At 45.2% G+C, this 42,328-nt stretch carries 37 protein-coding genes and 1 pseudogene; 17 read left to right on the forward strand and 21 right to left on the reverse strand.

What is annotated here, in order from left to right:
- Positions 1–223 precede the first annotated feature (223 nt).
- Positions 224–691 (reverse strand): hypothetical protein, encoded by a 468-nt coding sequence (locus H6F63_RS17700; RefSeq protein ID WP_190638852.1) that lies wholly within the window; start codon positions 689–691, stop codon positions 224–226.
- Positions 692–913: 222 nt separating this feature from the next.
- Between H6F63_RS17700 and H6F63_RS17705 the strand changes: the two genes are divergently transcribed.
- Positions 914–1,075: a hypothetical protein gene (locus H6F63_RS17705; RefSeq protein ID WP_190638853.1), complete on the forward strand. Its 162-nt coding sequence runs from the start codon at positions 914–916 to the stop codon at positions 1,073–1,075.
- A 64-nt stretch (positions 1,076–1,139) separates the two neighbouring features.
- On the opposite strand, the gene H6F63_RS17710 is transcribed toward H6F63_RS17705, so the two are convergent.
- The 5 genes from H6F63_RS17710 to H6F63_RS17730 form a co-directional block, all read right to left on the reverse strand.
- A complete protein-coding gene (locus tag H6F63_RS17710; RefSeq protein WP_190638854.1) occupies positions 1,140–1,862 on the reverse strand; it encodes an alternative oxidase in 723 nt (240 codons plus the stop codon).
- Between the two features lie 205 nt (positions 1,863–2,067).
- Positions 2,068–5,097, reverse strand: coding sequence for an exonuclease subunit SbcC (sbcC, locus tag H6F63_RS17715; RefSeq protein ID WP_190638855.1), 3,030 nt, complete (start codon positions 5,095–5,097; stop codon positions 2,068–2,070).
- 185 nt (positions 5,098–5,282) lie between these two features.
- The gene (locus tag H6F63_RS17720; RefSeq protein ID WP_190638856.1) at positions 5,283–5,624 is read right to left on the reverse strand and encodes a type II toxin-antitoxin system PemK/MazF family toxin; all 342 of its coding nucleotides are present in this window, start codon (positions 5,622–5,624) and stop codon (positions 5,283–5,285) included.
- Positions 5,617–6,033 (reverse strand): hypothetical protein, encoded by a 417-nt coding sequence (locus H6F63_RS17725; RefSeq protein WP_199298114.1) that lies wholly within the window; start codon positions 6,031–6,033, stop codon positions 5,617–5,619. Before H6F63_RS17725 ends, H6F63_RS17720 begins: the two co-directional genes overlap by 8 nt.
- A 12-nt stretch (positions 6,034–6,045) precedes the next feature.
- The gene (locus H6F63_RS17730; RefSeq protein ID WP_190638857.1) at positions 6,046–6,225 is read right to left on the reverse strand and encodes a hypothetical protein; all 180 of its coding nucleotides are present in this window, start codon (positions 6,223–6,225) and stop codon (positions 6,046–6,048) included.
- A gap of 110 nt (positions 6,226–6,335) precedes the next feature.
- Between H6F63_RS17730 and H6F63_RS17735 the strand changes: the two genes are divergently transcribed.
- Both H6F63_RS17735 and H6F63_RS17740 read left to right on the forward strand, forming a co-directional pair.
- Positions 6,336–8,732, forward strand: coding sequence for an NACHT domain-containing NTPase (locus H6F63_RS17735; RefSeq protein ID WP_190638858.1), 2,397 nt, complete (start codon positions 6,336–6,338; stop codon positions 8,730–8,732).
- A 346-nt stretch (positions 8,733–9,078) separates the two neighbouring features.
- Complete coding sequence (locus tag H6F63_RS17740) at positions 9,079–9,726, forward strand: hypothetical protein (protein ID WP_190638859.1); 648 nt, start codon at positions 9,079–9,081, stop codon at positions 9,724–9,726.
- A gap of 184 nt (positions 9,727–9,910) precedes the next feature.
- Here H6F63_RS17740 and H6F63_RS17745 read toward each other — a convergent pair whose 3' ends face one another.
- Positions 9,911–10,123, reverse strand: coding sequence for a hypothetical protein (locus H6F63_RS17745; protein WP_190440570.1), 213 nt, complete (start codon positions 10,121–10,123; stop codon positions 9,911–9,913).
- Between the two features lie 431 nt (positions 10,124–10,554).
- Entirely contained in the window at positions 10,555–13,200 is a 2,646-nt protein-coding gene (locus H6F63_RS17750) for a penicillin-binding protein 1A (protein WP_199298115.1), read from the reverse strand.
- Positions 13,201–13,455: 255 nt separating this feature from the next.
- Between H6F63_RS17750 and H6F63_RS17755 the strand changes: the two genes are divergently transcribed.
- From H6F63_RS17755 to H6F63_RS17775, 5 genes are all read left to right on the forward strand, one after another.
- Positions 13,456–15,228: a hypothetical protein gene (locus H6F63_RS17755; RefSeq protein ID WP_190638860.1), complete on the forward strand. Its 1,773-nt coding sequence runs from the start codon at positions 13,456–13,458 to the stop codon at positions 15,226–15,228.
- Positions 15,229–15,416: 188 nt separating this feature from the next.
- On the forward strand, positions 15,417–15,671 hold the full coding sequence (locus tag H6F63_RS17760) for a SemiSWEET transporter (protein ID WP_190638861.1): 255 nt from the start codon (positions 15,417–15,419) through the stop codon (positions 15,669–15,671).
- A gap of 27 nt (positions 15,672–15,698) precedes the next feature.
- Entirely contained in the window at positions 15,699–17,315 is a 1,617-nt protein-coding gene (locus tag H6F63_RS17765; protein WP_190638883.1) for a radical SAM protein, read from the forward strand.
- Positions 17,316–17,396: 81 nt separating this feature from the next.
- Positions 17,397–17,927, forward strand: a complete 531-nt coding sequence (locus tag H6F63_RS17770; protein WP_190638862.1) for a hypothetical protein — start codon at positions 17,397–17,399, stop codon at positions 17,925–17,927.
- A 57-nt stretch (positions 17,928–17,984) separates the two neighbouring features.
- Positions 17,985–18,173: a CPXCG motif-containing cysteine-rich protein gene (locus H6F63_RS17775; protein ID WP_190428311.1), complete on the forward strand. Its 189-nt coding sequence runs from the start codon at positions 17,985–17,987 to the stop codon at positions 18,171–18,173.
- 231 nt (positions 18,174–18,404) lie between these two features.
- Here H6F63_RS17775 and H6F63_RS17780 read toward each other — a convergent pair whose 3' ends face one another.
- The 5 genes from H6F63_RS17780 to H6F63_RS17800 form a co-directional block, all read right to left on the reverse strand.
- Entirely contained in the window at positions 18,405–19,115 is a 711-nt protein-coding gene (locus tag H6F63_RS17780; protein WP_190638863.1) for a DUF2834 domain-containing protein, read from the reverse strand.
- Between the two features lie 123 nt (positions 19,116–19,238).
- Positions 19,239–19,892 (reverse strand): hypothetical protein, encoded by a 654-nt coding sequence (locus H6F63_RS17785; protein WP_190638864.1) that lies wholly within the window; start codon positions 19,890–19,892, stop codon positions 19,239–19,241.
- Positions 19,893–20,030: 138 nt separating this feature from the next.
- A complete protein-coding gene (locus tag H6F63_RS17790; protein ID WP_190638865.1) occupies positions 20,031–20,717 on the reverse strand; it encodes a DUF2834 domain-containing protein in 687 nt (228 codons plus the stop codon).
- A 98-nt stretch (positions 20,718–20,815) separates the two neighbouring features.
- Entirely contained in the window at positions 20,816–21,928 is a 1,113-nt protein-coding gene (hrcA, locus tag H6F63_RS17795) for a heat-inducible transcriptional repressor HrcA (protein WP_190638866.1), read from the reverse strand.
- 366 nt (positions 21,929–22,294) lie between these two features.
- Positions 22,295–22,654 (reverse strand): rhodanese-like domain-containing protein, encoded by a 360-nt coding sequence (locus H6F63_RS17800; RefSeq protein ID WP_190638867.1) that lies wholly within the window; start codon positions 22,652–22,654, stop codon positions 22,295–22,297.
- Between the two features lie 127 nt (positions 22,655–22,781).
- Here H6F63_RS17800 and H6F63_RS17805 point away from each other — a divergent pair, with 127 nt between their 5' ends.
- The 5 genes from H6F63_RS17805 (at position 22,782) to bioF (ending at position 28,878) form a co-directional block, all read left to right on the forward strand.
- Complete coding sequence (locus tag H6F63_RS17805; RefSeq protein WP_190638868.1) at positions 22,782–24,464, forward strand: DUF3352 domain-containing protein; 1,683 nt, start codon at positions 22,782–22,784, stop codon at positions 24,462–24,464.
- 469 nt (positions 24,465–24,933) lie between these two features.
- The gene (locus H6F63_RS17810) at positions 24,934–26,454 is read left to right on the forward strand and encodes an ATP-binding protein (protein ID WP_190638869.1); all 1,521 of its coding nucleotides are present in this window, start codon (positions 24,934–24,936) and stop codon (positions 26,452–26,454) included.
- A gap of 76 nt (positions 26,455–26,530) precedes the next feature.
- Positions 26,531–26,893 (forward strand): DUF1823 family protein, encoded by a 363-nt coding sequence (locus tag H6F63_RS17815; RefSeq protein ID WP_190428296.1) that lies wholly within the window; start codon positions 26,531–26,533, stop codon positions 26,891–26,893.
- Positions 26,894–27,011: 118 nt separating this feature from the next.
- A complete protein-coding gene (locus H6F63_RS17820) occupies positions 27,012–27,692 on the forward strand; it encodes a Uma2 family endonuclease (protein ID WP_190638870.1) in 681 nt (226 codons plus the stop codon).
- 25 nt (positions 27,693–27,717) lie between these two features.
- On the forward strand, positions 27,718–28,878 hold the full coding sequence (gene bioF, locus H6F63_RS17825; RefSeq protein ID WP_190638884.1) for an 8-amino-7-oxononanoate synthase: 1,161 nt from the start codon (positions 27,718–27,720) through the stop codon (positions 28,876–28,878).
- A gap of 174 nt (positions 28,879–29,052) precedes the next feature.
- On the opposite strand, the gene H6F63_RS17830 is transcribed toward bioF, so the two are convergent.
- Positions 29,053–29,520, reverse strand: coding sequence for a BON domain-containing protein (locus H6F63_RS17830; RefSeq protein ID WP_190638871.1), 468 nt, complete (start codon positions 29,518–29,520; stop codon positions 29,053–29,055).
- 118 nt (positions 29,521–29,638) lie between these two features.
- Entirely contained in the window at positions 29,639–30,997 is a 1,359-nt protein-coding gene (locus tag H6F63_RS30115) for a general stress protein (protein ID WP_190638872.1), read from the reverse strand.
- A 286-nt stretch (positions 30,998–31,283) separates the two neighbouring features.
- Here H6F63_RS30115 and H6F63_RS17840 point away from each other — a divergent pair, with 286 nt between their 5' ends.
- Both H6F63_RS17840 and H6F63_RS17845 read left to right on the forward strand, forming a co-directional pair.
- Positions 31,284–32,831 (forward strand): HAMP domain-containing sensor histidine kinase, encoded by a 1,548-nt coding sequence (locus H6F63_RS17840; protein ID WP_190638873.1) that lies wholly within the window; start codon positions 31,284–31,286, stop codon positions 32,829–32,831.
- 161 nt (positions 32,832–32,992) lie between these two features.
- On the forward strand, positions 32,993–33,973 hold the full coding sequence (locus H6F63_RS17845; protein ID WP_190638874.1) for a DUF4351 domain-containing protein: 981 nt from the start codon (positions 32,993–32,995) through the stop codon (positions 33,971–33,973).
- Between the two features lie 157 nt (positions 33,974–34,130).
- On the opposite strand, the gene H6F63_RS17850 is transcribed toward H6F63_RS17845, so the two are convergent.
- The 3 genes from H6F63_RS17850 to H6F63_RS17860 all read right to left on the reverse strand — a co-directional run bounded on the left by H6F63_RS17850 (position 34,131) and on the right by H6F63_RS17860 (position 37,537).
- Entirely contained in the window at positions 34,131–35,678 is a 1,548-nt protein-coding gene (locus H6F63_RS17850) for a DICT sensory domain-containing protein (RefSeq protein ID WP_190638875.1), read from the reverse strand.
- On the reverse strand, positions 35,675–37,177 hold the full coding sequence (locus tag H6F63_RS17855; protein ID WP_190638885.1) for a UDP-N-acetylmuramoyl-L-alanyl-D-glutamate--2,6-diaminopimelate ligase: 1,503 nt from the start codon (positions 37,175–37,177) through the stop codon (positions 35,675–35,677). Before H6F63_RS17855 ends, H6F63_RS17850 begins: the two co-directional genes overlap by 4 nt.
- Positions 37,178–37,255: 78 nt before the next feature.
- A complete protein-coding gene (locus tag H6F63_RS17860) occupies positions 37,256–37,537 on the reverse strand; it encodes a glutaredoxin family protein (RefSeq protein WP_190638876.1) in 282 nt (93 codons plus the stop codon).
- 144 nt (positions 37,538–37,681) lie between these two features.
- Here H6F63_RS17860 and cysH point away from each other — a divergent pair, with 144 nt between their 5' ends.
- Together cysH and H6F63_RS17870 are read left to right on the forward strand one after the other, a co-directional pair.
- A complete protein-coding gene (cysH, locus tag H6F63_RS17865; RefSeq protein WP_190638877.1) occupies positions 37,682–38,413 on the forward strand; it encodes a phosphoadenosine phosphosulfate reductase in 732 nt (243 codons plus the stop codon).
- A gap of 103 nt (positions 38,414–38,516) precedes the next feature.
- A complete protein-coding gene (locus H6F63_RS17870) occupies positions 38,517–39,836 on the forward strand; it encodes an exonuclease SbcCD subunit D (protein WP_190638878.1) in 1,320 nt (439 codons plus the stop codon).
- Positions 39,837–39,962: 126 nt separating this feature from the next.
- On the opposite strand, the gene H6F63_RS17875 is transcribed toward H6F63_RS17870, so the two are convergent.
- The 3 genes and pseudogenes from H6F63_RS17875 to H6F63_RS17885 form a co-directional block, all read right to left on the reverse strand.
- Entirely contained in the window at positions 39,963–40,799 is an 837-nt protein-coding gene (locus H6F63_RS17875; RefSeq protein WP_190638879.1) for a DUF1350 family protein, read from the reverse strand.
- Between the two features lie 304 nt (positions 40,800–41,103).
- On the reverse strand, positions 41,104–41,694 hold the full coding sequence (locus H6F63_RS17880) for a hypothetical protein (protein WP_190638880.1): 591 nt from the start codon (positions 41,692–41,694) through the stop codon (positions 41,104–41,106).
- A gap of 507 nt (positions 41,695–42,201) precedes the next feature.
- Positions 42,202–42,328, reverse strand: a pseudogene (locus H6F63_RS17885) (ISKra4 family transposase); the annotation flags it as partial.

Below are 42,328 nucleotides of genomic sequence, written 5' to 3' on the forward strand. Positions count from 1 at the left end.
CCCTTGGCAAATGTTTCCGGATTTGTAATTCTACATCCATTGCTCTATCTACCTTGTAGAGTTTTTTCTTTTCATTCTTCTACTTATAATACCCGGAGAGTGACAGAAGAGGGATACTTTGGGTGTTGGAGAGGGGTTTGGGGAGAGGTCTGCCGTGTATAAGCGGTAGCTTAAAAAGGGGGCTTTTTCTGGTTCCCAGTCGGAAACTGGGAAGGAGGAAGACTTATTCTTGTACGGAAATGGTGTAATTTCGCCGTTTCCCAGCGTCTATAGAACCCACCCAAATGCGATATCTACCAGCTTTCCAACCTGTATCTTCGACGCTGGCATCCTTACGGGAGCCAGTATCGTCGCCACAGCGAATAACGTTGGATTGCCCTCTGATTAGTAGAGTTGTGTCTTGTCCTCCGCTGTCTACTTGTATTTTTAGGCGGGGATAATCTTTCTGCAAGACTAAAATATGATCGGGATTTGGGGAACCATAACCGATACAAGGGTTTCGAGAGCGATCGCGATTTGCAATTGATGTCAGCGAAAAAGAGCCACCAGTGTAACCTGTCGCAACCCTTCTGGCGTTTCTACCCTCGGCTGACATGATTAAATTATCAAAATTTGCTTCTTTCGCTAAAACGGCTGTAGCGCTTAAGGCTGAGATTAAAGCTAAACTACCCATAACTCTGAATCGCTGCATTGCAAGTACCCTCCTTTTCAACCACGGATTTAATTTTCTACCCGCAGGTGAGTACGAGTACAGATAAGACTACTTAATGTTTTAATCAAGTTTATGCAATTTGTGGTTGGCACAAGTGACACCTATTTGTCTGCCACATCTATAAAGTTTTTCGTCGAAAAAATGCTCAGTGAACGAGAAGGAAAAAGAACTTTTTATATCGTTTTAGTTTAGGAGGGTTTTATGCCACTGGTTATCTTGACTGTGCTAATGTTAACCGCCAGTTGGATATTTTCGCAAATTCTAGTTTTGTGGCCTTTGAGTATCTTAAATTTGGTATCTATACCTAACTGGTTGATTCTTACAACTCTGGTGCTGTTATTCGTTTGGTGCTTTGGGGAATAATATTTTTTAGCCTCTCATCCCTTCTCTATTTGTAGTGAGAAAGGGATGAATGCTTAAGAATCAGTTAGCTCTTAGCAGTGGCTAACTCATGCTCAACCTCGGCATCTGATACTTGGGGCAGGAGAACCTCCTGTTCCGTGTATGGTAGGGAATGGGGACTCTGGAAAGTATTTTGAGCGTCGGTTTTTTGACACGCGATCATGGTTTTGACGTGTTGGTCTTCGTCATCCCGAATGTTGACAAAAACATCATAAAGGTTGTCAACTACAGGCCGTCGAGATTCAGGTACTACACCAGTTTGAAACTCATCAAATAGGTAGAGATCGCCGTCGCGGTAGTAGTGAATTGCTACTTGTGGTGCAGGTTGCGCCTTTAGTTCGGCTTCATGCTCTTGCAAGAACGTCGCGTAGGTATGGTAGGCGTGTTCTTCCACCATTTCCATGAAGTTGTAGGCGGTGCGGGGTGAAACGATATAAAGTGCTACAACTACCCAGTAGTAAATTAGGGCTGTAGTTCGGGCGAGAGCGCGATCGCTCCAATGCTGGTTCCCACCCAAGGATTCCATAATCAGCAGGTGGTGCAGTTCGTTCCAAGATTCGGCAAAGTGAATTTTCAGCCAGTCAGCTTTTCGCCACCATCCCATAGTTTCGTAGAGGTGCAAGACTGACAAAAAGGAAAAGTAGGGGACGCGAGCCACTGTTTCTAAAACGTAGAAGCGTTGATAAGGGCGATCGCGATAGAGCGTGTTGATAACAAACACTAACACGCTAACGAGAAATCGAATCATAAAAACTCTCGCAGGAGTGATAAGGATGGCTGAAAATTCAGCCTGGAGGAAGATGTAGTGTTGTTAGCTTTCTTTCTCTTACTTTGATAGTAGCGATTCCCATGCTGAAGGGCATCGTCTGAGTGAGAGAATTAGGGTGAGAATACCGAATAGTATAGTTCGGGTGGAGCAAGGTTGATTCCTCCCGAAAACCTGGGGTTAGGTTTTACATCATCAGGCTCAACTGAGAGCCATTCTGGGTTTTATACACTTCGATGCGGGTTTGGAAGGCTTCTTTGAATTGTGGCATATGGGTGACGGTGAGAATGCAAGCGAAGTCAGGAGAGATGGCGTTTATCGCCGCAATTAAGCGATCGCATCCTTCTGCGTCTTGGGTACCAAATCCCTCATCAACGATCAGCATTTGCAAAGCTGTTCCTGCACGTTGTGCTAACATCTTTGCTAACGCCAGACGAATTGCAAAGTTAATCCGAAATGCCTCACCCCCAGAGTAAGTTTCATAAGGACGGGTGCCACGAGCATCAGCAATTAGAATATCTAAGGTGTCAATTAATTTTGCAGCTTTTTTAGCGGATGAGCGTCCACTACGTCCGGCTTTTTGAGTTACAAATTGGACGTGTAATTGATTACCACTAAGCCGAGAAAGTAGAGAATTTGTCTCAGCTTCTAACTGTGGCAACACGTTTTCAATCATCAAAGTTTGGATGCCGTTTTTACCAAAAGCTTGCGCTAACTCTTGATAAACTCGATATTGCCGTTGGGTGGTTACGTGCTGATTTTTGAGGTCTGCGTGCTGAGTGCTGAGTTGTTCTAGATGTTGTTGTTGTTGTTGTAAGCTTCCTAACTGCCGTTGATGGTCATTTTGTAACAGTTGCCGCTGGTGTATCTGCTGTTCTAAATCTCGAAGTTCGCCTTTAGTATCTGGTGTTTGTTGCAATTGTTGAACAATGGCATCCATTTGAGAGGTCATTTGTTGCAAGTCTTGCGATCGCATTTCCAAAGACTGCGCTAAATCTTGCGATCGCTGTCTCACCAGAGGATATTGCTGCTGTGATTGTTGAAGTTCTTGATAGCGGAATTGCCACGCCTGCGCCTGACGTAAAGCTTTTCTCAGGGTGTCATGCTGCGAGCGCTCATAACCAATTTCCGCCATCTGCTGATTCAGAGCTTCTATCTGTCGAGATAAATCGGAATTAACTTGTAGCTGCTGAATTTGCGATCGCAGATGAGCAATCTTCGCTAATAATTCTGGTTGTTGTGCGTCTATTTGTGCTTCTCGTCGCTGTGCTTGTTTGATTTCTGCTTGTTTAATTTCTGCCCAACGCCAACGATCTACCTCACCTCTAGCTAAGGCATGATCTTGCTCATTATATTTAAGTTGTTGCAATTGTTGGTCAAGGCGGTGCAGTTCTTCTTGTTTATCGGGAGCATAGTCGTTGGAAGCAAGCGATCGCTCAATTTGCTCTTTTTCTACTAAAATCTGTTGCAGACGAGTCTGGATTTCAGCCATAGCTGAGCGTTCTGCTGCCAGTTGTCCGCGTTGTTCCCGCAAAGCATCGTAGTTGGCAAGTTCTTGAGATATTTCCTTTAACTCACGAGTAAGCGTTTGTAACTGATACTCGCATAAAGCTATTTGCCCGTCTACATCCCAAATTTGATCTTGAACCGCTTGTTCCTGACTTTGGGTTTTTTGCACTACCAATTGCCAGTGATGTTCATCCAGTGCGCGATCGCACAGCGGACAACTAGAATTAGGATTCTGGATCAATTGCAGCTTTTGGGCTAATTCTGTGAGTTTATTTTCCCATTCCCGCTGATTTGCTTGCAAGCGATCGCGGAAACTACGCTGATGCAATTCTTTTTCTTGCACTCGTTCCTGATAAACTCGCTTTTTGTCGAGTTGCTGAATTTGTCCTTCAACCTGCTGCAATGTTTCTTGCAGTTTGGGTTGGCGTTGTTGCTGTTTTTGCAGATCGCGAACTGACTTGCGGAGTTCTTCCAATCTGGCAGATAATCGAGCGTGGACGCGATCTAGTTCAGTTTGCACCTGTGTGCGACGTTGCACCAGGGGAGCCACTTGCACTTGTAGCTGATCTAGATGACTTAAATAAGCTCGCGCTTGCTGTAATTTTTGCAACCCGGCTTCTACTTCTTCCGTGCGGCTCAAGATTTGTTGTATATCTGCTCTAGATTGCCGCAAAGCATCAAGTTGCCCTTGCTCTTGTCTGAGTTGTAAATTAAGCTCGTTAATTTGTTCGCTTAGCTTTTGCTGTAGTTTGCCGAGTTGTTGTTGGGCATCTTGGTAAGCTTGAGATTTAGAAGTGAGAGTTTCTTCCTGAAGTTGCAAGCCTTGAAAATTGGCGTAACCAGCTAAGATTTCGTCTTCTTTTTGGAGTAAATTTTCTAATTGCCGTTGTTGCTGTTGAGTTGCGGCGATTTCTTGGCGATAGCGATCGCAATCTTGATTAAGATTTTGATACTGCTGCTTGATAAAACTCAGTTGTTGTTCAAAAGTTTGCCGCTGATGCTGCTGGGCAAGCAAACCTTGAACTTTACCATTATCAATAGTTTGGGCTTGTTGCAACTCGCTCAACTGAGTTTCCACAGAGGAGAGTTGGAGAGCGATCGCATCCCGTTGTTGCAGTTTTTGGTCTATCGAGAGCAAACTCTGCTCTAACTGCTCCGCCTGCGCTTTATACTGTTTAGACGCATCCTTCGCCTGTTCTGCCAGTTCCTCATACTGAGACAGCTTCAGCAAATCAGCGAGAATTTGTTTTCGCTCATTCGGACGCTTGAGCATAAACTCGTCCGCCTTACCTTGACGCAGATAAGCCGAATTCACGAAGGTCTCGTAATCCAACTTCAGGTGATGTATTATCATCTGTTGCGTCGCCCGCATTCCTCGCCCAGTCAAAGAGCGAAAATCGTTGGAACTCTGTACCTGAAATTCTAGAGATCCACCCTGTCCCCGCTGACGAGTCCGAATCACCCGATAAGTTTGCTTATTGCATTGGAAAGTGAAATCAACGCGAACTTCTTTAGCACCAGCATTGATAGCATCATCTTCTGTAGCTGCACGACATTCTCCCCAAATTGCCCAGGTGATAGCCTCTAGAAGGGAAGATTTACCCGCACCATTAGAACCACAGATGCAGGCTGTATGCAAGCCGCTAAAATCTAAATTTGCCTCGCGGTAGCTGAGGAAGTTTTTGAGAACCAGTTGCAGTGGGATCATTCAGGGTAAAGCGCCGTACCTCTTATTTAGAAATAGCAGTACATCTGCACTATTGCCTAGTTTAACGGTTGAAAATAGGATTTTTGCGATAAATTTGCCAATTTGCTCTAAAAATATTTGCCAAATAAAATTTAAGGGCTATAAAAACGAAGTCCGCCTGCGCGGACTTTAGGAAGGCAAAATTATCACAATATACTGAGGACAAATGCTAAAGCAGCAGTAATTTCTTGCATTGCTGCGTCAGAAAGAGTCCCCAGTTGTCGGATGAGTCTGGCTTGCGAAAGCGATCGCACTTGAAAAGTATCTGCTACTGAAAGTTTACTCAAACCATTTTCTGCGTTAGGTTCCAGCCGCACCATCCAGTCTCGATCTGCATATCGCTCCTGCCATTTGGTAATTGGAACAATAACTTTGAGTAGCAAAAATCCAACAGAATCTTTACTCACTATCACTGCTGGACGAATTTTCCCGATTTCATCGCCAATTATAGGATTGAAACTGACTAGCCAGACTTCGCCTCTACGCATTAGTTTTTACCTCAGCGTTAAGAGCTTCAAGTAATTCTTCCTCAGAGTCATAATAAGGTTCACTGTCAGGCGACCATAGATCGTGTAGCGCACCTCCAGGCATATAATCTGGGATTGCAGCCTCAGCAGCTGCACTGAGTTGCTTTTTCTTCTCAGCTATTATCCGCGCCTTGTCTTCTATTTCTTCCCGCATCATCCGCGAAGCAGCTTCGATGATTTCTAAGCGTTCTTCGGTTGTCATCTGCTTGAGTGCTGCCAATATTTCTGTTCTTGTCATCGGATTTACTTGTGGGTTAGGGGAATGCGATCGCTCTTTCAAGGCTACGTTACGCGATCGCATCACACCCATCATCCTAGAAAAATTCAAACCCGCGCAGGCGGGTTTCGTCTGTGTAGCCGCGAATTCCATTCGCCGGGTTGATTATTTGCGCGATCGCCATTTGATGTAGAGACAAAACCACAACACCGAAATCCGGCGTCTGATAGCCTTACTTTTTTTAAGCTTCCGAAAGCCTGCCTTAGCTGACTCTTCAATTAGCATTACAGCCAAGACTTGGAGGATAAAGTAGAGTGTGCCAGTTAGCATTACGTTAGGGAGCAAGTTTCAATCTTGTCTCTTTCATCATCTGAAGCCGAAGTTTGCGATCGCTTGTATGCGCTGTATGCGTTGTATGCGTTATCAAAGAAACATTAGCGTTTTGTGGGTAGACAATGGCAAAGCGATCGCTCCGGGCATCTTCAGAAGGCATTCAGAAAGCCAAAAGTGTTGTTAAAGACAAAGGCTGGACGCAAATAGAGATTGGAGAACAAGTAGGAACGACTCGCCAGCCTGTGAGAAAATTTTTAACGGGTAAACCGATTGAGCGTCCTACATTTCTCGATATCTGCTGTTTACTGGATCTCAATTGGGAAGAAATCGCTGAACCTGAAGCAGAGGAGCAGAATCAGAAAAACAGCATTGATATTGATGCCCTAGTGCAAGAAGTACGCGAAAAGATACAACCCATTATTCAAGGACGCTGCGGGACAATGCGCGTGCTGGATATGGCTCACCCCATTGGGTTGAATGATATCTACACCAACGTCAACATTCTAGAGAAAATTACTGGGCGCAGACGCAAAGAGATTGCTGAGTTATTGCAAGAGTGCAACTTTAAGGATGTTGAGCGCTTTGGACTAGGCAAAATTACTGAAAAACGAGTGCCAGGACTAGAGGCGGTTGAGAAATATACCAAGCTGATGATTTTGGGAAAGCCCGGAGCAGGTAAAACCACATTTTTGAAATATCTAGCGATGCAGTGCATAGGGGGTGAGTTTCAGGGTGATCGTGTGCCGATTTTTGTCACCCTCAAAGACTTTGCTGAAGCCGCTAATAAACCGGGATTATTGGAATACATCACTCAGCAATCCGTGGGTTGCGGGGTTATCGAGACAAGGGATATCACGTCTCTACAAGATGTAATTGAATGTGGCAGGGCATTGATTTTACTCGATGGGCTGGATGAAGTTAGAGAGGAAGACAATAAGCGCCTCTTAAAGGAAATTCGTGATTTCTCCGATCAGTATTGTGAAAACCACTTTGTGATGACCTGCCGAATCGCAGCGCGGGAATATACATTTGAGAAATTCACAGAGGTGGAAGTTGCTGATTTTGATAGTGAACAAATTGCCACCTTTGCCACTAACTGGTTTAAGAATAAAGCTGTAAAAGCAGAGACTTTTATCGAACGTCTCGAAGAAAATGAGCGGATCAACGAACTTGCCGCAAGTCCGCTACTGCTGACGCTCTTATGTTTGGCATTTGAAGAGTCAGGGGATTTTCCGGCGAATCGTTCTGAACTATACAAAGAAGGGCTGGATGCGCTGCTGAAAAAATGGGATGCCAAGCGCGGGATTCAACGCGATCAAGTTTACAAAAAGCTATCCGTCCAGCGCAAGGAAGATTTGCTCAGCAAAATTGCCCTAATTACCTTTGAGCAAAGTGACTATTTCTTTAAGCAGAAAGTGGCAGAGCAATACATCACAGATTACATCCGTAATTTACCCGATGCCAATACTGACCCGGAAGCACTGCAACTGGATAGTGAGGTAGTTTTGCGCTCAATTGAATATCAACACGGGCTATTAGTGGAACGGGCTAAAGCGATTTATTCGTTTTCCCATCTAACATTTCACGAGTATTTCACTGCTAGAGAAATTGTTGTTGTAAAACAGTCATCAGAGGAAGTGTTGCAAAGTCTAGTTAATCACATTACTGGAAAACGCTGGCGAGAAGTTTTCTTTCTAGCGGTTGGGATGTCGTCAAGTGCAGATCGTTTACTACAGTTAATGAAACATCAAGTTGATAGGATTGTAGCTGCTGATGAGAAGTTGCAGCAGTTCCTAATGTGGGTAAGTAAGAAATCTCTGCCAGTCCAAATTCCATATAAGTATAAGTCAGCAGCAGTCCGCGCTTTTTACTCCGCCCGCGGCCGCGACCTCGCCCTCGACAGCGCCCGCGCCCTCAAACGCACCCTCGACCGCGCCCTCGACCCCCACCGCGTCCTCGCCCGCGCCCGCGCCCTCAAACGCACCCTCGACTTTGACCTCGACCTCGACCTCGCCCTCGACCCCCACCGCGTCCTCGCCCGCACCCATGCCCTCGACCTCGACCTCGACCTCGCCCTCGACCTCGCCCTCGACCTCGCCCTCGACAGCGCCCGCGCCCGCGCCCGCGCCCTCGACGACGTCCTCGACTTCGTCCTCGACCGCGCCCTCGACCACGCCCTCGATAGCGAGCCAGAACTAAAGAACTCGCTGCAACAGCTTACAGATCAATTACCTAAATGGGAAGACTGGGCAAAAAATGAGCAATGGTGGGAAGCTAACGGTAAAGCTTGGACTGAGCAATTAAGAGCCGTGATGATTAAGTATCGTAATATGGGTCACTACTGGCAGTTCAGCAAACAACAAAAGGAATTATTTAAGCAGTATTACGATGCTAATTTGTTGCTGGTGCAGTGTCTGAATAGCGATTGTTATGTAAGCCGTGAGGTGCGGCAGGAGATAGAGGATACGTTATTGTTACCCATAGCAGAAATTGAGCAACGAAAAAGAGGATTAATGTAACGCGATCGCATTCTTTCTCCACTTCACCACAAAACGCGATCGCCCTCATGGTAGGTGTAGGGTATCCAGTACGTTGAGGATCGGGTATTGCGGTTAGCTTGGTTTTATGCGTTAGCTACCCTGTAAATAGGCGTTGGTGATGTTGCCTTTGAAAGCGCGAACGACTTTCGTCGCGCTTGCGCTTCGCGTCTTGAAAACACCTGTTGAGGGCGGGTAAGATGTCCACCTCATACGACTTATAGGCAATCGTCTTCTTCTTGCTCCTATATCGGTTAAATTGTCAAGAAACAATCTCACCAACAAGCCGTCCCTACATATAACCGCGTAAATACTGAGAGTGTTTTCTATGACTAGCTGGAAATCTACAACTGCTGCACTCATGGCACTAACCATCACTACTGGTGTAGCTGCCCCAACACTTATCGCAACTGCGCCTGCGGCTGCACAATATTATGAATATCCCACAACTCCAGTCACCCTCGCATCTGGAACCAGGATAGCCGTCAGGTATGACAAAGCCAATAAAATCGTCGTTACCCCTACCGAAACTGCACCTGTAACTCTGAGCGTGGCAAGCAACGTTAAAAGCTCTAGCGGTGCCATTGTAATTCCTGCTGGAACTCAGGTTGTTGGTCAACTACGCCCTGCTCCTAATGGGAAAGGTTCCCGATTTGTTGCCCAGGAATTAGTGTTTTCCAACGGTAAACGGGCGCGTATCAATGGTGCTTCTAAAATAATTACCAGAACCCAACAGGTAGGTCAGGGAAGCAACACCGGTTCTATTTTCAAAGGTGCTGCCCTTGGTGGAGCAGCTGCGGCCGCGATCGCTGCTTTGACTGGCGACAAAGCGCTTGCTACTGAAGAAATCCTCGGCGGTGCTGGCTTGGGTGCTTTGGGTGGGCTGTTTTTCGGACAAAGAAAAGTTGATGTTGTAGTTATTGACCCCAACACCGATTTGAATGTGACCTTGCGTTCTCCTGTAGCACTGCGCTAACCAGGGAAAATGCAAAAATGCCAGAGTAAAAATCCCATAGATAAATCTAGAGAATTGAAAAAAGACACCTAATAAATTAGCGAAAAGTGTCTGTTTTCAATTCTTTCTTTATCGGCCTATATTTATTAGGTGCGACTAGACCAATATGGATTTTATAACTTTTGCCTTTTTTCTTTTTCCTTTTTTATGGCTTGCCCAGACCAGGGTTTTCCTCTTTTTTAACATCAGGCACAATATCCGGACGCTCTTTATCTTCCCAACCCACAGGACGCTTAGAGTTGTACCAAGCAACCGAGCCAATAGTTACAGCAGCAATAAAACCAACTGCGTACACAGCAGTAGCCGAAACTGGAAAATGAGGCCCACTAGCAGCAGCAACGTCCATAAGTAAACTCATTTTTTGTAATCTCCTTATCGATTTTTGGTTATCGTACCAAACTTAAGAGACTCCTCTATCACCCTTGAGTTTGATCCCCAGAGTAGAGGATAAGGGAGAGCCTGAATTCAAGTTCTCCCTCAGCCCCTCAGCTGCTCAGCTTCTCTTGCCAAGATGCCTACTCAGGACTTAGGCAGTTAATTAGTGAATGCCTAATTCTGTCGTAGGGGCATGGTAATGCCCATTGGTGTCAACTTAAGCCCTGGCGAATGGAATTCGCGGCTACAAAAACGAAGTCCGTTTGCCTTGGCTAACGCCCTGATCAAGATTCTTATAACCCGCGCAGGCGGGCTTTGTTTGTGTAGCTGCGGTTTCAACCGCCAAGCTCTTCTTAAATTGACACCGATGGGCATCGCCATGCCCCTACAGCGTGTTGACGTGCCTAAGCCCTACTACTGTGAAGAACTATCCTTCCTAGCAGCTGGTGGTGCTGGTGGCGCAGCGGAGTTGTACTCCCTTCTGGGTGCGCGTGGTGCTGGTGGCTGAGAGCTTGGCGCTGTTTGTCTGCTCCTCCGTCGGCGGCGAGAAGTCGAGGAAGTTGAGGAAGTCGATTCTGATGACCTGCGGCGATAACTACTACGCCGCACTGGTGTTGACTCCTGCGATTGTGTGTTTTGTGAACTACGACGACGGCGGCGATTGCTGCGCGTAGGCGTTTCTTGAGTTTGCTGGCTCTGAGAATCTGTGTTTTGTGAACTACGACGGCGGCGGCGATAGGTGCGTGTGGGTACTTCTTGAGTCTGGACTTCTTGGCTGCGTCGCCGCCTCCGGCTGGAGCGAGTCTCGCCGGAGCTTTGTACACTGTTGCTTTGGTAGGTGTTACTGCGGCTCCGGCTACGCCGGGGAGTTTCGTTGCTGGAGTTGTCTTCGCTGTATGTACGGCGGGATCTTCTCCGTCGGGGGGTTTGAGTTTGCTCGTCGTTGTCGCTTTTATCTGTCTTTATAGGCCCAGAATAGCTGCTTCGAGGCTTGATTGGCTTGACCTCGATTTGGGGTTTGCGCCCTTCTAATTCGGTAGGTCGAGGGGGAAACTTCTCGATGGGCATCCCTTCTACAACTTTCTCCATGAACTCGTGCCAGGTGTAGGCGGCTGTGGTGCTGGCACCCCAAGTTGGTTTGTTGTTGTCATTGCCTAACCAAACACCAGCAACCATTTGCGGAATGTAACCAATAAACCACAGGTCGCGGGCTTCGTCAGAGGTTCCGGTTTTGCCAGCGACGGGGCGATCGCCTAAAGAGGCGGCTTGACCTGTACCCTCGTTCACAACACCCCGCAGCAGCCAAGTCATGATGGCAGATGTGTCTTCTTGTAAGACGCGCTCTGATTTAGATTTGGCGTTGTAAATTACGTTGCCGCGTCGGTCGAGAACACGGCGGATGCCAAAGGCTTTTGTATGTGTTCCGTTGGTGGCAAAGGTGCCATAAGCGCTAGTTAGTTCCAACAGGTTGACTTCGGAGGCACCTAAAGCTGTGGAGTAGGTGGGTTTGAGTTCTGATTCAATTCCCATTTTGCGTGCCAGTTGGATCGTTGGTTCCCACCCGACATCTACCAAAACTTTGACAGCGACTACATTTATTGAGCTGATCAGGGCATCTCGCATGGAGATCCAGCCTCGGTGGGTTTCGCTGTAGTTTTTGGGGCTATAGCCGTCTACTTTGTAAGGTGAGTCTAGGTAGCCGCGATAGGGAGTAAATCCGGCTGCCATTGCTGTTGCATAGACAAATGCTTTAAATGTAGAACCAGGTTGGCGCTGTGCCTGGGTGACGCGATTAAATTGTTGTTTGAAAAAGTCTTTTCCCCCGACCATTGCCTTAATTTCTCCGGTACGCGGATCGATGGCAACTAGGGCAGCTTGTTCAAAGTTTTGACCTCTTCCCGTGTTTTCTATGGTTTTTTTGACTGCTTCTTCGGCTGATTCTTGCCACTCTGGGTGCAGGGAGGTTTCGACAGTTAAACCGCCGACTTCCCGCGCTTGTTTAGAAACGTATTTGGGCAGTTCCTGTTGGATGTATTCGGTGAAGTAGGGGGCGAATCTTTCGAGGCGTTTGGGAGGACTCGCTTTTGTAATTAATGGGGAAGCGATCGCTTTGTCGGCTTCTTCTGCTGTAATGAAGCCACCCTCCTGCATCCGTTTTAATACCAAATTTCGCCGCTCTTTGATAACTTGGGGGTTCTTCAGCGGCGAATATTCATTGGGTGCTGGTGGTATTGCGGCTAGCGTTGCCATTTCCGCCAGGGTTAGCTCATACACTGGCTTAGTAAAGTAAACCCAAGCCGCATCTGCTACTCCATAAGCACCTTCTCCCAAATAAACCAAATTCAGATAACGTTCCAGAATTTGATCTTTGGTGTTTCCGTTCTCAATTTTTTGTGCAGTACGAACTTCTTTGAGCTTGCGCCAGACGCTACGCTCTTGATCGAGGAAAACCATCCTCGCTAGTTGTTGCGTAATAGTGCTAGCGCCTTCGACGACATCTCTGGCTACCAGGTTAGAAACTATTGCTCTCCCAACGCCCTGATAATCTACCCCTTGGTGTTGGTAAAAGCGTCTGTCTTCTATGGCGATGAAGGCTTGTATCAGCTTTTTAGGAATTTTGTCAATTTTTAGAGCTTCGCGGGTAGTGGGGCCAATTTGCTGGAGTATTTTGCCGTTAGAGGCTTTAATGGTCAAAGTCTCTGGGCGCATTAAAGTTAATACATCGCCAGTATCGGGTAAGCTGCTTTCAAAAGACGACCAAGCAACACCCAGCGCGATCGCTCCTCCTCCCACACCCAAGCCGATCCAAAATCGCTTTTTGTGATGAAGGGGATTTTCTCCCGTGAAAGGCTTTTTGATAACTTCCAACTGCTGGACAGAGAAGCGCTTCATCCGCAAGAGACTTCGCTTGATTTCCCGCCGCCGTCGCAATGTCTGTTTATCTACCTTCTCTGGGTTATCTGGTTGTTTATCAATCTTAGGCGTATCGACTGGTTCAGTTGATACTCCTGCATTGAACTTGCCTGATATATCCTTCAGCCTTGAGATGAACTTTGCCACGTCAACTCCTTAATCACACCACAAGCCCTGCTACTACTCGCCCTTGTTCTTGCTTATTGTAAGGCTTGGGATCTGAATTTGCCTCTTATATCCAAGACTATAGTTTACAATTATGCACCCTGTGAACTGCACTTATTGAGCATAACCAGAATGCGATCGCATTTTGTGATGTAGGTAATTTTCCGGTTTCTTATATAGCGGCTGTGTAGTTATAGTTTCCTTTACATCCGGTTTGATCCTGCAACTTGACTATATATGTATCAACAGTTTCCCAGCCAAACAGAACATTTTGCTATCCTGAAGTCCAAGTATCAGGCAACTAATTATACAGAATCCTCTCCTTCTAGTCTGCTCTATCTCATCCTAAGAAAAGTTGACTTAGAAATAAAAATTACTGATATTGAGTTGAATTGGCTTAAAGAGCATCAACTTTTAGCAACACTTAAAATTATCTTGTGGGAGCAACTTAGGGAAGAAGAACCTATAAAACTACAATATGAATTCTCGCAACTCAATGCTAAGTATCAAGTTAACCTCCTGAATTCACAGCTAGATAGTCCACTATACCCGATTCTTTGGAAGCTTGAATCAGAAAATCAGTTAGCTGAAGAAGAAATTGTTTGTTTGAGAAATTTTAAATCTTTTAAAACGGTAGCTATCGCTGAAGAAATGGGGCGTTTCGCTACACTGAAGTCTAAGTATAAAGCCACTCAACACCAAGATCCATCGCCTGATAGTCCGCTGTACCAAATTTTAAAGCTTATAGACACATCAGAACGATTAAGCGATATAGATGTTAACTGGTTGAACAAACACCAACTCTTTGAACCCCTGAAAGTTTTCCAGCAACAAGAGGCGGTTAGAGAAGGTGAATTTGCACAGCTAAAGGATAAGTATAAAGCCGCTCATCCAGATACATCTGTTTCTAGTCCTCTGTATCCAATTTTGCAAAATCTTGAATCAGACAAGTTGCTAACTGATTCAGAAATAGAATGGTTGAAACAACATCAACTTAGTGAGACTATTGAGATTGTTCAAGAGCTAGAACAGAAGCGGGAATTTGCAGCTTTGAAAGTCAAGTATAAAGCAACTCAAGATGAAGATTCATTTCCCTCTAGTCACTTGTACAAACTTCTCAAAAGAATTGAATTAGGAAATCCGCCATATGAACAGGATATTAACTATCTAAAAAAGCGTGAGCTTACAGAAACAATTGCGATCGCTAACGAAAAATACGCTTCAGATTTGAAGTTAAAAATAGAATCAGGCAATGAGTTGAGTGAGTCAGAGATTGACTGGCTGAAAAATAATGGTCGCGAAAATATTATAATTTTCGCTCAACAACAACACTTTGCAGCGCTGAAGGTCAAATATCGTATTCTAGACCCTAGAAATGGATTACCTCTCGAACCATTTTATACAATCATGCAAAAACTAGAAAGAGAAGAGCGGCTAGATCCTATAATGATTGTTCAATTGATAGAAGAGGAACTTCTCTCACGTCATGGAAAGATTGCTAAGGCTCACTACCGACTTGAAGCACTTTTTAATGAACAGGAATTTAAGCGCACTGGCAACAAATGGAACTTACCCAACGCTAGCAGTCATTGGCGCAAGGCAGATGAACCTCAACGAGCATTGCAAGTAACAAACAACTTGGACTTCGGCACAATCAAAGAAAATAAACTCAAGTCAGCATTGCTAACAACAAGAGGCGGGACATTCCGAGATATTGATAAATTAGAGAAAGCGGAAGATTGCGCTAGGAAAGCCATTGAGTACCAGTCTAGTAGTCATCACCCTTACACTTTAATGGGTGCAATTTGTTATGAGCGTCATCAATATTCAGATGGTGATTATTGGTTCAATGAGGCAATCAAACGAGGAGCTGAACCTGAAGACATAGATGATGAAATCAAGCGCGTAGTTAAAAATACTAATAACGATGACAAGCGCCAAGAAGTAGTAGAGTATCTGTTGAAAAAAGACCCAGTACGTTACGCTTGGGCTAAGTCTTATCTGAAGTAGTCTAAAAACAACAACGGGCGTATCTCTATTTTTTAGCCCACCTCCTAAAGAATCTGCCTACACGAACAAAGACCGTATTTGCAGTCTTAAAAGTCTGCGTAGGCAGGCTTAGATTGTGCGGTTGCGACTTCAGTCGTAAGGCGTTTTAAATGGACGCTTCAAATATAATTGTCAACTACAGAATATAAATGGACTTTATTACAATCTTGGGCTTGTTCGCAGCTACATTAACTACCATTGCATTCTTGCCACAACTTTTTAAAATATGGTACTCGAAATCAGCAAAGGATGTGTCTTTGGAAATGCTAATTATTTTCTGTAGTGGCGTTTTTCTGTGGCTGGTGTACGGAATTTATCTTCAAGCTTTACCAATAATTATCGCGAACTTACTAACCTTAATTTTTAATCTTATAATTCTATGGTTTAAAATTAAATATAGATGAAATGTTATGCTGACGCTTAATTTGCCTGTGATGACCGGAGTATTTGCTGCTGAACGTCTTTTATTTACACCTGCAACGCCTGACAACGATGCTATACCTACAATATTTGGCTTCCCAAATGAGTATAGCGTTGGCATCACTAGCCTCGGCTATCAGGTGGTGTGGGCGACTTTGGCAATGCGCTGCGATGTGCAGGTGAGTCGCCTGTTTACGGATACCCAGGAACAACTGCCGAGAAATCCAGAATTAGTCGGTTTTTCTGTTTCTTGGGAACTGGATTATGTAAATATCCTCAATTTACTGGAATCGTTAGAAATTCCCACTCGCGCTGCTGCCCGTTCTGATAATCATCCCCTAGTATTTGGTGGAGGCCCAGTATTAACTGCTAATCCCGAACCTTTTGCTGACTTTTTTGATGTGATATTGCTAGGAGACGGGGAAAATCTGCTGCCAAATTTCATTGAAGCTTACAAGGAAGTTCGACAAGCTGATAGACAAACTCAGTTGAAGCGTTTGGCGCAAGTTCCGGGAATTTATGTTCCCAGTTTGTATGTGGTGGAATATCACAATGCAGATGGTTTAATAAAGTCGATTCAGCCAGTAAATGAGGCAATTCCCTGTCGGGTAGAAAAGCAGACTTATCGAGGTAATACTTTGTCTGCTTCGACCGTAGTAACAGAAAAGGCGGCATGGGAAAATATCTACATGGTGGAAGTGGTACGCAGTTGTCCGGAGATGTGCCGTTTCTGTCTGGCAAGTTACCTCACTTTACCTTTTCGCACGGCTAGTTTAGAAGATTCGCTGATTCCGGCAATTGAGCGCGGGTTGGCGGTGACAAATCGGTTAGGATTGTTAGGTGCTTCTGTTACACAACACCCAGAATTTCAAACTCTGCTGGAATATTTGAGTCAGCCAAAATATGACGATGTACGTCTAAGTATTGCGTCGGTGCGGACAAATACGGTGACGGTGCAGTTGGCAGAAACTTTGGCGAAACGAGACACGCGATCGCTTACTATTGCTATAGAAAGTGGTTCAGAACGTTTGCGCCAGATTATCAACAAAAAGTTGCATAACGATGAAATCGTGCAAGCGGCGATAAATGCCAAAGCTGGTGGATTAACTGGACTGAAACTTTACGGGATGGCGGGAATTCCTGGGGAAGAACCAGAGGATTTAGACGCAACAGTGGCGATGATGCGATCGCTAAAACGAGCTGCTCCCGGTTTACGCTTAACATTAGGATGCAGTACCTTTGTACCCAAAGCGCACACGCCATTTCAGTGGTTTGGCGTAAATCGAGAAGCCGAAAAACGCCTCAAAAAGTTAGACAAGGAATTGCGACGCGAGGGTATTAACTTTCGACCGGAAAGTTATAACTGGTCGGTAATGCAAGCGCTAATATCCAGAGGAGACAGACGCTTATCTTATCTATTGGAACTGACGCGACACTACGGTGATTCTCTAGGCAGTTACCGCCGTGCTTTCAAAGAACTACGAGGACAGGTGCCTGAACTAGATTACTACGTCCACGCCAACTGGTCCCTAGAGCAAGTTTTGCCTTGGAGTCACTTAGCTGGGCCACTACCCGTGGAAACCTTACAAAAGCACCTAGCGACAGCACAGAGTTTGATGCCTGCTTAATCTAAGTTACAGCCCAATTGCCACCGCGATCGCACGGAGTAAGCTAACCTAATCGAGTAAGTAAGAACCGCAATACCACTGATGCGATCGCGAGAAAACTTTCGAGAAACTGAGAAAATGTTTTACCCTCGAAAAGTAAGCGATCGCATGGCATCCATGAAACCCGAATTTAATGGTATTGTCTCAAAACTGGCTTTAGTAGGTGCAGGGGCATTTTTATGCTTGACACCCTCTGTAGAGGCTATAACCACAACCTTCGCCTCTACCCGTACTGCATCAGTTGAACCCAGCTTTGCGATCGCGCAAGCACGGGGTCGCACACAACGCATCCGGTTTGCACCTGGTAAAAACTCAGCGCTTGTAGAGTATGGGGTAGTGCGAGGTACTAGAGATACCTATCTACTTAGTGCTAAGGCACGCCAGACAATGACACTCAGCATCACCTCATTGGAGAAAAACGCTGTTTTTGATGTTGTAGCTCCCAATGGGCGGATTATCAGGCAGGAGGCAACTAGCTGGCGCGGTGTATTGCCTGCGACGGGAGATTATAAGATTGTTGTTGGCGGAACTAGAGGTAACGCCAGCTACAAAATGCAAGTAGCGATCAAGTGATAGCTCGATTTTAGGAGATTTCCCTGCCGGACTTTGTGCTGATGGGGATTAAAGTAAATGCAAAATACATCCGAGTTTTACTGCGCCTATTGCGGCGAACCAAATGTTACTTTTATTGACCTTAGTGCGGGTGGACAACAGTCTTACATAGAAGATTGTCAAGTCTGCTGTCGCCCAAATATTTTGTATGTGCGAGTTGATGAAGACACGCTGGATATAGAAATTGATAGCGAATACGAAGGTTGAAAAGTTTTAATGTATGGCGTTCTCAAACTGGTAACGGTTGATTATTTGCATTTAGATAAGTGTCTATGTAAAAGTCTCTTTTCTAGGCGTAGAGAATACAGGGAAAGATAAAGTATAGCAATCCTATTTGAATTGTGAGGTGCCAGCCCTTCAGATACCCGACTTCTTAGAGAAGTCGGGTATCTCGCCTTCACAAGTCATTTAGGACTGCTATAGAGAATTTATCTTGTTTCAAGCTAGAGGCTTCAAATGGCTAATAGGCGATGCCTTCTTTGTGACCCCAGGCACTTCCACCCTAATGTTTTCTGGTAACGATGGACGCAGGCAAATATAAGTTAAAGGGCCAAAAAGCGGCACCAACGCTACCGCCCAAAAAATTCGGGAATCTTTCAAACCCCGGCGTGCCATGTCATCGTCAAATAAGGATGTCAAAGGAAAGGTTAGGCACATCAGGCAAAAATCTAAGCTGATCAGGTGAACAAAGGTACGGGTTTGGAACTGTTGAATGTAATCTGCCCAATCTCCGGCAACTATAGCGTAGGAAAGTAAGAAAATCGTACTTAAAAATAGAAAAATTCCTGTTAAACGAGAATCTAAAATTTTCAGTAAATAATCCTTTCTACTATCAAAATCTTGATTTGATTTCCGCAATATTAAATAAGGAATGAGGCAAATTACTCCTATTCCATTTGACCCAATAAAATAAGGCCAAACACGAAAATTTTGCATTTTGCCATCAGCAAACATTAGACAGGCGTAGATCATGGGACAAACACCCATTAGCCAAAATATGCTGGTTAGAATGGCGTTAACTTCTTCCAACTGAAATGTTAACAGCTTTTTAACCAGTGGCAGTGTATCTGATTGATCTAGAGGAGCCAACCAAATGGTATAGACAACAAATGTCACCCAGATTAAGAACAATACAATTTTTCTGCCCATAATTTTGACAGATGGTTTGACGCTGCGGTCTAGATTAACTTTAAAAGAGAGACGCGATCGCTTGCGTCTCTCTTAAGTCAAGTTTGTGAATGTCATTCACACCTTTGTAGTGTTGATGACATTTTATGCCGCTTCAGCACTGCTTTCTGGCAAAGGTGGACGAAGGCACAGATAGGCAAGTGGGCCAAGCAATGGAACTAGGGACACTGCCCAAAAAATTTGGGGACTTTGGAAACTTCGACGCGCCATGTCATCGCCGAGAACGGTTGGAAACAGCAGGCAGAACAGGCAAAAAGCCAAACTCATGCCATTGACAAAGCGATCGCTTTGAAACTGCTGAATAAAGTCTCCCCAATCACCTGCCAGCAAGCCGAATGCCAGTGAGATAAGCGTACTTAAATTGAGGATAATGCCCGTCCAGCGAGAATCGAAAACTTTCAGGAAGGCATCCTTTTGCCCAGAAAATTCTTGATTCGGTTCCCGCAAAGCTAAATAAGGGATTAGACTAATTACTCCTGTCCCCGCTGCGCCCAAAGCAAAGGGCCAAAAACTAATCTTTTGCATCCTGCCATCGATAAATAAAAGGCAACCGTAGATTAGTATCCAGATGCCGATGAGGGAAAATATCGAGAGGATAATTGGGTTAACTTCTACCCACTGAAGAGTCAATATGTTTTTAATTAGCCTGAATGTGTCCGGCGTAATTGGAGGGGACAGCAGCAAGACATAGGCGATAAAGCCACCCCATAACAACCATAATGCTATTTTTTTACCCACGAGCTTAACCGATAATTCTACGCTTGTTTGTTAACTAACTTTAAAGCAGAGACAAAATCGGTTACGTCTGTCTTTGGTCAAGTTAATTTACAATTCCCAAGCCGAAGAAACAGGATTTCTCAATAGGGCTTTTTATACCTACCTACTTACGTTTGAGACGGGCTGCTGTTTCGATACCACCTCGGCAGTAGATTCTGGTAAGGGCGGGCGCAGACAAAGATACGCCAAAGGGCCAAAAAGTGGAATCAGCGCCACAGTCCAAAAAAGTGCAGGATTGTTGATTCCCCGCCGTGCCATATCATCTCCTAGTAGGGCGGGAAATATTAAGCACAATAGACAAAAATCCAGACTCATAACATGAATAAAACGACTCGTCTGGAACTGTTGAATATAATCTGCCCAATCTGCTCCCAGCAAGCCGTAGGCAACCAAAATAACGCTGCCAGTTGTTAGGATAAGACCGAGCCAGCGAGAATCAAGTATTTTCAAAAATAGATTTTTTTGCCCTGAAAATTGTGTATTCGGTTCGCGCAGTGCCAAATAAGGTAATAAGGCAAAGGCTCCTACTCCAAAGGAGAATGTTGCAAAAGGCCAAGCTGGTATTTTTTGCCCTCTGCCGTCTATAAATAACAGGCAACCGTAAATCATAGGCCAGAGACCCATGATATTAAATAGGGCAATAATCAAAGGGTTGATGCCTGTCCATTGACCTGTTGACAGATTTTTAATCAGTTCAAATGTGTCTGGTTGATTGGGAGGGGCTAATAGAAAGGCGTAGCTAACTAATCCTAACCATAGCAACCAAAAGCCTATTTTTCTAATCATGTTATTTTAAAGAAATGAACCGCAAAGATAGTTAGGAAAGAGGGGAAGAGAGTAAATTGGAAATCACCACTCTCTCTCAATCCAAAATTCAAAATCGATTAAGCGGTTTGAGTAAGGGCATCGGAAAGATAATCGGCGGCGGCTTCAACGAGCGCGATCGCATTTTCGTATACCATTCGAGTCGGGCCCAAAACTCCCACACTTCCTACCGGAACAGAACCTTGTCGGTAGGTTGCAGAAATTAGCGTACAAGTACGCATCGGTTCTAAGGGATTTTCGGAACCAATTCTCACTGTCACTCGCGAACCTTGTGGCAGGGTTGTCACTCCTTGAATCTCTGGTGTAGGTAATTCAAAGATTAAAGGCCCAAGCTTGTCTTGTTCCTCTTCCAATAGGTGCATTAACATTTGGATTTGCTGCAACTCAGAAAATTCTGGCTGACGTAACACCTCCGCAACACCGCGAATCATAATTTGGGTTGAAGCGGGTTTTGTGGTGCGACGGATTAAGTCAGAGACTAAACTTCGCAAGGTATCCGCATACCTTTGGAATTCCCGACCTAACTCACTCCAGTCTAGGGCAACTAATTCAACAAGCGATCGCCCTCGCAACTGGCTATTCAAAAAGTTCGATAAAATCTGCAACTCCCGCTCTACAATTTCTGTATCGGGTTCGGTATCTTCTGAAGTGAGCGGCGGTAACTCCATCAAAACGCTAGTTGTCTCATAAGCATCTGTCACCACGATTAGCATCACCCGTCCTGGCTCAACCTGCACCAGTTGCAAATGTCGTAAGTGAGTAGTACGGTTCTGAGGCATCGTGATCAGGGTAATATAACCACTGAGCGTAGTGAGAATTTGCGCTGCTCCTCGTAGCAAAGCCTCGAAGCTCCAATCCTCTAAGTTTAGATTTTTTGTAAATAATTCCTCTACCTGTCTCCCCAATACCTCAGAAGGCTTTATTAGTTGGTCAACATAAATTCTATAGCCAGAGTCAGAGGGAACCCTTCCAGCGGAAGTATGGGGTTGATAGAGTAATCCAGCTTTTTCTAAAGCACCCATCGCATTGCGAATAGTTGCTGGGCTGACGCTGAGATTATATTCTTCTACCAATGCTTTTGAGCCTACAGGCTCTGCCGTCGCTATATAATGGCGAACTGTTGCCCAGAGAATACGTTGTTGCCGATCGGTCAATTTTACTTGTTTAGACATTTAAACAAAAGCCGAATCTAATAGGTTTTAAACACAATGAAAATTCGGGGACTTACGATTATTGATTTATCGTAAGCCCGGCGTTCTTGACAAGCGAGCAGCCGTTTAATTACAGGTTAAATCACAATAGCAGATGCTGTCTTCTGCCTGCCGATCAGTAAAATTGTGGTAGTAGCAGCAAACAGTGGAAAAACTAAGATAAGACTTACTCTGGCACATTTCTCCAGAATATATACACAAGATTCTAGTTGTTCGGGTGTAGGGGCAATTTATTCTCGTTCTCCGGGCTATCCTTGGGAAGCGATCGCTTCCCCATTTTGGTGATTATTAGCCCTTGGGGGAGGCGACCGCCTCTAAAAGCAGGAATTAATACCGGGGAATTGTGGAATCTACCAGAAGCGAGTAAGCATCGATACCACCTGCAATATTTTTAACATTGGTGAAGCCTTGACTTTGTAACCACTGACACATCTGAGCCGAACGGATACCGTGATGGCACATTACCAGCGTCTCCGCGTCGGGATCGAAGCGGGTGGGGATTTGATCAGACCATTCGGTAAACTCCGACAGAGGGAGGATTTCAAACCCCTCAATGCTGGCGATCGCTACTTCAGAAGGCTCTCGCACATCCACCAGTTGTAAACCCTCACGGGCATCACACAGACGCTTTTGGAGTTCTTCTACACTAATCTGGGAAATCTGTCGGGGATAAGATTGAGCTGACATGATGTTGCGTTTCGAGATTAACTAAGATTTTAATAGTTCGGGTGGACGGCAGGCAGCCATAATATTCTCTGACATCTGGATTAGTGTTCTAAGCTCAATCGCTCTCGCGCAAGGTCTGAATTTCGCCATGAAGCAACGCTCATTTTTTTACGCTTTAGCAGCTGGCGTTTTAGTGCTGCTGTTGATTGGTGCTGGTGGCTTTTACTGGTTAAGATCGCAAAGTCCCCTCGCCTTGATGTCGGGCGGCCAGATGACGAACCCATCTGCCGCGATGTTTGTGCCGAAACAGGCACCAGTCATGGTGTCATTGCTAGTGAATCCAGATCGCTTGGAGGAGGGGGTTCGGCAGGCTGTGGATCGTTCGGGGAACCGTGGGCGATCGCGTGTCGAACTAGACCAAGTTAAACAAAGTTTACTGGCTAACACCGATCTCGACTACCAGAAAGATATCCAGCCTTGGCTGGGAGATGAAATTACTTTTTCCGTCACTAGCTTAGATTTTGACCGCACAAGCCAAAATGGAGAACAACGGGGACTGCTGTTGATTGCAACTAGCAAAAACCCGCAACGCAGCAACGAGTTTGTAGATTTGTTCTGGCAGAAGCAATCTAGCGAAGGCGCTTCTTTGCAGTTTGAACAATACAAAGGTGTAAAGCTGATTTACACCCAAGGAAAAGAAAAATCTGTTGCTAGTGCAGTAGTAGGCGATCGCTTTGTGCTTTTTGCTAATAATCCCAAAGTGCTGCGTGCAGCTATTAACAATGTTCAAGCCCCGGATCTGAGTTTGAGTGAAGATCCTGCCTATCAGAAGGCTTTGGAGAACATTACTGGCTCGAAGATTGGGCTAACTTATGTCAATCTCCCCAGATTGGCTAAGTTGCTGGGTAACAAATCAGAGTCATCAATTACCCAGAAGTATGAAACTTTAGCGATCGCGCTGGAAATTAACCGCCAGGGATTGCTGGCACAAACCGCTCTGCAAGGAACTGCCGGGTCAGATGCAACTATGGCTCCTACAGTATCTCAAGCGGTGGGAGCATTGCAGTATCTTCCAGAACAAATAGCGATCGCTGCTGCTGGCACTCATCTTGATCAATTGCGAGAACTATCATCTACACAAAAGAGCGACGATACTCTCTCCCAACTGATCAATCAACCCCTAGCCGATTTACAAACTCGTTGGGGCATCGATGTGGAGCAAGATATCTTCAGCTGGGTACAAGGTGAGTATGCTTTGGGAATATTGCCTCGGAGCGATCGCAATCCAGATTGGATTTTTGTCGCCGAATCAGCAGAAAACACAGCTCAGGCGGGAATTAACCATTTAGACGACGTTGCCAAGCAGCAGGGACTAAGCGTTAGCTCTTTTACCCTAGAAAATCATCCCATCTTTGCCTGGACAAAACTAACAACCGTTCCCCCAAGCAAAGAAAGTAAAGAGCAAAATTCTGTAAGATTAGAGGCAAAAGTTCAAGGTGTCCGCGCCAGCATAGGCAAATATGAGATTTTTACCACTTCCATTGAGGCGATGGATCAAGCCCTCAAAGCTCCGGAAAATTCTCTGCTAAAAAGTGATAATTTCCAGACAAATATCGCTTCTTTACCTCAACCTAATAATGGCTACTTGTATCTAGACTGGGCATCAAGTCAGGCGATTTTAGAGCGTCAGTTGCCAATTGTCAGAGTGGTGGAGCTGTTTGCTAAACCTTTGTTTAACCAGCTCAATTCTCTCACCTTTAGCAGCTACGGTACTGACGCTGGCGTTCAACGCAGCAAGGTATTCTTCCGCTTAGGTGATACTAAAGGCTAGTTTGGTAGGGTAGGGCGAGATACCTAATACCATTTTGGATTTTGTGGAGGCGAAGAAGTTTCTTTGCCTCCGATGGTTTTGAAAGCCTTGCTTATAGGCAGTTTCAATAATTCAAGTCTTGCATCGATAATCCCAAAGGATATCACTCATAATACAGGATGATTTATTCCTGGGAAAACCTAATAGATGTTGAATTAGTAGGGATATGGCAATGCCATATCCCTAGTTAGTTATGGGCAAAGCTCAACTGGCTCCCAAACTAATTTTTTTAATCTGTATAAAAATGTACGAAACTTGGCACCACTTTAGTTCATAGTTTTTCAGTAGCAGTCAATCAACTATTAGCTGAAGATCCGAGCTGCATATTTAAAGGCGAGCCAGAACTCCCAGCAGAATTTAACGCGACTATACGAGAAGTATATTCGCGAAAGTTTTTCATTCTATAAGTAAAAAAGCCTCCTAAAGAAGTATGACAAAAAAACCTTATAATGGTATACATCGTCAGACCTTATTTATTTTAGGAAAATTGTCGATACCTGTCTTGACTACTTATTTACACTTAGACGAAATCAATACAGTGCGGGAAATTAATGCGGCGGTTGTCAATGTTAGCGGTCGTCAACGTATGCTATCCCAACGGACTGCACTGTTCGCCTTAAGGCTGGTATGTACAAAAGATAAGCAAGCGCAGGAAGAATTGCGCTCAGGGTTGCTAGCCGATTTAGATTTGATGGAAAGGTCACACAAAGGTTTAATCGAAGGCGATCGCGATCTGAAATTACCCGGTCATCCTTCGCCAACAGTCCAATCTATGTACTTTGCGGCACCTTTAAATTTAGATCGGCAGGTACGGCAATATATCGACCAAGCTAGAGCGATCGCCAGAAGCAGCAGTGAGGAACTAATACCAGATAATCCCCATTTATGCTACATTCTCACCGAGTCTTCAAAAAACCTAGTTGAAGCATTGGATTCCGTAGTGAACCAGTATCAAAAAGAAAGTGATACTGAACAACTGGCAATTCACATTTATCAAGCTCAATTATATGAAAAAAGTTGTGCCGCTACTGCCCAAGCAGTTAGCCAGGCAAAGAAATTAGAGCAAGCTTTGCAAGAACTGCAACAAGCTCAATCCCAGCTAGTTGAAAAAGAAAAAATGTCTAATTTGGGATGCCTGGTAGCGGGTGTAGCTCACGAAATTAATAATCCTGTCAGTTTTATTTACGGCAACCTGAATTACGCAACTGACTACATCCAAAATTTGCTCGATCTGCTCAAGGTTTATGAGCAAGAATATCCTAAACCCAGTGTCGTGCTGCAAGAGAAAATTGACGAAATAGACCTGGAATTTTTGAAAGAAGACTTGCCAAAAGTCATGTACTCAATGGAAGTCGGAGCAAAGCGCATTCATCAGATTGTACGTAGCTTGCGAAATTTTTCTCGTAGTGATGAAGAACTTATTCAGGTCGTGGATATTCACGAAGGGATTGATAATACTCTGTTAATTTTGCAAAACAGGCTGAAAGCGCATGGTGACAACGAAGGGATTGAAATTGTTAAAGGGTACAGTAATTTGCCTTTAATTGAATGTTATTCGGGGCAAATAAATCAGGTACTTATGAATTTAATTGGTAACGCTATTGATGAATTAGAAAATCTCAGTAGCGACGTTTGCAGCTATCCTAAAAAGATAAAAATTTCTACAGAATTTTGCCATAGCGGCACTATCATTCTCAGGATTGCTGATAACGGACAGGGAATGACTGAAGAGGTAAAAGCAAGATTATTTGAACCTTTTTTTACTACAAAACCAGTTGGTAAAGGCACTGGACTAGGTTTATCAATCAGTTATCAGATAGTGGTAGAAAAACACCAAGGGTCAATTGAGTGTATCTCGCAACCCGGAGAAGGAACTGAGTTTATTATTGAAATTCCAGTAGTCCAACGCCAACAAGAAGAAATTACTAACGAGTTGGAATCAGTAGCATAAAGTTAGTAACCTTGTAGATTGGGTTAAGCTAAAGCTCAACCTAATCTATACTGCTAATGGCTTTGTAGTTAATGCTATGTCTAACTTGCCGCCGCTTAACACCGAAACGATTTGGGCTATTCTGAACGAGGAAATAGATGATTCCACAGTGAATCATCTGGTTTGGCATTGTTTGGGTTATCGCTACGATGTTGCCCAAAATTGGGATAATAGCGGCGTTGCACCAGAATGGCGGGATGAATATCCGCAGCCGCCTAATTTTATTGAAAGTCGCCCAGCAACAGTAAAACTGACTCGTTCCATTCCTCCTGAAAACAAGCAGCTTTTAAAAGAAAAGCTGGGTTTTAAAGGTTATAAAGTAGGTGAATTTGGCCCAAGACAGACTCGTAGAGCGACTGCTGCTAACTGGTTGTTGAGCTATATGCAAAGCAAACTGTAGGATAGGCATCGGGTAAGTGGCTCTCGTGACGACGCTACGGGTATATGAAAAAATCGCTCTGTTGAGACATTGTAATTGAGAAAATAAAGATGTCCTTTCGCCACCAAGCAGGTGTGATATGGTACTTAGTGATCAATCCGATATGCCGACAATCCCGCCATGCGACCTTTGGAGCGAGGAGCGGCAATTCGAGAGCGATCGCCATCTTAGACAGCTAATTTTACTCTTAATTTGCTTAGAGCGGTTGTGGCAAAACCGAAATGATTTTCATGTCGGTGCTAACCAGAGTATTTATTTCAGCCTGCGTCAAATTAAATCGCAAGACTTTAGAGGGCCAGACTTTTACGTGGTTCTCAACACAGAACGCAGAGAGCGTAAAAGTTGGGCGGTCTGGGAAGAAGACGGCAAGTATCCCAATTTTATCTTAGAAATTCTTTCGGACACGACAGCTAAGAACGACCGAGGCTTGAAAAAGCAACTGTATCAAGATGTTTTTCGCACACCTGAGTATTTTTGGTTTGACCCGTACAGTTTAGAGTTTGCCGGGTTCAAACTCAACTACGGTACTTATGAAGAGATTCCTCTTCAGGAACATGCATGGCGCTGGAGTGAGGAGTTACAGTTGTTTTTGGGCATTGTGAGAGAACAGTTAAGGTTTTTTACGCCTGAAGGGGAACTGGTTCCTACTCCGCAAGAAGCCGAAACACAAGAAAGGGAACGCGCAGAACAGGCGCAAGCACGCGCAGAGCGTCTGCTTCGTCAGCTGCGAGAATTAGGTGTGGAGCCAGAAGATTTGTAATAAATTGGAAAGTGCGATCGCCCTCATGCCTACTGACCCTTATTCTTGGATAGAACCATCTCTCGCCACGATTCATCAGGCTAACTGGTATCGTTCAGTTCAGGCTATCCAAAGTCGTCCTGGTGCAACGGTGGTGTTGGAGGGACGAGAAGTTATCAATTTTGCTAGTAATGATTATCTGGGTTTGGCGGGAGATGAGCGTTTAATTGAAGCTGCTGTTGGCGCTGCAAAGGAATTTGGTACGGGTGCAACAGGTTCTAGATTAATTACTGGTCATCGTCAATTGCATCGAGAACTCGAAAGCGCGATCGCATCCCTCAAACAAACTGAAGACGCTTTAGTATTTAGTTCTGGTTATCTGGCTTCTTTAGGCGCGATCGCTGCTTTAGTTGGCCGTCGCGATTTAATTCTATCTGACCAGTACAATCACTCTAGCCTCAAAAATGGGGCGATTCTTAGCGGTGCTACTGTCATCGACTACCCGCACTGCGATGTTGCGGATTTAAAAAACAAGCTAACTCAACACCGACAACAATATCGCCGCTGCTTGATTATTACTGATAGCGTCTTTAGCATGGATGGGGATTTATGTCAAATCCCGTATCTGTTGGATTTAGCAGAAGAATTTAGCTGTATGCTGCTGGTAGATGAAGCTCACGCCACGGGAGTTTTAGGAAAAACGGGCGCTGGGTGTGTGGAGCATTTTGGCTGTAGCGATCGCACTTTAATTCAAATCGGCACCCTGAGCAAAGCTTTAGGGAGTTTGGGCGGATATGTAGCTGGGAAAGCTGCTTTGATTGACTTTTTGCGGAATCGCGCCCCTAGTTGGATTTATACTACTGGTCTTTCGCCAGCGGATACAGCTGCGGCTTTGGCAGCAGTTAAAATTGTTCAACAAGAGCCGATCCGCCGCGCTAGATTGTGGCGTAATGTTGGTATTCTTAAAAATCTGCTGCGATTACCAAACCTGAAATTATTACCTTCAGAGTCTTCTATCCTCTGCTTGCAATTGAACAACGCCGCCGAAGCTTTGAAAATGGGACAAAAACTAAAAGATGCCGGAATTTTTGCTCCTGCTATTCGCCCTCCTACTGTTCCTACAAGTCGGATTCGGATGACGGTTATGGCTAATCATGAACCTGTCCACTTTCAGCGGTTGGTAGAAGCTTTGATGGAAGAGGGATAAACCGCAAAAACGCATTAGCTCTCGCTATGGGCATTAGCGCTATAGAGAACGCCAAGGAACAAGAGGAAGAAATTAAAACCTCTACGTCCCTTGGCGATATCATTTGCGTTTAAAACAACTTCTTTGGGTGGTAGATGATACCGTAATGCTTAAAAAGCACTACTGATTAACCCGTTATTGACCTTTTGGTTGAGCGGGAGCAACAGTTGCTTTGTTAGTTACGCTCTTGACACCTTTAATTTCTTTTGCCAAAGGTTCAATTTTAGCGAATTGTTCTTGGGTAGGAACAGTTCCGGAGATAGTGACAATACCCTCTTCAGCAGCAACTGTCAGAAGACTAGCTGGTAAGTTAGCTTCCAATTTACTGCGAACCTCGCCTTGCAAATCCCCATCAGTTCTTTGTTCGTCGCCTCCGGTGACATTGTTCCGCTGCTCCGCCGCCCGAATGTCAGAATTGAGCTGATCTCTGCGAACTTCGCTAGTTGCGTCTTGTTGACCCTCTTTAGCTGCATCGGCTGCGGGGGTTTGGCTCGTTGTTGCGGTAGTTTCAGGAGCATCAGCATTAGTGCTTGCAGTGTCGTTACAAGCAGCAGCACTAAAAATTAAAACGCCGCTGAGTAGAAGTGTGGTAAGTTTTTTCATGGTTTTTCCGATTTGAAAAGTGTAATGGTTTAAATTCGATTGCTATCGATTCAGTAGAAACTATCTGACGTAGCGTCAGATTTACTAAGCTACCGAAAGAATGGTGAGCTTAGAAAACTTATGTCCGGTTGTCGATGATGGTGACGCGATCGCTTCCCTGGCTAGAGTGATCTTGAGGTTCCGCAACCATCTCTGGAGACTTCGGAGAAGAGATGCCCGAAGTTTTATTTTCTGGTAGGTTATAGACTCCCCATTCATGAATGCCTTTAGCTTTCAGAATAGATTCTGCACGCTGGATCTCTTCTTCGGTGCCGTTTACCAAAACCAGATAATCGCCGCTAGATAATTGATCGTGATAAACTTTGGCTTCCTGTTCCGGAATTCCTAGCCCAATTAGTGCGCCAGTCAGCCCGCCTGCGGCTGCACCAATGCCACCACCAGCGATGGTTGTAGCTATAGCAGTGGCTTCTGCTCCGGCAAACAGGATAGGCCCGACACCAGGAATTGCTAAGGCACCTAGCCCAATCAGCAACCCGGTTAAACCGCCTAAAGCACCACCTGCGATCGCTCCGGTTGTTGCACCTTCATCAGCATTGCTGTCCTTAATGTGATCGCTTACCTCAACCCCAGCTATCTCATCGTGCCGATCTGCATCTTTGGCAACAACAGAAACTTTATCCATCAAAAAACCAGAATTTTTCAACTCATGTAGGGCATCTTCCACATCGCGACGGCTGGAGAATATACCCACCGCACGCTTATGGGGAATTGCATCCATATCAATGACATTAGGATCGCCTGCGTAAGGCACAGTATATCCCGCACTCAGGGGATTCAGTGCTAAGGGATCTAGTCCTAACGTATAAGTTGGATCAGTGACACCTAGTGGATCGAAGCTGGTTGAGTATGCCACCGGATAGGCTGGAACCATGCTGCTAACATCATAGATGCCCCAATGTTGGATTCCCTGGTTCCCTAGAATCGATTCAGCTTTGGTAATTTCCGCTTGTGTACCCTCTACTATTACTAAGTAATCGCCTTGGGATAAGCGGTGGTTATAAACTTGAGCTTGTTCTTCCGGAATACCTAAACCCATCAGTGCGCCGACAATGCCACCTGCTGCGGCACCAACTGCACCACCAATGAGAGCGTCACCCAGTATAGAGGCTAAAGCGCCTCCTGCTACCACTGGGCCAATTCCTGGAATCGTTAATGCGCTTAAGACTCCGAGTAAGCCAACAAAACCGCCTACTGTACCACCTGCTATAGCACCCGGTGTTGCCCCACTGCCAGTTTGATTGCCAGCATTGTCGCGTACATCAACCCCGGCTATTTCATCGCGCCCGTTTCTATCCCGTGCCACGATGGAAATCTGACTCATGGAAAAACCGGAAGTTTTCAGCTCGTTAAGCGCATACTCCGCACTCTGAGGACTGGAAAACACGCCTACAGCCCGCTTACGTTGGTCGTCGGTCATTTTTTCCTCCCCAAATGAACAAAGAAACAGTTAGAACCAATACCAAATCAGCTTTATTCATCTTTTCTTTCTTATTTATCGCCTTTTTTTCTAGGTTTTCCATCAGTCCCCAGATGTAAGCTTTTATCTATCAATCGAGAGGAAAGAGATATCTTTATGGCAGAGCGCGGCGATCGCCCTTTATTTAGTACGGTTATACGACCACCGAGAGATGCCAAGTATAGGTAGGCTCATATCAGAGAGTAGTTAAACGCACTGCCAGTGATAGCCGTTAAGGGGGTGCTTTGTGCAGAAGTGGTTATTGCCAACCATCGGTGAAGTATTAGCCCAACATGAACCATCAGGGGCAGATAGTCTGATGCCTTTTAGCCAAGAAACAGCAGAAAAATTGGATGGTCAACAGCGCTCCAGCAGCCGGAAAGCACTCAAGCAGATGCGTGCTAAAAGGGAATGGTGCGGTGCGATCGCAGCCTTGGAGGAGTTGTTGCATCTCTCAACTGCTACATCCACAGGTTCCGATGAGCCGTTGGGATTGGTTTTAGCTGGCCCTGTGCCAGTCTTGAGCCATCCAGATGTGATGAATCGTTTCCAGACAGGAATTTTTACAGTTGAATCACTTAATCCTATGGCTTTAATGCCATTTCAACTGCCTCCTGCAACTGCACAAGCCACAGAAAAAGACTCTTTATGCCTTCCTAAGCTGCCATTAATTCCAGCCGATCCGTTGGCATCTGAACAGTTTTGTGTAGTTTTAACTTCTCAATTTAGTTTGGTGATGGTAGTAGGAGAAGACGTAAACTACCAAAAAGCCTTTATGTATTCCTTTGACCCGGAAGTAGTAGAGAAAGCATGGTATAGTTTGCGATCGCGTTTATTATTAAGCAACCTCGATCGCGTCGCTCAGCTAGAAGCCTTAGTCAAGCGCTTTCCACCCACAGCGCCCGATTATCGCACCGTCACGCAGTTTAGCCGCTTGCTGCTGAAAAATTTGCCAGACGAGGCAAAAGGTGATGCTGCTGAACCAGTAGAGGCAAAAGCTAAAAATCCAGATAATTCTGAATATTCAATCTTGAATAATCAATTAATTGAAAATTCTTGCGATATAGAACTACTACAAGCCTTTGCCCACGAAGTTCGGACACCTCTCACCACCATTCGCACTCTGACACGACTTTTATTGAAGCGCCGCGATTTACCACCAGAAATCATCAAGCGTCTAGAAAAAATTGATCGCGAGTGTACCGAGCAAATTGACCGCATGGAGCTATTTTTCCGGGCTGCGGAAGTAGAAACAGCACCAGTCAAGCGCCGCGAAGTTCACCTAAGTGCTATGTCTGTCGCCCAAGTGTTCCAAAACAGCATTCCCCGCTGGCAAGAACAAGCAAGCCGGCGCAACTTAACCTTAGATGTCGTTTTGCCTCAAAAGCTGCCGAGTGTAGTTAGCAATCCAGCCATGTTAGACCAGGTACTAACGGGTTTGATTGAGAACTTCACCCGTCGCATTCCGGAGGGCGGTCACATTCAAGTAGAAGTGACACCCGCAGGCGACCAGTTAAAGTTACAGCTTCAATCGCAATCTCAAAGATATCCCGACGAAAACGGCGACTCGCCAGCGGCGAATATAAACCAGCCAACTTTAAAGTCTATTGGCCAAATGTTAATGTTCCAGCCAGAAACTGGATGTCTCAGCCTAAATCTCAACGTAACGAAAAATCTTTTTCAAGCGTTGGGAGGGAAACTAATTGTCCGGCAAAGACCCCAACAAGGTGAAGTGCTAACAATTTTCCTACCTTTAGAAGTTGGCAACACTAAAAAGTTAGGAGTTAAAAGTTAACATCCCGAAAGGCTGAACGCTGTCGAGCCATTGCCCGAAAGCTTCATAACGCTAGAGTTAGTGCGACAAAAGGATGGAGAATAGGGGCGATCGCTACACTCAAAATTAGAGTGTAATATTATTTTGATGGCATTGAACTACTTTTATCCAAGCATCTGCCAATGTCCGCGTCTCGCTCAGACCAAGATTCGCCCTGGAAAGACATTTTACGCCAGTATTTCCCAGAAGCGATCGCGTTTTTCTTTCCAGAAACATCCGCGCAGATTGATTGGAGCCAACCACACGAGTTTCTAGATAAAGAATTCCAGCAGATTGCACCGAATGCAGAAATCGGCAAACGTTACGCCGACCAGTTGGTGAAAGTTTGGCTCAAACAGGGTCAACAATTGTGGCTACTTGTGCATATCGAGATCCAAGCAAAACCAGAAACTAATTTTGCTGAACGAATGTTGGTCTATCACCTGCGGATTTTCGATAGGTTTCACAGCCATGCTACGAGTTTAGCGATTTTGTGCGATCGCAATGCCAACTGGCGACCGAATCAGTATCGTTTCAGCAGCCCCGATACAGAAGTGACATTTCGGTTTGGGATGATAAAGTTGCTAGATTACCGCTCGCGCAATGCCGAACTAGAACAAAGCCGCAATCCCTTTGCTGTTGTCGTGATGGCACACATTCAAGCCCAGGAAACGCAACGCGACTCGCAAGGCCGTAAGGATAGGAAATTAAGCCTGATTCGGCGGCTGTATGAGGAAGGCTACGAGCGGCGGGAGATTGTCAACCTGTTTCGCTTTGTTGATTGGGTTATGATTTTGCCCAAGGGGTTAGAAAGCGAATTTTGGCAAGAATTGAAGGTTTACGAGGAGGAAAGACGGATGCCCTACATTACCAGTGTTGAGCGAATCGGGTTTGAACGGGGGATTGAACAGGGGCTTGAACAGGGGCTTGAACAGGGCGCTCAACGGGAAGCCCGTTCGCTCATCCTGCGCCAACTCACCCGCAAAGTTGGAGAATTACCTCAACAAGTGCGATCGCAGATTGATACGTTGTCGATTACACAACTGGAGATGCTGGGAGAAGCTCTGCTGGATTTCTCCAGCCTATCTGATTTGGAAGTATGGTTGGCACAGCAGGAGCTGTAGGCGATAGATTGGGCAACACAACTTGGAGATGCTGGGAGTCAAGCGGCTAGGGGCAATTAAGATTGCAATTCACAGCAATGGGGCTAGAGCGATTCTCGTTCTTAGGGATATGAGCCGAGTTACATTCACGGCATTGTATCAATTAAGCAACCCCTTTTTAATTTGCTATAGGTAACAGCACTTTGAAAATGGAACCTTGACCTAATCTGCTAGTTACTGAAATAGAACCGCCGCAACGTAAAAGTAATTGCTGCACAATTGTTAAACCTAATCCAGCACCGACAACTTCTTCACCCGCAGCTGGGCGGCCGCGATAAAAACGGTCAAAAATTTTAGGTAATTCATTCGGAGCAATCCCAATTCCGGTGTCTCGAAATTCTAGCTGCACGTATTCCCCTTGTTGCTTGGATCGTACCCAAACCTGACCGCCAGTGGGAGTAAATTTGATGCTGTTGTGTAGGAGATTAATTACTATCTGCCGCAACCATGATTCTAAACAAGAGACAATTGGAAGGTTAGTGCTGATGGTATAGCCTAACTGAATGCCTTTTTCTTGGGCGAGAGGCTGATAGGTGCTGACAACACCTGGGACAATTTCTGCTAAATGCACAGGTGGCGGATTGATTGGTATGGTGGTGCTGTCTAGCTGTACCAGTTCCATTAAACCGCTCATTAGGGAAGTCTGGCGATCGCATTCTGTATGCAACAGCCGCATATAGCGTTGGCGTTGCGCTGGTTTGAGATTCGGCGATTCTAGCAGCTTCAGGGCGGTTTTCATGTTCGTAAGCGGTGTCCGCAGTTCCAGCAGCGAATTACTCAGCAACTCGTTTTTAAACAGCAAGTCGTCAAGCAGGGATTCGTTTTGCCGCTGTAGGGCTGCTGTTTGTGCTGTTGTGCCGTCATTGGTGCTATTCAAGTGATGGTTTTGCTCTTGCTTTCCTTGGGTTTCTAACAGGTGGATAAGTATAGATGCGATCGCTTTGGTCTGGACAAAATCATTATCTTGTGGTAAGTTTTCCAGCTTTTTGTCTAAACAAGATAAATTTTCTTGGTTGGGGGCGATCGCGTTTCTTATCCCCTGCAAAAGCTGTTGAATCACAGGGAAGTCAAAACTGCAAATAGCTTGCAGCCCCGTTTTCTTTTCTGTAGCGACTTGACTAATATTAAATGCCAGCAACTCGTCGGAGTCCTCAAAGGATAACCCTTGCTGAATCTCTAGAAGCTCCATCGATTTTCCCGGCGCTAAATCTTTGTCTGTAGAGATTGTCTGGATTTCCTGCTTGCTTCGGTGGGGACGATGAGCCAAAATCAAGCCAACAAACTTCTCAGATAAGACTAAGACAAAATACTCCCTTAAAATCGGGCTATCCGATGCCAGATAAATTGGAATAATCCGCGAGTCGCCCGAATTTTGGGGATTTGATTGAGGACTGGGAAGTGGCTTGTCCCCAGTCCCCAGACCCTTGCATAGATAAATCGTGTGCGGGACACTCATCCGTTGATGATATGAATATATCTCCTCCTGCCACACTTGACCAGGCGGCAGCTTCGCCCAGATAGTAGCTGGTAGCTGTTGCTCAATCAGTGTATCCAAGAGCGCCCGTGACAAAGACGTGAGAGTAGCAGCTGTGAGGGAAAGAGGCTGAACAGCTAGCTTTAAAGCTAGCTGGTAGAGAGATCCATCTGGAGCGGGTTGCAGATTCATCCTTTATCCTTTAACTTCATCCTTGCTTCTAAGGCATCTCGTGCTTGTTCCCGGTCGTCAAAGTGGATTTTTTCTGTTCCTAAAATTTGGTAATCTTCGTGACCTTTGCCAGCGATGAGGATACCATCACCAGACTCGGCATTTAAAATAGCGGTGCGAATAGCAACAGCGCGATCGCTAATTACCAGAGGTTGAACCGTTGACGGTATCCCTTCTAAAATATCTTGCAAAATCCGTTCTGGATCTTCCGTGCGCGGATTATCTGATGTAACTACTGCTAATTCTGCTAGTTGCGCCCCAATTTTACCCATTTTCGGGCGCTTCGTGCGATCGCGATCGCCCCCACAACCAAACACGCAAATCATCTTTCCGGGAATAAACGGACGCGAGGCTTTCAGCAAATTCTCCAAACTATCCGGCGTGTGAGCATAATCGACAATTACACTAATATCCTGAACAGGACTAATTTGCACCCGCTCCATCCGTCCCGGAACCCCTGAAAATAAAGGTAGCGAGTCAGCGATAACCTGCAAATCTATGCCCAAATGCAAAACTGCTCCCACAGCGGCGAGTAAATTTTCTAAATTGTACTGACCCACCAGCGGCGAACGGAAGGAAATATCACCTTTTGGCGTATGCAACATTCCGCTGATACCAGTTGGACTGTAATCTAAATCCGACATCCACAGATCGGCTGTTGTATCGTGGACGCTATAGCGCCACACTTGCTCAGAGTTTAACCCTTCAATCAAACGTTTCCCATAGGCATCGTCAGAATTTATCACCGCCCGACCTTTGAGATATTCTGGGCTAAACAGCAAAGCTTTTGCCGCAAAGTAATCTTCCATATCGCGGTGATAATCTAAATGATCCTGAGTGAGGTTGGTAAACACCGCCACCTCAAACGGACAACCATAAACTCGCCCTTGCGCCAAAGCGTGAGAACTGACTTCCATCACCCCCATCTGAGACCCTGCTGCTACTGCCGCCGCCAGTTGTTCTTGCAATTCGAGGGCGAAAGGGGTTGTGTGAGCGGCGGTTTGTTTAAAGCCATTCCAGCGAGCGTACAGCGTACCAAAAAGCGCTGCGGGTAAGTGACTTTGAGTGAGGAAAAATTCTATTAAATGAGTAGTAGTGGTTTTGCCATTTGTACCAGTAACGCCAATCAGCTTCATCTGTTGGGCTGGGTAGCCGTAGAAAGTAGCTGCTACTTGGGCGCAGGCTTGCGTCATGTCTGTGGCTGGGATAATGCAGACATCATCTGTTGGCGGTTGTTTTTCGGCAGCTTGGGGAGAGATCAGGGCAGCGACAGCACCGGATGCGATCGCGCTAGACCAAAATTCTCCCCCATCCACTCGCGTTCCCGGCATCCCAATAAACAAATCTCCCGGCTGGCAAGCATGAGAATTGGTCGTTAACCGCTTGACTTCTGATTCTAAAGCTGCATGGCTGGATGTTGGTATGCCGGGAACCGCGGCCAATAACTCTCGCAATTTCATCTGTTGTAGCTCCTCACACATTGGTCTGTGGTCGTTGGCTAATAGCTTTTCAACACTATGGCAATTAGCCATTAGCCATTAGCATTTATCTTCTGGTAAATATTTCTGTAACATTTGTTCCAACTGGCGCACTGTAGCGCGGGGAGAAGGACGAGGTAACTGTTCTTCTACTTGTTCTGTACGCTCTTGGCGCGCCCTAAACAGGACTGGAATTTCATATTGGAACGTTTGGAACCAGTCCTCGCGGGTAGTGATATCTCTAATCTCCAGTTCCAAACTGGGGTTTGAAATTTGTAAGAGCTTTTCTTGCAAACCCTCGCACAAGTGGCAACCTGGCTTGCTGTATAGTATTAACCGCATTCTGGTTCTCTCTCAAATTCGATCAACCACTGGAAGTTATGCAAATTTGACATTGATATTCCCATTCCCCGGTAGGGTTATGTGTATTTATAGGTTAAAATCATCATTAGTTAAAAATTATCAAGAAACAAGTAGAAACTTACCATGACCTATAGCACCGAAGCTAATGTCAGCATCTCTTCTTTTGATCTAGACGAACTTAACCAAAGGTTTGATAAAGCTCATCCCAGAGAGATCCTGGCATGGTGCGTCAACAATATCCCCTCTGGACTGGTACAAACCAGCGCCTTTAATGTTGATGACTTGGTAATGACAGATATTCTCTACCGCGACCTGAAACCAGCAAACCCAGTTCCGGTATTGTTTTTAGACACGCTGTACCACTTCCCCCAAACCCTGGAACTCGTGGCACGAGCAAAAGAACTTTACAATTTAAACCTGAAAACTTACAAGATTCTAGAGGTAGATTCCCGCGAAGCTTTTGCAGAACGTTATGGCGAAGCACTGTGGGATAAGGATATTACCCAATTCCACCACCTCACCAAAATCGAACCTTTGCAACGCGGTCTATCCGAATTAAACACCGTCGCTTGGATTACGGGCCGTCGCCGCGACCAAGCTGCAACTCGCGCTGATATGCCTGTGTTGGAACTGGATTCTCAGCAACGCCTGAAAGTAAATCCTCTAGCCAGCTGGACGCGGAAGCAAAGCTGGGCTTATGCGGCTGAGTATAAAATGATTTACAATCCCTTGCATGATCAAGGATATCCCAGCATCGGCGACGAACCGATTACCACCCAAGTAGCCGAAGGTGAAGACGAACGTGCTGGTCGCTGGCGCGGTATGGGTAAAACTGAGTGCGGGATTCACATTTAAAATAGGGACTGGGGGCTGGGGACTGGGGACTAGGTAAGAAAGAGTTTTCCCCAATTCCCAATCCCCAATCCCCAATCCCCAATCCCCAATCCCCAATTCCCAAATGATTAAAATCCTCCACCTATCCGATATCCATATGGGGAGTGGCTTCACCCACGGCCGGACTAATCCGGAAACGGGTTTGAATACACGATTGGAGGATTTTGTCAATACTTTATCTAGATGTATTGATAGCGCGATCGCTCTCCCCGTAGATTTAGTTCTGTTCGGTGGCGATGCCTTTCCCGATGCCACACCGCCGCCCTACGTGCAGGAAGCTTTTGCCAGTCAGTTTCGCCGCTTAGTTGATGCCCAGATTCCCACAGTTTTGTTAGTAGGGAATCATGACCAACATTCCCAAGGTCAGGGAGGCGCGAGTCTGTGCATTTATCGGACACTGGGAGTTCCAGGGTTTATAGTTGGGGACACAATTAAAACCCACCGTATCGAAACCAAGAGCGGCCCAGTCCAAGTTATGACCCTTCCTTGGCTGACCCGTTCCACCCTGCTGACGCGCCCGGAAACAGAAGACCTTTCCCTCTCCGAAGTCAACGAATTATTAATTAAGCGTCTAGAACCTCGTCTGGAAGGAGAAATCCGACGGTTAGACCCAGAAGTACCAACGGTTCTCTTGGCGCACCTGATGGCAGACCGCGCTAATTTAGGCGCAGAGCGCTTCTTAGCTGTGGGCAAAGGCTTCACTCTCCCCTTGTCGTTGCTAACTCGTCCCTGCTTTGACTACGTTGCCTTGGGACACGTCCACAAACACCAAAATCTTAATAAATCTAACGATCCGCCAGTCGTTTACCCAGGTAGCATTGAGCGGGTAGATTTCAGCGAAGAGAAAGAAGACAAAGGCTACGTGATGCTTCAGCTGGAACGAGGTAGGGCGCAGTGGGAATTTTGCCCTCTGAGTGTGCGTAGCTTCATCACCATTGAAGTAGATGTGTCTGATGCAACTGAACCGCAAGCAGCTATATTAAAAGCGATCGCAAAGAAAAATATCCACGAAGCCGTAGTGCGGCTAATTTATAAACTGCGTTCCGAACAGCTGGATTTGATTGATAATGCTACGCTACACAGCTCCTTAAGTGAAGCCCACAGCTACACAATTCAAGCTGAATTGGTAAGTCAGCTGGCGCGCCCTCGCTTACCAGAACTTGGTTCAAGTGCCAGCATCGACCCAATGGAAGCACTGAAGACTTATTTAGCTAATCGCGAAGACCTCAAGGACATTGCCACGCAGATGCTTGAGGAAGCTGAAAAGTTACTCGCCGCCGAGGAAGAGGTTTGGTTGGAGTCAGTTGCATCATCAAAGGAAGATAATAATCAACCAAGTCCGATGGCGGTGGGGAATGCAGATAATCAGCTGAATTTGCTTTAAAAGTTAGGCGCAAAGGCACCGAAATCAATCAGGGGTGGGGTGGACTTTGTTTGTGGTGCATCGGCTATGCGAGGGTGTAGGCTACAAAAGCTTGGATGCACCTGTTTCTATGTTTCCTACTTTAGATTAAGCAAAAGCTAACAATGTAGCCGGTTCGGGTGTTAACCGTTGGGCTAATTCTGCTAAAAATTGGATGGCAAGAGGCTCTAGTTGTCTCTTTTCAATTGGTTCCAAAATGCCGTCAAAAGGATTAGTATCAACCAGAGAATCGCCTAACATAATACCTATCGGTTCTCTATGCCCGCCTGGTATCTCCCCTCGCAGCAGCGGCTTATTCCTTTTATACTCCAACTCATTAATAAACCAGGCAACGTCACTTTTATCAATTGGCTCGTCTTTGGTTCCAGCAATTGTATCTTTATCAAAAGAAATTAGTGCGGTTAGATTAAATAAACCACTATTTCCGATCAAGTCTTGAGTTTCTTTTTTGGTTGGGCGTACACCAATCCCCCAAGAGTCTAATAAAGGGGCTAAACCTGGAATTGGCACAGCATCTTTGGTGTCGGAAATATCGGGTGCAATTAATAAAGAAGGTTCATTAATGATGCTTTTTTTACCTTGCGCGATCGCTTGTCCTGAATATGCTTCTAGCAAAGCAATATATTTGCAACCCAAGCTATGACCAACCCAAAAATGTTTTAATGTTTCTGAATAGCCTAGTGCTTGGCGAATTCTATCTCTTTCATCGAGCAATCCTTTAGCAATTTCTCCGTGATTTAAACCAAACTGAAAAGGTACAGCAATGATGGTATAACCTGCCTCGAATAAACTTCGCAAGAAATACCGATAAGAAAAAGTTGGTAGAGTACCGTATAAAGCTCCGCCAATAAATTGAACAACACCAATTGGATTGGTATTTTCTGCAACCCAACTATGGGAAATCGGTTTAAATTGTATACTCATGTTTTCTAATTTTGTAATGCTGTTTTTAGAAAAGTGAAACCGAAGCTATAGTTGTAGTCCGGGTTGAGTGATAGTTAAACCAAACAAACTCTTAATATGGTCGGGTTTAGTTTTCTAAGGCTGTTGGCTCTTATCCCTTAAAACCTCTCCCCTAATAGGGTAGGAGCTTTTTATTTCCTCTTATCTATTAAAGAAGGGAGCTAAGTTGTTAGGTTTTAAGGGCTTCGCCAACAGTATCCGTTGTCTCAACTAAACCTACTGTTAAAGCTCATTGATAAGCTTTAACAAAATTAGCTACTATGTGTCAATCATCCGAGTTAGGCTTCTCTTTTTCTAGCTTGAAAAGAGAGTTCCCATTAGCGGTAGGCAAAGTGTAGACGATTTGATCGAGCTGAGGGTCTTCAACTGTTAAATCTTTAAAGAATGTCCCTCGGTGTTCGGGTGTTAACAGAAGCCTTGCAGATTTAGCTTCGGAGAGCGAAGACATAAAGATTTCCACATAACCACGAACTTCAAAGTCCGCAGTATCGAGTAAAGTTTTGCCTTTTTGGTCAGTTTTCAAAATATCGGGCTGCAAAATGAACAAACCCGTGTCATTAGCAGGAAGCTTTACGGTGAATCTTGCCTTATTGGCGGCTATATCTGGAATGAGATCGCCCGGAATATTTTGCCCAGTTACATCCAGAAAAACGAAAGTTTTCTCAATATCCACAAACGGTGTAACCGATGTAAACACAAGAGACACTATGACAGTTGAGCTTGTCGTATTAGCAAGTGTTAGGAAATAACCTTGAATGGCTGTACGGCTCAGTTTGGCGAAGGACTCTGGTGGAGGTGGAACCAGATTCTTTGGCAATTGTGACTTAACTAAAAGTTCAAAGGTTGAAACTAGCATGAAGTTTTAATTGGGGTTAATTTTCTGTTTATTTACTGAGATGAAGCTTTTGTTTGGATGTCTGGAAGGTTTTCCATTGCCCGTGAAAATTTCCGAAATGTCAGATTCGTTTCACCGCTTCATCTTGGTAACTTCTCTATAGTTCTAACTTTTGGTTTAAGGTAATTAGCAGTCGCTTTTTCTGGTGAAACACATCTTTGGTAGCTTAGTTGAGTGTCACTCAAATGTGCGACTTGCACTTTCGTGAATTTATGTATATCAATTCAAGGGTTGGATGCGTTACATCTGTAGAGACATGGCATTGCTGTGTCCCTAGCAAGGTCGAGGGAAGGTCAGAATTGCCATATACTCGACCTAGCTGAGAAACGCTATATATCAAGTCTGATTAAGATATTTGCCTGTCGGACAACCGCAATTTCCGCACTATGTAGGAAATGCGGTTACATACAAAAAAAATGTATTTACTGATGCAGACAGGGGAGCATCCCGGTTTTGCGCTTTTGAGCATCAAACGGATATTGATCCGTTAAGGTAGGCGCACCGAAGCTTAAGCATTTGATTAACATTTTTCATCAACCACTGCGCTCCTGAAATTTTCAACCTTCTATCAATTTGTTTTACTGCCGACTCTACA

Origin of the sequence: Trichocoleus sp. FACHB-40 (assembly GCF_014695915.1) — a bacterium.
In the GTDB taxonomy this organism is placed as follows: Bacteria; Cyanobacteriota; Cyanobacteriia; order Cyanobacteriales; family FACHB-T130; genus Funiculus; species Funiculus sociatus.

Coding starts and splice junctions, on each gene's coding strand:
- cysH (WP_190638877.1), top strand. CDS start 37,682: ATGACCTATAGCACCGAAGCTAATGTCAGCATCTCTTCTTTTGATCTA.
- H6F63_RS17710 (WP_190638854.1), bottom strand. CDS start 1,862: ATGATTCGATTTCTCGTTAGCGTGTTAGTGTTTGTTATCAACACGCTC.
- H6F63_RS17845 (WP_190638874.1), top strand. CDS start 32,993: ATGTCCGCGTCTCGCTCAGACCAAGATTCGCCCTGGAAAGACATTTTA.
- H6F63_RS17725 (WP_199298114.1), bottom strand. CDS start 6,033: ATGGAATTCGCGGCTACACAGACGAAACCCGCCTGCGCGGGTTTGAAT.
- H6F63_RS17700 (WP_190638852.1), bottom strand. CDS start 691: ATGCAGCGATTCAGAGTTATGGGTAGTTTAGCTTTAATCTCAGCCTTA.
- H6F63_RS17780 (WP_190638863.1), bottom strand. CDS start 19,115: ATGGGCAGAAAAATTGTATTGTTCTTAATCTGGGTGACATTTGTTGTC.
- H6F63_RS17745 (WP_190440570.1), bottom strand. CDS start 10,123: ATGAGTTTACTTATGGACGTTGCTGCTGCTAGTGGGCCTCATTTTCCA.
- H6F63_RS30115 (WP_190638872.1), bottom strand. CDS start 30,997: ATGACCGACGACCAACGTAAGCGGGCTGTAGGCGTGTTTTCCAGTCCT.
- H6F63_RS17880 (WP_190638880.1), bottom strand. CDS start 41,694: ATGCTAGTTTCAACCTTTGAACTTTTAGTTAAGTCACAATTGCCAAAG.
- H6F63_RS17815 (WP_190428296.1), top strand. CDS start 26,531: ATGTCTAACTTGCCGCCGCTTAACACCGAAACGATTTGGGCTATTCTG.
- H6F63_RS17855 (WP_190638885.1), bottom strand. CDS start 37,177: ATGAAATTGCGAGAGTTATTGGCCGCGGTTCCCGGCATACCAACATCC.
- sbcC (WP_190638855.1), bottom strand. CDS start 5,097: ATGATCCCACTGCAACTGGTTCTCAAAAACTTCCTCAGCTACCGCGAG.
- H6F63_RS17810 (WP_190638869.1), top strand. CDS start 24,934: ATGACAAAAAAACCTTATAATGGTATACATCGTCAGACCTTATTTATT.
- H6F63_RS17850 (WP_190638875.1), bottom strand. CDS start 35,678: ATGAATCTGCAACCCGCTCCAGATGGATCTCTCTACCAGCTAGCTTTA.
- H6F63_RS17740 (WP_190638859.1), top strand. CDS start 9,079: ATGACTAGCTGGAAATCTACAACTGCTGCACTCATGGCACTAACCATC.
- H6F63_RS17760 (WP_190638861.1), top strand. CDS start 15,417: ATGGACTTTATTACAATCTTGGGCTTGTTCGCAGCTACATTAACTACC.
- H6F63_RS17755 (WP_190638860.1), top strand. CDS start 13,456: ATGTATCAACAGTTTCCCAGCCAAACAGAACATTTTGCTATCCTGAAG.
- H6F63_RS17830 (WP_190638871.1), bottom strand. CDS start 29,520: ATGAAAAAACTTACCACACTTCTACTCAGCGGCGTTTTAATTTTTAGT.
- H6F63_RS17720 (WP_190638856.1), bottom strand. CDS start 5,624: ATGCGTAGAGGCGAAGTCTGGCTAGTCAGTTTCAATCCTATAATTGGC.
- H6F63_RS17805 (WP_190638868.1), top strand. CDS start 22,782: ATGAAGCAACGCTCATTTTTTTACGCTTTAGCAGCTGGCGTTTTAGTG.
- H6F63_RS17775 (WP_190428311.1), top strand. CDS start 17,985: ATGCAAAATACATCCGAGTTTTACTGCGCCTATTGCGGCGAACCAAAT.
- H6F63_RS17870 (WP_190638878.1), top strand. CDS start 38,517: ATGATTAAAATCCTCCACCTATCCGATATCCATATGGGGAGTGGCTTC.
- H6F63_RS17705 (WP_190638853.1), top strand. CDS start 914: ATGCCACTGGTTATCTTGACTGTGCTAATGTTAACCGCCAGTTGGATA.
- H6F63_RS17800 (WP_190638867.1), bottom strand. CDS start 22,654: ATGTCAGCTCAATCTTATCCCCGACAGATTTCCCAGATTAGTGTAGAA.
- H6F63_RS17735 (WP_190638858.1), top strand. CDS start 6,336: ATGGCAAAGCGATCGCTCCGGGCATCTTCAGAAGGCATTCAGAAAGCC.
- H6F63_RS17790 (WP_190638865.1), bottom strand. CDS start 20,717: ATGATTAGAAAAATAGGCTTTTGGTTGCTATGGTTAGGATTAGTTAGC.
- H6F63_RS17860 (WP_190638876.1), bottom strand. CDS start 37,537: ATGCGGTTAATACTATACAGCAAGCCAGGTTGCCACTTGTGCGAGGGT.
- bioF (WP_190638884.1), top strand. CDS start 27,718: ATGCCTACTGACCCTTATTCTTGGATAGAACCATCTCTCGCCACGATT.
- H6F63_RS17770 (WP_190638862.1), top strand. CDS start 17,397: ATGCGATCGCGAGAAAACTTTCGAGAAACTGAGAAAATGTTTTACCCT.
- H6F63_RS17820 (WP_190638870.1), top strand. CDS start 27,012: ATGGTACTTAGTGATCAATCCGATATGCCGACAATCCCGCCATGCGAC.
- H6F63_RS17875 (WP_190638879.1), bottom strand. CDS start 40,799: ATGAGTATACAATTTAAACCGATTTCCCATAGTTGGGTTGCAGAAAAT.
- hrcA (WP_190638866.1), bottom strand. CDS start 21,928: ATGTCTAAACAAGTAAAATTGACCGATCGGCAACAACGTATTCTCTGG.